Genomic DNA, 57,671 nt, shown 5'->3' on the forward strand with positions numbered 1-57,671 from the left:
CTATTATTCTTTTCACTGTTCTTAAGGAACCATCAGTGATTGAAACTAAGTAAATTCCACTTTGCACATTAATTAAATTAATATTTTGATCAAAGCTTCCTGTATTAGAAAATGATTTCTTAAACACTTCTCTACCGCTTATATCATAAACATTAATATTTATATCATTTGTAGTATGTGAAATGAATTTAACATTAAAATTACCATTATTAGGGTTTGGATATAACATAAAATTCTCCAATTCAAAATTCTCATTAGCTAATGCTTGAACAGAACAAATATTTAGACTCCAACTATTAATTGATCCTCCATCCTGATTAAACGCATCTTGTATCTTTAAAGACCAATTACCTACCGAATTTTGTCCGTTGAAAGCAGAAAGTGCTTGTGCAGGTATTCTTGTTCCAGTTAAAGTCGGGACAGTTGTATTACAAGTTATAGCTGTTCCAGAATCATCAAAAGTGGCATTAATGTCATCTCTTGAAGTACATACGCTTGCAAATAAAGTAATTTCTGTACCTGAAGGGCTAATTAACGATGCGGTTAAATCACTCACATATGTATGCGAGATATTTATTGTTACGTTTACATCAGAAATAGTTCCACCAGAAGGAATGTTTAAAGTTGAATATACTGTAGGTGCTCCTGATGAAGGTATGGTAACAGGTACATTTGTAGATGAAGTTGATGCACATGATACGATACCAGTAGTAAATTTAGATATACTTGATAAATTTCCTGTACAAGTAGCATTCTTTGCTTGCACTCTCCAAAAATAATTTGTTCCTTGACTTAATCCATTAAGTGTATAAGAATTTGTAGTAACATTCCCTGAGCTTATAATGTTTGTAAATCCATTATCTGTTGCGACTTGAACATCGTAAGATGTTGCTGCTGGACTTGGATTCCATACTAAATTAATGCTTGTATTAACACCATTGGCATTATTTGCTGGTGTAGCTAATATTACAGGACTAACACCTATATAGAGATAAAAAGGAACAGTCTTTGTAGTAGAACCTGAAGTAGCATTAACTAATATTTGGTAACTTCCTGCAGCTACTGCATTCAAATTACTCAATGTTAACGTTATATCACCATTTGAAGTAGCAGTTGTTGAACTAAAATTCATTGTAGCCCCTGCTGGCACACCTGTAGCAGAAAAAGTAGTTGTAGCACTAAAACCTCCTAAAGCTGCATAATCAAAAGTATAAGTAACTGTGGTAGGATTACAAGCTAAAATGTTTTGAGTTCCTTTAAAAGACACAGAAAAACTTGAAGGCGGTGAAGTTATAGAAAAATTTGTGTTAGAGATATCATAAAAAACTTGTTCATTTCCTTTTACCATTACTCTTTTATTTGTTCCAATACTATTAGCTGGAGCAGTAACTATTTCTGATCCATCATTGGGCACTTTACTAGCCAACAAAATTGGATAAGTTAGCCCTCCATCATTTGATAAATAAATATCCACAAATGGAGTATTTACACCATTTGAAGTAGTACCAGCTACATCCCAAGTTACCGTTTGATTAGAACCTGCCACCCATGAAACTGCTGTATTGGGTGATGTAACTACAAATGGACCTGCTATCTCGTTTACAGTTATTATTGTATCATCAAAACCAGTCTGCCCTTGACCTGCAACATTATCTCTTGCAGTTAATCTGAATTTTAAAGTTCTCGCAACCGAACTTAAAGCTTCTGCTGTAACTTCCAATCCATTTGTGGTTTGGCTATTAGCAATAGTAGAAGTTATAATTGGAAAATGTCTTACAGGCACAGATAAATCAGGATAACAAACCCAATTAGGTCCATTCGTTTTAGTTGCAGAAGCTGCACTAGCCGCACCTGTATTGCCTGTAGCATTGTCAAATTCTTCCCAAGTATAAGTCAAACCTAATGCACCACCCGCATCTGTTGCAGATCCAGTCAGTACAAAAGGCGTACTTTTAGGAATTATATAATCTGGACCTGCATTTACAACAGGTGCAGAATGAGTAATCGATACAGTAGTTGGACATGTTTTTCCTACCATATTAGCCTGAACTTGTGCAATACTTGCTGAATGGAATACATCTATAGAATGTAAATGTGTATCAAAATTTGTAATTCCAGCATAACCCATAATTGTAACGCCAGAACCAACTTCCATATTTACACCAGAACCTTCATTTCCGTGTGTGAAGGTATGATTTGCACCAAATTGATGACCTAATTCATGAGCCACAAAATCAATATCAAAATTATCTCCTACTGGAATTCCGTCAAGTGGTGATGTATAACCACTTCCTTTCTGATTGTTGATACAAACACACCCTATACATCCTGCATTTCCGCCACCACCTGTTGCTCCAAATAAATGTCCTACATCATAATTAGCTTCACCAATTACTGAAGTTAAAGTAGCTTGTAATTCCCCATTCCAATTACCTAAATTGGTAGCAGGAGAATATGGGTCTGTCGAAGCATTATAATATATAACATTATTATTGGTTGCAATAATATTCATATGAATTGCAAAATCTCTTTCAAATACACCATTAACTCTAGTCATAGTAGCATTAAATGCTGCATTTACTAATCCAACATTTACTGAACTTGTTGCTCCAAAATAATTTGCATACTCTGCTGTACAAGACAACGCTAATCTAAAATTTAGTAATGTACCCGTACTTGAACGGCCATTTATGTCAAAATCTGAAAAATTAGATTTAGATAGTTTATTTGCAAATTCTTGTTCTTTTGTTGTACAAGTAAATGGCAACTTACCTTTTACTCTTGACGAATTATATACAGCATATGTAATCCTATCTTCTGAATAAGGTTCCATAAATTCCGTTCCTTTATCTGCTCTAAAAACCATAGTTTGAATACCTTTAGGATCAATACTCATTCTTAAAGTAGCACGAGGATCGTCTATTCCATTTCCTGCATAGGATCTGATTTCAGGAAATTGAGCTTGCAATATGGGATCAAAATTTGAAGCTTCAAAAATTTCAAAGCGTTCTAATGTGCCTTGAACGTTTGGTAAAGTGATAATAATACCTTTTTCATTTCTTGAAAGCCTATCAGGAGCATTTTTAAGTAATTGTTTAAAAGTATTTAAATCTAAGTCTATTAAAACAAATGATTCTGGAAATGACTGCCTTTGAACTGTCTTATTTTTGGTAATATTTTTATTGGAAACTTTTTCCCAAGGCACTTTTATTTGTGAAAAAGAAAGATTCACAAATAAAAGAAAAAATAGAGGAAGTAATAATTTTTTCATAATATATTATAAAATTTGTTTTGTTTATAACAAATATAACAATAATTTAATGCTATTTTAAGATTTTTTACGTGAAAAATTAAGGTGACAATATTTAAAAAAATAGTTTAAATTGCGAGAAATTAAAAAACCAAAAAAATTAAATCTTAATGAAAAAAATAACTTTACTATTATTATTGTTGTCTTTGAGTTTAAATGCACAAATTAAAAAACAACAAACTAAATCATTTGGAAAAAAAATTGATGATGTAAAACGTTCACCTAGTGGTCACATAAAATGTGCTTCTGTAGAATATGAAGAACTTTTAAGACAAAACAACCCTAAAAGATTGAACGACCAAGAATTCGAAAATTGGTTAGCTCCATTAGTAGAAAAATATAAAAATGATCCTACTTATCGATCAGAAACGGGTGGCATCATTACGATACCAGTTGTTGTACATGTAATTCACAATGGAGATGCATATGGTTCTAATGAAAACATTCGTGACGAACAAGTAGAATCTCAAATTACAGTTTTAAATCAAGATTTTAGAAGAATGGCAGGCACACCAGGTTTTGGAATAGGTGTAGACACCCAAATTCAATTTGCGCTTGCAAAAGTAGACCCTAATGGCAACCCAACTAACGGTATTGATAGGATTAACTTATGTAGAGAAGATTGGAATGCGGGAACAAATAGTGCTACATTAGCACTTGTAAATGCTGAAATTAAACCACAAACAATTTGGAATGCAACAGATTATTTAAATATGTGGTCTGTTAATTTTGGTTCTTTAGGCTTATTAGGTTACGCGCAATTTCCTAGCTCATCAGGTTTAGCAGGATTAAATCCATCTGGTGGTGCTGCAAATACTGATGGCGTTGTGTCTAACTATGGTACATTTGGTTCTCGCTCTATTTATCCTGCTGGAAATTATGTTGGAACTCAATACGACAAAGGTAGAACAATGACTCATGAGGTTGGTCATTGGGTAGGATTAAGACATCTTTGGGGTGATGGCGATTGTAATTCTGATGATTATTGTAATGATACTCCAAATTGTGACGGAGATTATTATGCAGGTGCTAATACTGGAGGCTGTATTGCTCCAATACAATGTTCTGGAACAAGACAAATTCAAAACTACATGGACTATTCTGACGATAGCTGTATGAGTATTTATACTCAAAATCAAAAAGATAGAATGGTTGCCGTTTTTAATAATTCTCCAAGAAGAGTCTCTTTAAAAACATCAACTAAAGACATTGCTATTCCTTTATTTGCTAATGATGCAGAAATTAAAATCGAGAATGCTTGTGACGCTGTTTCAACATGTACAAATCCAAATGGAGGATTACCTTTAAAAGTGATTTCTTTATATAATAGAGGAACTTCAACTTTAACTACAGCTTCAATCAGTTATAATATTAATGGAGGAACTACTTACACTAATAATTGGTCTGGTTCATTGGCACCAAATAAATTTATTTACATAACATTAGCAAACACTGCGATTAATGGCACCCTAAATGCGTCAATTACAGCAGTAAATGGAGCAACAGATCAAAGAACAACAAATAATAACGCTTCTAAAACATTTAGCAATACTAATAGTACGCCATTAGACAATTATACTTACACTTCATATACATTTAATTTAATAGGTGACCCATTTGGTGCTGAAATAACTTGGCAATTAACAAACCAATCTGGCATGACATTATATTCTGGTGGACCATATACAAATCAACTTAACTCTGGAACACAAAATCTTATTACAAATCAAATATGGAATTTACCTGCAAACGGTTGTTATACTTTTACTATATTTGATTCTTTCGGTGATGGAATGGCAGGTAGCTCAACTGGTGGAGTTTCTAATAATGATGCTGGTAGCTGGACTATTAAGGCTAATAGTGGCGCAGTTACTATCGCATCAGGCGGAGGCAATTATGGAGACAGCGAATCTTATCTGTTTTCTAACAATGCCTTGAATTCTGAAAGTTTTGATTTATTGAATTCTATTTCATTATATCCTAATCCAACTAACTCAATTTTAAACATTAGCATTCCAGTTGAACTTAATTATCCCGCTAATTATGAAATTTACAACAATTTAGGTCAAGTTATTAAGTCTTCAAATATTAATAGTTCAGATTTACAAATAAATACTTCAGAATTCACTAATGGGATTTATTTTATAAAAATGAATTTTGAGAACAATTCTAAAACATTACGCTTTATTAAAAATTAATTTTATAATATAAAGAATAATTTAAGCGGATTGATAAATTTTATCAGTCCGCTTTTTTTAACTGAACTTTAAAATACTTATTTTTGCTAGAAATATTTCACCTTGAACGTTTTTAATTCTATTTCTTCATTTACCAGTACTGCAAAAACTATTGTTACAATAGGAACTTTTGATGGAGTTCATATAGGACACAAAAAAGTACTTAAGAAGCTCCAAACTATAGCAAAAGAAAAAAATGCCGAAAGTACAATTCTTACTTTTTTTCCACATCCAAGAATGGTTTTACAGCAAGATTTAAACATAAAACTTTTAAATACTATTGAAGAAAAAAAAGAATTACTCTCTAAATATGATATTGATAATTTAATTATTCATCCTTTTGACAAAACTTTTTCAAGACTTACAGCAGAAGAATTTGTCAAAAATATCTTAGTAGATCAATTAAATATTTGTTCAATAATTATTGGTTATGATCATCGTTTTGGAAGAAATAGAACTGCGACTATTTCAGATTTAATTGATTTTGGTATAAAATATAATTTTGATGTAAATCAAATAACAGCAAAAGAGATTGATGAAATAACTGTTAGTTCAACTAAAATTAGAAATGCACTTTTGGAAGGAAATATTCAAATTGCAAATGATTTTTTAGGCTATCCTTATTCTTTAAATGGAACTGTCATTGAAGGAAAAAAAATTGGAAGAACAATTAACTTCCCCACAGCTAATATTAATGTAAAAGAAGAATATAAACTAATACCTCAAAATGGAGTTTATATTGTTTCTGTTGAAGTTGATAAAGTAACATTTTTTGGAATGATGAATATAGGTAATAATCCTACTGTTACATCAACTTTTCAAAGTATTGAAGTACATATTTTCGATTTTAATGAAGATATCTATGGTAAGCAAATAACGATACATTTTCTCGAAAGAATTAGAAATGAAAATAAATTTAACTCTCTTGACGATTTAAAATCTCAACTTGAGAAAGATAAAATTTTCGCATTATCAAGAATAAACAAAAATAAATAAGTATCAATGAATAAGATGCTTTTTAAAAATACTGATATAGCTCCATTAGTTGTTTTTAGAATATTTTTTGGATTTTTAATCGCTTGTGAGAGTTTTGGTGCTATAATTACGGGTTGGGTAAAAAATGTATTAATTGCACCAAAATTCACTTTCAGTTTTATTGGTTTTGAATGGTTACAACCTTTATCTGGTAATGGAATGTATTACTATTTCGCCATTATGGGATTAATGGGCATTTTCATCATGATAGGCCTACGATATACTTTTAGTATGTTATCATTCACATTATTATGGTCGGGTGTTTATTTTATGCAAAAGACATCTTATAACAATCATTATTATTTGCTTATGATTATAAGCTTTATGATGATTTTTTTACCTTCAAATCATTATAAATCTTTGGATGTAAAGCTAGGTTACCTATCTGAAAAGCAAACAATCCCTTATTGGATATATTTGATTTTTATAATTCAAATTTCTATTGTTTATTTTTATGCTTCTTTGGCAAAGATATATCCAGATTGGCTAGATGGCACCTTCACTAAAAATCTATTACAAGGCGCAACAAATCGTACATTTTTTTTAAAATTATTTGCTGAAAAATGGTTTTACTTATTCATTGCATATGCAGGAATATTATACGATTTATTAATAATCCCTTTTTTATTATTTAAAAAAACTAGAAATATAGCTTTAATTGCTTCTTTAGTTTTTCATTTATTTAATGCTGTAGTATTACAAATTGGAATTTTCCCCTTTTTTGCATTAAGTTTTGCTCTTTTTTTCTACGAGCCTTACAAAATAAGAAAATTGTTTCTTAGGAATAACACGACAACTACATTTTCTGAAAATTATGATTATAGAAATAAAAGACTATTTTTCTTCTTTTTTCTCCCTTTTTTATGCCTACAATTACTTTTACCCTTACGTCACTATTTTATAAAAGGAGATGTATTATGGACTGAGGAAGGACATCGATTAAGCTGGAGAATGATGTTAAGAGAACGAAGCGGTAATATCTCCTTTAAAATAATTAATAATACTACCAAAGAAACAACCCTATATAATTACCATAAAAATCTTACTCACAAACAGGCTGCGCAACTTCCTACAAAACCAGATTTTATTTGGCAATATTGTCAAAAAATAAAAGAAGAATATCATGACAAAAACATATCTATATATATAACCTGTTCAAATTCTATTAATAGAAAATCTTATCATCCTTTAATCAAACCAGAATATGATATGGCAAAAGCCAAATGGAATTATTTTTCTCACAATGAATGGTTAACTCTTTACAATATAGAATGATTTAACATTTGATTTTCAGTTATTTATGTTTTTTTTAGTTATCTTTATATAATTAAATTGACATTTTATGAAAAACTCAATCGAAATTAAAAATGGCTTCCTAATTTTTCTAGGAATAGGTTTGTTCTTTCTTATTATGGATGTTTTAGGATTTGCAGATAAGAATTATTTAAGAATTTTCAATGCAGTAATTGTATTATATGGGATAAATAAAACCATTAGATTTAATCTAAATCACGGTCATTCGGATTATTTAGAAAACCTAATTTCTGGTTTCAAAACAGGAGTTATTGGTGTGGTATTAGGTATTATAGGGCTAATTATTTTTATATATTTAAAAGGTGGAGAATCCTATTTATCTAAGCTTTCAGATACTTTCTTCTTTGTGGGTAAAACCAATATTATCAAATATTCTACGGCATTATTATTTGAAGGTATCGCTTCTAGTTTAATTGGTTCCTTCGCATTAATGCAATACTGGAAAGATATTGTTTTAAATTCAAAATATTAATTGACTTATATTTCTTTTAGTTTTCAAAACTAATTCCCTACTTTTGAAGACTAAAAGAAATTTAATGAATACTATTAGATACAATTGGACAAAAGAAGAAATAATCGCTATCTATAATAAACCTTTAATGGATTTATTATATGAAGCTGCAACAATACATAGACAATTTCACAATCCAAATGTTGTACAAGTTTCTACTTTATTATCTATAAAAACAGGTGGATGTCCAGAAGATTGCGGGTATTGTCCACAAGCTGCAAGATATCACACAAACATTGAAGGAAATGATTTAATGTCAGTTTCTCAAGTAAAAGCACAAGCTTTAAGGGCTAAAGCATCAGGTTCATCTAGAGTATGTATGGGTGCAGCATGGAGAAATGTTAAAGACGGTCCCGAATTTGATCAAGTTTTAGAAATGGTTAGGACAATCAATAAGCTTGACATGGAGGTTTGTTGTACTCTAGGAATGATTACTGAAAATCAAGCAAAACGTTTAGCAGAAGCGGGTTTATATGCTTACAATCACAATTTAGACTCTTCAGAAGAATATTATAAAGAAATTATTTCAACAAGAGGTTATGAAGATCGTTTGCAAACTATAGATAATGTTAGAAAAACTAACGTTACTGTTTGTAGTGGTGGTATTATAGGAATGGGAGAAAGTATTGAAGACAGAGCTGGCATGCTAGTTGCATTAGCTTCATTAAACCCTCAACCTGAATCAGTACCAATTAATGCTTTAGTTGCTGTAGAAGGAACTCCTTTAGAAAATGAAAAGCCTGTTGAAATTTGGGACATGATACGCATGGTTGCAACAACTAGAATCGTAATACCAGAAACTCAAGTTAGATTATCTGCAGGCAGAACTCAAATGAGTAGAGAAGGACAAGCCATGTGTTTCTTTGCTGGAGCAAATTCAATTTTTGCTGGAGATAAATTATTAACTACTCCTAATCCAGATGTTAATGAAGATATGAAAATGTTTGAATTATTAGGACTTACTCCTCAGAAGCCTTTTATTAAAAAAATGCAACCTCAAACTGTAGAAGCTGAAGACTCTGAATATTCAAGTCTTGGAGAAAAACCAAAATGGTCAAGACCAAGTCATGTAATTGAGAGAAATGTTGAAGCATCGCAAAAAAGTAAATAAAGTTTTCATAAATTTTTAAATTTTTGATAACATTTAAATAAATTTGCTCTAAGTAAACTTAGAGCATTTTTTATGTCTTCATTACATTTAACTGAAATTGAACGTGTAGAAACTATTTCAAAAGAAGATTTTTACACAAACTATGTAAAAAAACAAAAGCCATTAGTTATAGAAAAATTAACTACAGATTGGCCTGCTTACTCAAAATGGAATTTAGAATATATTAAAAATATTGCTGGAGATAAAACGGTTCCATTGTATGATGATAGACCTGTATCTTACAAAGATGGTTTTAATGAAGCGCATGCAAAAATGAAAATGAACGACTATATAGATTTGCTTCAATCAAAACCGACAAATTATCGCATTTTTTTGTATAATTTAATGAAAGAAGTTCCTACTCTTCAAAATGATTTTAAATGGCCTAAAATTGGCCTAAAATTAGTTAAACAATTACCCATGTTGTTCTTTGGAGGTGAAAATTCTAAAGTCTTTATGCATTTCGACATTGATTATTCAAATATCTTACATTTTCATTTTCATGGTATTAAACAATGTGTTTTATTTGAACCCAACCAAACTCCGTATTTATATAAAGTACCTTATTCATTAATTTCAAGAGAAGATATCGATTTTGACAATCCAAATTTTGATAAATTTCCAGCTTTAAAAAAAACTAAGGGTCTGATTTGTAATCTAAAACACGGAGAAATGCTATATATGCCGGAAGGTTATTGGCACTATATGAAATATGTTACTCCTGGATTTTCGATGAGTTTAAGAGCTTTTCCAAGAAAACCTGTCAATTTAATAAAAGCAGTCTATAATGTGTTTTTTATGCGTTATTATGATAATTTTATGCGCAAAAGAAAAGGACAAGCTTGGATAGACTATAAAAATGAAAAAGCCATTTTAAATACAAATAAAAATATTTAACAAAAAAGCCACTTTTAAAAGTGGCTTTTCTGCTATTTACTCATTTCTACAAAATACTTGTAAAAAAGTGGAATAGTTTCAATTCCTTTTAAATAATTAAATATTCCAAAATGTTCATTTGGTGAATGGATAGCATCGCTATCTAATCCAAATCCCATTAAAATTGTTTTACTTTTTAATTCTTTCTCAAATAAAGCTACAATAGGAATACTTCCTCCTGAACGAACAGGAATGGCAGGCACACCAAATGTTTCAGTGTAAGCTTTATTTGCTGCTTGATAACCTATACTATCTATAGGTGTAACATAACCTTGTCCTCCATGATGTGGTTTCACTTTTACTTTTACAGCTTTTGGAGCAATACTTTCAAAATGCTTCTTAAATAAATCTGTTATTTCTTCCCAATCTTGATTTGGAACTAAACGCATAGATATTTTAGCATAAGCTTTACTTGCAATAACTGTTTTTGCTCCTTCACCTGTATAACCACCCCAAATACCGTTTACATCTAATGTTGGACGTATAGAATTTCTTTCGTTAGTAACATAACTCTCTTCACCATATACATCATCAATATCCAATGCATTCTTATATTTTTCTAATGAAAAAGGAGCTTTAGCCATTTCGGCTCTTTCTTCATTAGATAGCTCTTCTACTTTATCATAAAACCCTGGAATGGTAATATGATTATTTTCATCATGAAGAGAAGCTATCATTTTCGATAATATGTTAATTGGATTAGCTACAGCACCACCATATAAACCAGAATGCAAATCTCTATTTGGACCAGTAACTTCAACCTCAACATAGCTTAAGCCACGTAAACCTGTAGTAATTGAAGGCTGTGAATTTGAAATCATCCCAGTATCAGAAATTAATATTACATCATTAGCTAGTTTTTCTTGATTTCGTTCAACAAACCAACTTAAACTTTTTGAACCTACTTCCTCTTCTCCTTCGATCATAAACTTCACATTACAAGGTAAGCAATTATTTTTAATCATATATTCAAATGCCTTAACGTGCATATACATTTGCCCTTTGTCATCACAAGCACCTCTTGCAAAAATGGCTCCTTCTGGATGCAAATCAGTATTTTTTATTATGGGTTCAAATGGAGGAGAGTTCCATAAATCGATTGGATCGGCTGGTTGTACATCATAATGTCCATAAATAAGTACTGTAGGTAAATTAGTATCTATAATTTTTTCTCCATACACAATTGGATATCCAGGTGTCTCGCAAAGTTCTACAAAATCACACCCTGCTTTTTCAAGACTAGTTTTAACCGCTTCTGCTGTCATGATTACATCATGCGAAAAAGCACTATCAGCGCTAACTGAAGGTATTTTTAACAATTCGATTAATTCATTTATAAATCGCTCTTTATTCTCTTCGACGTATTCTTTTATGTTTTTCATTATCTAATTTGGTTTGTAAGCCAAAGTTACAAAATAATATAATCAAAAAAAATGAGTTGTTATTTCTAACAACTCATTCATATTAAAATTCTACGCGATTAAAAAATAATTTTTTTACTAATCACTTGACCATTAGTTAATGTAACTTTGACAATTAATCCTTGATTTCTTACTTCTAAACTATTTACCGAAAAATTCTTATTATTTATGCTTTTTTCATTTAACAAATTTCTACCTAATACATCATAGATACTAATTGATTTGATAATTTCTTTTTCACTATTAACAAAAATTGTATTGTTTTGAGTATAAAGAACAATCGCATTTTCATTTATAAAAACATCTGTATTTAAAGTTACATTTTTATATACTATTTCAAAACGATCTTCAAATGTTCCAACTTGAGAATTAAACGAGTAGGATGTTTGCGTAATATCATGGATTACATTTGTATATTTATCTTTTATATATATAGTTTGTGAATCAAATAATCCGTCTTTATTCTCTAGACTAATTGAGTACATTCCTGGAATTTCGACTTTTAATCCTAGGTTAACAATATCATTATCATCAAAAGGCAAACTTCTTCCTTGTATAACATATTCTTCATTATTAATAATACTATAAATATAAGTACTATTAACATTATCTAGTGTTTTTCCATCAATCAAGTTATCAAAACCTAGAGTAGCGCCATCTATATAACCAACTAATATTTGATTATATGAATTTGTATCATTATTTAAATTCAACCAAAATCTATGTAGATTAGTATTTGTAGAACTCTTAAAGAATTGAGTACTTGTAGAAGCATTTACTCTTTGAAAATTAGTAAATGTAGCACTACCAAAATCATAAGCTCTAACAAAGAAACCTTGGCCAGTTTGAATAATCCCATTTGGCGCACTACCACCAGCCGCAGCCGCAGTACCTCCAAGTTTTGTATAAGAAGCATAATTATTAACTGGATAAACACCAGCACTTGCAGCTGCTGTATGGGTCCAAAAATACAATGCTCCAACTGTGGTTGCATTATCTTCCATAAATCTTGAAGCATCTATAGGTGATGCATACGGATTACCAATCAAATTATATCCTTTTCCTAAACTTGTAACTAAGTTCCCGTTATAAGGTACTCCATCATATTGTCCATTATAAACTGCTGGAATAGTTGCAGACCAATTATTATCTACTCGAATCATATATCCTTTTCCAGAAGCAAAGTTATTAGTTGGACTAACAGATTGATAAGCCGTTGGTGTAGTAGTTCCAGTATATAAATATTCGTAAAAACGAGTAGGCACCGTATTTGGAGAAAAATCTAATAATTGTTGTCCAACAACTGGTGAAGCCCATGCTGTATAATCTAGACGAATCATTGGCGTTGAACTTTTCTCTACAATTATATTCCCCGAATTTACTGCACTAGCATCAATTTGTCTTAAAGCACCATTGTTTTTTACCGTAAGTGATCCTCCAGAATTTACAACAACTTCATTTGTTACTATCAAGGTATTTCCAGCTGATACGATTACGCTTGCTCCTGTATTTACAATTACAGAACATGCTTCAATATTAGAACTTAAAGTATAATTGCCATCAAAAATAGCTACCACATTCTTTAAAGGAACACCATTTGACCAAGTAGAACCATTCCAAGTTGTTGCAATAACACCACATGCATTAGGCGATTCTTCAATTGTTGTTTGAGTTGTACAAATTTCAAAAGTTAAAGAATTAAGTGTCCCTGTATCTCCTTGATATCCATCTACAGCTAAAAATGACCAAGTTCCATTTGCAAGTTTTCCATTATACACATTAAATGTAGAAGACGGTTGATATGTACCTGGCCCTAATATAGTATTAGTATTTCCAGAACATGGTATAGCAGTTGCAGCCTGTGAATCTAAACTAATATTATTAAAACCATTTTGGTTTGTACACACTCCATTTACATATAAAACTTGGGTTCCATCCGGGTGATTAAGAGCTAAAACTACATCTTGTATATATGTATGGCTTACATTTAAATTAAGAATATTCACATCTGAAATAGTTCCTGACATAACAGGAACATTGGTCGTAAAACCTACAACAGTTCCAAAACCGCCACCAGCTTGTCCATCTGGAATGGATAAATTAGGTGTAAAAGGATATTGATTACATGTAGTCGTAGTAGTTACTGTATATCCAATAGCAAAATCATTCGTATTAATTGCATAAAAATCATTCCCTGTTGGCTCAATTAAAATCCTACAATAAGGTGAAGCAACATTTGGTATAGTAACACTTTGAGTTCCATCATTTGGAGTATTACTTACTAAAGTTATTGGAAAAGTTTGTCCACCATCGGTCGAAAGTTTAATATTCACATTCGCAGCACCAGTCATAGTATTAGTACTATTTACTGACCAAGTTATCGTTTGTGAAGAACCTTGTGTATAAGAAATACCTGAAGTATTCTGAGAAGTTACCAAGAAAGGTCCTTTAGTTCTATCAAAAGTAACTACAATATTTGCACTTTTGTTATTTCCACCTCCTGGACGATTATCTCGAACGGTCATTTTAAAATTTAATATTCTATTGGCACTTGGGTTATTTGGAATAATTTCCCATTGATTTCCAGTAATACCATTAGCTATATGGTCTTGCATTCTAGGAAAATATCTAATACCATTATTTTTAGGCATAAAAGATCTAAAATTTGCTCCATTGGTTTTTGTTTCTGAAGGATAGGAAGCAGCAGCACCAACAGTAGTAGCATCGTCAACCTGTTCCCAACAATAGGACAATACATCTCCTGCATCGACATCAGTAGCTGTTCCTATTAATTTAAACGCAGTTCCTCTAGGCAATGTTTTGGTTGCTATAGTGCTTGGTACAGGCACCGCATTTGAAGTTGCAATTATAGTAGGACAGGATTTACTCTTAATATTGGTTGTAATTTGCTGAATTGAACCCGCATGAAAAATTGGAATTGAATGATTTGCTACATCTGTAGCTCCAGTTATTCCAGCATATCCCATAATGGTTACTCCAGAACCTGGCTCCATATTAACTGAATTATTTTCTGCACTATGAGAAAAAGTGTGATTTCCTCCTAGTTGATGACCAATTTCATGAGCCACGTAATCTACATCAAAATTATCACCAAAAGGTATTCCATCTCCTGGTGAAGTATAACCACTTCCTTTATACGCTACTGGATATACTTGAGGGTCACCTGGATATGTAGTTGTTGATTGATCATCACTACATACACAACCTATACATCCTGCGTTACCACCTCCACCAGAAGCTCCAAATAAATGGCCTATATCAAAACTGGCATTTCCCAACACACTACTAAGTGTATTCATTAATTGTAAATTCCATGGATCCATATTAGTTGAAGGGGAATATGGGTCAGTTGCTGAATCATAATAAATTACATCTGTTGTATTAGCTATTAATTGCATGGTACAATTAAAATCCATTTCGAATAAAGCATTTACACGCGTGTAAGTTGCATTAAAAGCTGCTAACACTAAATTAACTTGTGCTGCAGTAGTTGCACCAAAATAATTAGCATATTCACCAGTACAAGATTGAGCCATTCTGAATACTCTTAAATTAGAATCATCAGCATCTCTATTTGTATTATCCAACACTCCTTTAGGATTACCAAATTTGCGTACTGCCTCATCAGTGGAACAAATAAAATCTCCATCTGCTTTTTTAGATTTAGCTCTATCAAAAACAATTATTGTTTTATAATCCTCCGAAATTGGATCAATAATATAGGTTCTTTGTTCAGATCCAGATCGTATAAGCGCGCTTATACCATTATAAGGTGAAATACTAAATCGTATTGTATTTGAAGGATTTGATACTCCTTGACCTGCATAAGATTTGATTTCAGGGAATTTCAATTGCAAATCGCTTTCAAATGTTGATGCTTCTACAATTCGATATTGTTCTAAAATACCTTCTGGGTTAGGGATAGAAACAATCACCGAAGAAATACCAAAAAAATTTTCTCTTTTAGGTACATTCACTAAACTTGTTTTGAATCTTTGATAATCAAATTCAAATAATTTATATTCAGAAGGCCATGATGATCTTCTAATTTTTCCTAATTTATCTAAATTAGTATTTGCTATATTTTTCCAACTATTTTCTTTTTGGGAAAAAATTTGTAAAAACGAAAAACATAAGGTTAATAACAGTAATTTTTTTCTCATCTTTTGTTAAGGTTATAAATAGTTTAGGTTAATTGAAAAAAACAAATATAAAATTATTTTAATATTTTTAACTATTTTAAACAAAAAAACCGCTTAAAAGCGGCTTTTTTTAAGTAATTTCTTATTTATAATATTAATAAATTATTTTTTTAGTTATTGTTACTTCATTATCTAATTCTACTTTTATAATTAATGGACTGTTATTCTTCATCAACCCATTAATTATAACACTTGTATTAGTATTGTTTTTTTGGCTAGCAATTCTTCTTGCTAAAATGTCGTATACTTCAACAGATTTTATGCTTTTATTGGATAAAGATTTTATTTCAATAGATTGCTCATTTAGGATAAAAGAAAAATCATTTTGATTTTGGAATGTATCATTAGAAAGTGTTGCATTAGTATATCTCAAAACAAATCTATCGTTAAATGTTCCCACGACAGAATTAAATGTATATGGTGAAACTTTTAAATCATGGATTACATTTAAATACAAATCTTCTAAATAAATCTCTTGTTGATCAAAAAGACCATCAATTGCAAAAACACCAATAGAATTTAATCCTGATTTTACTATCTTAACTCCTAAAGAAACTTTGTCATTAACTTCAAATGGAAATCTTCCTTGAATATCCATTTTTTTATCATTAATAATAGAATATATTGACGCTTCAGATGAGGCTAATTTTACAGCATCATACATTCTGTCATGTCCCATAGTAGCACCATCTAAATAGCCAATTAAAGTCCTTGATGTTTTATTTGTTTCTGTAGTTAAATCCAACCAAATTCTACTTTTTGCACTTGCATTTGCGGTTCTGTAAAACTGACTATTATCATAGGCTCTATTTCTCAATGAATTATTAAAAATTACATTACTACTAGCAGTAGCGCCATCATTCATAATTGTAAAAAAACTTTGCCCACCTGCTACAAAACCATTAAAAGAAGATGGTCCTGCGCTTGCTCCAGTACTATTATAAATTATATAATCGTTTACAGTATAATTAGATTGATAACTAGCATAAAAAGGATTTTGGATAGCTGATGAAGGTGAAGTACCGTGAGTCCAAATTCGAATTGCTCCTTCAATATTAGTGTTTAATGTAAGAAAATCTATGGCGTTAATAGAAGATGGATATGGATTTCCAACTAAATTTAAATTATCATCTAAATTTGTAATTACTATTCCATTATTTCCTGCATAATCTGCACCTGTGTAATTTCCTCTTTGAATAGTGGTTGAAAAAACTCCGTTTCTTGGAATTCCATTAAAAGATCTAGATAAAACACCTCTCATAATATATCCAACACCGGGTTGCATCGCCGTACCTAATGATGATGTCCAATACCCAATACCTCCATTTGGATTAGTTAAAATTGGATTCCACACATACACATTTCCTGTAGCAGGAGTGTTGATAACATCTACAGGTGAAGACCAATATACATAGTCTAAAGAACCTCCTGTTGTAGTTCTCTCATATGTTATATTTCCTGTATTAACCCCTAAATCATTGACTTGAATTAAAGAACCGCTATTTAAAACGCTCATAGCTCCATCAACAGTCAAATTATTATTTACTTGAATAAAATCATTAGCATTAATGGTCACCGTTTTACCTGATTCAACATTTAAATTACCTGTAGCTATTAAATCATTAGATATATTAGTAGCAAAATTATTATTCAACACAACATTGTAGAATATTTCTGTCCCAAGCGGTGTTACTGAATTAATTATCTGATCTGTAGCTCCCCTGAAAATTATCGTTCCATTTCCTTCTTCAAATGCGGTCTCGCTACTATTATTAGTCCAGTTTCCATGTAGGAAAATTTTCCCATCCATAGTTCCAGCATTAGAGTCGTCCATATCTAAGATTCCTGTATTGTCTATTAACAAATTACCATATACTTCTAAAGCATTATTCGTGTTACCTAAAATTTCTACTTTACTTCCAAGAATATCCATATTTTTACAAACAGCCAAATCAGAGTAAATATCGGAATAAGTTGCAGTATAATCTATTCTTGCTACATTAGTTGCTGAAGCATTTACCAAAACATCTGTAGTCGCATTTGGAACCACAAGACCTGACCAATTTGCACAGTTAAACCAATTTGTATCAACCCCTCCTACCCATTGCCCTGATGGATTACTTGGACCTATATTAAATGTTCTACCTGCACTAGTTGCCACATTATTGGTAGGATTAAGATTATATCTTCCTGTACCTAAAGTCCAATTATTCCCAACATCTGCTACAGCATTAATAATTTGGTAAATAGAGGCTAAACCATGTTCTTTATCATTCTCATAATAACCACTTACTGCACTTGTACTAATACTCTCAACATTAAAACAAGTTAATGCTGCTGGCAATCTAGATTCTCTTGGATTTGCCGATGTTGTCAAGCTAGAACCACTACACGCATTAGATAATGGCACCCAAGCTGCTCTATTGGTCAATCCATGCAATAAAGTTCCTGATAAATAATAATTTGCCTGATTTAAATCTATGCTACCATCTGAAGTAAAACTACCTTGCACCAAATACATTTGATCAGGTGAACTAGTCGATATATTAGGAGTTAGCAAAGTTCCTCCTATTACATTCCCTGAAAAATCTACCGTTCTATTACTAGAAACATTATTTGTAATTACATTAAGCGTACCAAACCAATTAGCGGTTCCATTAGTAATTATTTGTAATACAGATCCTGCGGAAATAACAGAACTTCCATTATAAGTGATATCTACTTGATAAGGTGCTTCGCTAGGATCATCTCCTCCACCTCCCCATTTATTTGTTCTCAATCCAGCAGCAGCACCTGCTTCGTATCTAGAATTTACAATAGAAAAAACTGTTCCTGGTAAAATATCTACCAAAGTAGCTACTAAATATTCATCTTCAGCTCCACTTCCATGAATTTGTCCATCATAACCCGTAAAAATTAATTCACCAGGTTTAAATGTGGTACCACCTGTTACAGAATTTGAAGCAATTGCTAAAATATCAAAATTATATAACGATTCATTAGAATCAGAATTAGTTATATTAATAGTATTAGTAAACAAGCCTGCAGTTCCACTATTAAAAGTAACAGTAAAAAAAGTAGATCCACCAGATGGAATTACACTCAGCGAAGGCTGTGCAATTGTAAATTCTTGAGGGAGAGAATTATCAGCTAATGTTATTGGAAGTGTCAAGTTTAAATCGGTTGTTCCAATATTATGTATAACAAAAGTTTGAACTACATTTGTATTAATCAAAGTACTTCCAAAATAGGTATTATCTGTAGTTGAAGGAGTGGTATCTCCATCAACAATTGACAAACTATTACCTGTCACATCAATTTCTGGACCCGAAGGAGGTGTTCCACAAAAAACATTTACGTTTTGAATATACCATGGTGACGTAGTCGATGACGCTTTTCTAAAACGAACATATACAGAGGAATATGCTGTATATGCAGATAAATCTACAGTACAAAAAGTTGTCCCTCCACTAGTTGTGTTTCCTAAGTTGTAGGTGGCTACATTTGTAAAAACACCCGTTTGAGTCGTCGTAGATACTTCAATAAATAAATCTTTGGCAGTAGTATTTGTGGTTCTTCTTAAATCAAAAGTTAAGGAAGATGGATAGGAAAGCATCAAAGTTGTTAACTCACCCGCGTTAGCACCAAATACTGCTTCACCCCCAGAATAAGTAATTGAAGTCTCAATCCATCCAGATGGAGTTGTTGAAAAAGAAGACTCACTCAAACAAGGTCCTGTTGTAACTGTTAAACTTGCCGAAGAAGAAGTAACTGATGCACAAGGTGAAGTACCATTAACTATTACTCTATATAAATAACCACTCATGCCTAAAGTAGTTGCAGGAGTAGTGTAACTATTCGAACTTGCTCCAATGTTTGACCAAGAACCACCTCCATTAGTAGATACTTGCCATTGATACGAAATCGCATTTGTAGCTACTACACTAAATGTTGCAGTTGTTCCAGTTGTTACAGATTGATTTGTAGGTTGTGTAGTTATAACGACGGGATTAATTATAGATACAACTTGAGAAACTGTTCCAGTTGACCAACAAGTTCCGTTAAAAATTCTTACATAATAAGTTCCTGAGGTTGAAACAGAATAAGCAGCGGTTGTAGGAAAAGAAGTATCTGTTCCTGTAGCACTAGTTTGCCAATAAGCTGTAGCACTTGGTGAAGAATAATTTAAACTAGAAGATCCACAAGCTGATGTTACAGCAATTGTTCCACTAGGATCAACAGGTGGTGTACATGCAGAATATGTTGTCCATGAAATATCATCAATTTTAATTTGAGCACCTGAAGTTCGCAATTCTAAAACTACACTTCCAGATACATTAATGGATTGACTATAAACAACTACAGCGTCCGATGTGGGAGAAACAGTTATTGTCGTTCCAATTTGTGATCCGTTTACCCAAACTTGAATACTTCTCGAACTAGTCCCAGTGAATGCACGTACATATGAAAAATTGAGTACGCCCATTCCACCAGCATAGGTTGGTGAAGTCACTGAACCTGAGCCATTTGTACAAATTGCTTTTCCATTTAAGGTTTGATCAGTTCTTGCTGCTGTAGCATTCCAAGTAACTGCATCTGTCCCAGTCCAGTTTCTTGTTAAATAACTTGTTGAAGAAGCAGTTGGAATATTTGAAAAATTCTCCAATCCTTGCGCACACGCAAAATACCCCATAAAAAGGGTAATTAATAGTAATCTTAGCTTCATTGGTTAATAGCTTTAAAGATTTGGTTAATAACAAAATAGCCTTTAAAAGTAGACAAAAATATTTAATTATAACTATTTTTGTTAAAAAATTAGTTTATTAAATCGTTAAGAGTTTTGAATAAAGAAAAAAATATAAGTTTCTCATTACAAGATATTCGAGCTAAAATGGAATATTATTGTACATATCAGGAAAGGTGCTATAAAGAAGTAGAAGAAAAACTATATTCCTATCGTGTGACATCTATAGAAAAAGAATCTCTTCTCATTTATTTAATAGAGAATAATTATATTAATGAAGAACGATTTGCTAAAAGTTTTACTAGAGGAAAACACAACTATAAAGGCTGGGGTAAATTGCGAATTAAAAACGAATTAAAATTTAGAAATATTTCATCAAAAATTATTGAAATCGCTTTAAATGAGATTGATCAAGAAACTTATTTAAACAATTTTAACAAGCTATCTGAAAAACATTGGGCAAACCTTAACGAAAAAGAAGGAATTAAAAAAAATAAAAAATTTACTGACTATCTCATTCGAAAAGGATATGAGAGCAACTTGATTTTTAATAAACTTCAAGATCTCGAAAATTAAATTTTTATAAAATTTTTAAATCTGTCTGAATTAAAGAATATTAACATTAATCCGATTAGTGTTATCTTTGCCCAAAAAAAAATTCATGTTAGAAGATAAAAATCAAAAAAGAACCAGTTTAACTGAATTAGGAGAATTTGGTTTAATCGATTATTTGACCAAAAATATCACCATCAATCAAGAATCTACCATTAAAAGTATTGGAGATGATGCAGCAATACTCAATTTTGAAGATAAAAAAGTAGTGGTTTCTACCGATTTATTAATTGAAGGCGTTCATTTTGATTTGGCTTATATGCCTTTAAAACATTTGGGCTATAAAGCTGTGGTAGCCAATCTTTCCGACATATGTGCTATGAATGCTAAACCCACACAAATTACGGTATCTTTAGCCGTGTCTAACCGTTTTCCTTTAGAAGCTATTGAAGAATTATATGAAGGCATAAAGTTAGCAGCTAAAGTTTACAATATAGATATTATTGGAGGTGACACCACCTCATCACAAAAAGGACTTATTATTAGCATTACTGCCATAGGAGAGGTAGACTTAGACGATGTTGCTTATAGAAATGGAGCAAAACCTACTAATTTATTAGTGGTAACTGGAGATATCGGTGCTGCTTATATGGGATTACAAGTTTTAGAACGCGAAAAACAAGTATTCCAAGTAAATCCTAATAACCAACCCGATTTAGAGCAATATTCGTATTTAATTGAAAGACAATTAAAACCAGAAGCTAGAGCGGATATCAAAGAATTGTTAGCGAATTTAGACGTTAAACCTACTTCTATGATTGATATTTCAGATGGTTTATCTTCTGAAATACTGCATTTGTGCAAACAAAGTAATGTAGGTTGTAATTTATACGAAGAAAAAATTCCAGCTGATCCACAATTAATCTCTGTTTGCGAAGAATTCAATCTAGACATTACCACTATTGCTTTAAGTGGTGGAGAAGATTATGAATTGTTATTTACCATTAAAATGGAAGATTTTGATAAAATTAAAGCCAATCCAAATTTTTCAATCATTGGTCACATGGTAGAAGAAAAAGAAGGCGTTCATTTAATTACAAGAGCCAACACTAAAATCCCTTTAAAAGCAAGAGGATGGAATGCACTTGAAAATTAGAGATTACATTTCAGAATTTAAAAAAACATCTCGACCTCTCTTGAGGCAACGACTCGATTTGATAATAAAAAATCCCAAATGAGACATTTGGGATTTTATTTTTTAGTCTAAAACTAAAATTATTTCATTTTCATCAACCAATTTCTCATAGAAACTTCGTTGTTAATAATTCCTCTTAATTCAGAAATAGCAACACGTTGTTGTTCCATAGAATCTCTATGACGAATGGTTACAGTTTTATCTTCTAACGTTTGATGATCCACAGTAATACAAAACGGTGTTCCTAAAGCATCTTGTCTTCTGTATCTTCTTCCTACAGCATCTTTTTCATCATAAGCGACATTGAAATCCCATTTTAAATCTTCAATGATTTCTCGTGCGATTTCGGGTAACCCGTCTTTTTTAACCAATGGTAAAACAGCCGCTTTAGTGGGTGCTAAAACCGAAGGCAAACGCAACACTGTTCTTGTAGAACCGTCTTCCAATGTTTCTTCTTCCAACGCTTTTGAGAAAACCGCCAAAAACATACGGTCAAGACCTACTGATGTTTCTACAACATAAGGCACATAACTGGAGTTCGTATCATTATCGAAGAATTGTAATTTCTTACCTGAATATTCTTCATGTGCTTTTAAGTCAAAATCAGTTCTGGAATGAATTCCTTCTAATTCTTTAAAACCAAATGGGAAGTTAAATTCGATATCAGCTGCGGCATTCGCATAATGCGCTAATTTTTCATGATCGTGAAAACGGTAATTTTCAGCACCTAAACCTAAAGATTGATGCCATGCCAAACGGGTTTGTTTCCAATACTCGTACCATTGCATTTCTTCACCAGGTTTTACAAAAAATTGCATTTCCATTTGTTCAAACTCGCGCATTCTAAAAATAAATTGTCTTGCTACAATTTCATTGCGAAATGCTTTTCCTGTTTGCGCAATTCCAAAAGGAATTTTTAATCGTCCTGTTTTTTGGACATTTAAAAAATTCACAAAAATACCTTGAGCCGTTTCAGGACGCAAGTATAAGTCCATTGCTGTATCAGCAGATGCTCCTAATTTTGTTGCAAACATTAAGTTGAATTGCCTTACTTCGGTCCAGTTTTTTGAACCCGATTCTGGACAAGCAATTCCTAGTTCTTCAATCAACGCTTTTACATCAGCCAAGTTATCACTTTCTAATGAACGTGCCATGCGCTGTAAAATCGCATTTTTTTGATCCAGATAACCTTTAACTCGCTCATTTGTATTTACAAATTCGGCTTCATTGAATGCTTCTCCAAAACGTATTTTTGCTTTTTCTATTTCTTTTTGTGCTTTAATATTGATTTTTTCTGCAAAATCTTCAATTAAAACATCTGCTCTATATCTTTTTTTAGAATCCTTATTATCTATCAATGGATCACTAAATGCATCAACGTGACCTGAAGCTTTCCAAGTGGTTGGATGCATAAAAATTGCAGCATCAATACCCACAATGTTTTCGTGCATTTGCACCATTGCTTTCCACCAATACTCTCGTATATTTTTCTTTAATTCAACACCGTTTTGTGCGTAATCATATACAGCACTTAATCCATCGTATATTTCGCTAGACGGAAATATAAATCCGTATTCTTTCGCATGCGAAATTACATTCTTAAATAAATCTTCTTGTTTTGCCATGTTGCAAAAGTAAAAATAGGTTTTAAATAAAGAAAAGTTTTTTTGTGAATAATCTATAAATTATTCATATTCAAAAATAGTAGTTCCAATTTTACAAAAAGAATTATATATATTAACTATATATTTTCCTTTTATAGTTTTTTCAGATTCTAAATCGACATAAGTACATACATCTATATCCTTTTTATTATACATGGTTTCAGTAAGAGAACTGTATTTCAATTTCATATTATCTTGTTCTAACTGAGCGTCATTTACAGAGATAATTTGATTTTTAGGATTTACAACTTGTACATATATTTTTTTATTGCCATTTCGAACAAACTCATTGCCTTCTAAAGTAAAACAAACTCTAATTTGCTGAATCTTTTTATTTTTATTCTTGGAATACAAATCAGATAAAATTTTCACTCCTCTCACATTCAAATTAATAGCATTTAATTTTTCATATTTCTTTTTATAAAGATTTCCATTTCTATTTGAAGATTCTAATTGAGAAAGTTCTTTCTTATTTTGATTTATCGTATTGTTTATTTCAATAATTCTGTTTGAATCTTCTACAATTTGAGCCTTTAAAATATTTATTTTAGTCTTTACTGCTTTATTATTTACACTATTTGTTTTGTTAAACTGAAATTCTTTAGAGTTTTTCAAAGCACTACTCACAACAGCTTTTACATCTGAAGATTGCCCTTTTTGCAAAACTGTATTTACTGAATCATATTTTTTTAGAATTTCATCGAACTGATTTTGTAATAATTTATTTTCAGTTGCATTCTCTTCTAATAATCCTTGATATTGATTGGAAAGATTATAATAAGCAAACATCAACAATAACATCAAAAATGCTAAAGTTGTAATGGAAAATTTTACAATTGTTGTTTTTTTGAATGCCATTGTTTTTAATTTTGATTAAATTAACTGAATTTTAAGCTTTTCTAAATTTATTATCGACATAATGCATAAAAATCTGTTAAAATTATTATTTCCAACTCTTTGTTTTGGATGTAATGAACTCTTATTAAATAATGAAAAAATCATTTGCTCATCATGTCTTCATAATTTACCAATAACCCATCATCATTTTTTAGAATCTAACGATACAAAGAATAAATTTTATGGTATAGTAGATTTAGAATTTGCCTCTTCCATGCTGTATTTTCATAAAGAAGGTATTGTGCAAAAATTGATACATCAATTAAAATATAAAGGAAAACAAGAAATAGGAACCTTTCTAGGAACAAATTATGCAATTACCCTAAAAGAAACCAAAGTATTAACCACTATTGATGAAATTATACCCGTTCCTCTACACAAAAAAAGATTAAAGGAAAGGACTTATAATCAGGTAGACACATTCTGCATAGCACTCTCATCTGAATTGAATATACCTTACAATAAAACATTATTAATTCGTAATGAATATTCTAAAACACAGACTAAGAAAAACAAATTACAAAGACAAGAAATAAACACCAACTTATTTGATATTACCCAAACTGTAGAAAAGAATGGCTATCATTTTCTATTGGTAGATGATGTTATAACCACTGGTGCAACCATAGAATCTTGTGCAAAAGCTTTATTAAAAATACCAAATTCAAAAGTTAGCGTTATCACCATGGCATACACACAATCATAAAAAAAATCAAAAAATTATGTTTACACTAAATATAGTTGTTATTTTGTATCACTTTATTTTATGAATAATAGATGAAAAAAATATATTTTATAGTTATTACAATTGTTTTAGTACTAAGTATATTTACAAGTAGTTGTGCTAAAAGAGGAACTATTTTTGGAGGCGCTAAAGATACTATTGCTCCTAAAATTATTTCTAGTTCTCCAAAAAATTTCAGTACAAACTTTAATGACAATGAAATCAAAATAACATTTAATGAACTCATTAAAGTTAAAAATATAAATAAACAACTCATTATTTCACCACCTTTAAAAAAACAACCAATAATAATTCCTCAAGGTAGTGCAAGTAAATTTATCGCTATTAAAATACTCGATACTTTAAATCCAAACACAACTTATAGTTTTAATTTTGGGCAAAGTATTACAGATAATAATGAAGGAAATCCATATTCTCAATTTAAATATGTTTTATCTACAGGTAATTATATTGATTCACTTTCAATAAATGGCTTAATTAAAGATGCTTATGAGGAAAAGCCAGACAATTTTGTTTCGGTACAATTATATGATGCTGTAACATTTAAAGACTCAACAGTTTACAATGAATCCCCTTTATATGTAACCAATACTTTAGACAGTTTAAAATTCTTTTCATTAGAAAATCTAAAAGCGGGGAATTATAAAATTATTGCATTAAAAGATAAAAATAATAATTACAAATTTGATCCAAAAACAGATAAAATTGGATTTTTAGAACAAATTATTTCTCTTCCAAATGATTCGATTATTATACATGAAATAGAATTGTTTAAAGAAATAGCCACTTTTAAAACAGATAAACCAATTCAACAAACCAATAATAAATTTTTTATAGGTTTTCAAGGAAATCCAGAAAACGCAAAAATTTCTGCTTCTTGGGAAGGTAAAAACGTTCCTTTAAAAATAACCAAGTTTCCAGATAAAGGAAAAGATTCACTTCAGTTATTTGTCCCTATTACAAAACCTGACTCATTAGTAATAACCGTTGAAAATGGTGATTATAATAAATCATTTAAAACAAAAGTTAAAGATTTTAAAGAATCGGATTCATTAACTATTCAAACTAGCCAAAGAACATTAAATTTTAGAGATAACTTCACTTTAAAAACAACTACACCACTCATTTCTATAGATAAAACAAAAATTAAATTAACAAACAAAGATTCTGTTTCATTAGATTTCAATTACGTTTATAAAGAATTTGATCAAGAAATTGTATTCGATTTTAAGAAAGAAGAGAATCAAAAATATACTATAGAAATTCTCCCAAATGCATTTGAAGATTTTTATAACACCCAAAATGACAGTTTATCTTTCTCTTTCAATACAAAATCTCGTTCTGATTTTGGCAATTTAAAAGTCAATGTCAAAAATGCCAAACATTTTCCTTTTATTCTTCAAATTTTAACTGATAAAGGAGAAGTCATAGCATCTGAAAGTAGTGAAAAACTAGAACCCATACTTTTTGAAGCTATTGAACCAAGAATATATACCTTACGGATTATTTATGATGATAATAAAAATGGCATTTGGGATACAGGTAATTTTTTAGAAAAAAAACAAGCTGAACAAATTATTTATTATTCTAAAAAAATTGATGTAAGGGCAAATTGGGATGTGGATCAAGAATTTATCATTGAAGAATAATTATTTTTGAATAATAAAACAATCTCTATCATTTAAAAAGTTAAGCTTCTTTCTCACTTCATACATTTCATCTTTATGAATTTCAAAAATAAAGATGCCTTGTTCATCTGTACAATTTAATAATTCATTACCTAGATAATCAACTATTTGCGAACTACCTGTATATTCTAATTCATTTGCATCAAAACCTATTCTATTTACACCGATAACGTAAGACATATTCTCAATAGCTCGAGCTTTTAATAATGAATCCCAAGCATATATTCTTGGCTTTGGCCAATTAGCAACATAAAGAAGCAAATCATATCCTTCGATATTTCTACTAAATACAGGAAATCTCAAATCATAACATATGAAAGGACAAATTTTCCAGCCTTGAAAATTAATTATCTTTTTATCTTCTCCTTTTGTGTATACTTTTTCTTCTCCAGCTAAAGAAAACAAATGCCTTTTATCATAATACTCAATAGTTCCATCTGGAAAAACAAAAATTAATCTATTGTAATATTTTTCATTTTCTCTAATTACTATACTTCCTGTTATAGCAATTTTTCTTTCATGAGCATTTTTTTTTAACCACTGTATTGTAGCACCTTCCATGTCTTCGGCTACTTCTAATGGATTCATAGTAAATCCAGATGTAAACATTTCTGGTAAAATTAAAAGATCAAAAGGATCTTCACACGAATCAATATATTCTTGAATAAAATTTCTATTCTCTTCAGGCTTTTGCCAAATCAATTTGGTTTGAAAAATTGCTATTTTCATAGTTTAAGTATAAAATACAGAGTAAAAATAATAAATAAAGTAATAATTGATAACTTACTTTTACTTAATTAAAATCTTTATTCATTAAAACTAAAGTTTTATCTTTGCAACTTATTTCAAAAAGTAGATAATGAACAAATTATTAATCGTAGGCACAGTAGCATTTGACGCTATTGAAACACCTTTCGGAAAAACAGATAAAATTTTAGGAGGAGCAGCAACATATATAGGGTTATCATCCTCTTTTTTTAATGTTGATGCTGCAATCGTATCAGTTGTAGGTGAAGATTTTCCAAAAGAACATTTAGATTTATTAGAAAATAAAGGAATAAATATCGAAGGTATAGAAATTGTTAAAGGAGGTAAAACATTCTTTTGGAGTGGAAAATATCATAATGATTTGAATTCAAGAGACACCTTAGTAACTGAATTAAATGTTTTAGCCGATTTTAATCCAGTTGTTCCATCTCAATATAAAAATTCCGAAGTTGTATTACTTGGCAATTTACACCCATTAGTCCAATCAAGTGTTTTAAATCAAATGGAAGTTAAACCCAAACTAATTGTTTTAGACACAATGAACTTTTGGATGGACTGTGCTTTACAAGAACTTTTAGATGTAATAAAAAGAGTAGACGTAATAACCATTAATGATGAAGAAGCACGTCAGTTATCTGGAGAATACTCATTGGTAAAAGCGGCTCAAAAAATTCATACCATGGGCCCAAAATATGTAGTAATTAAAAAAGGGGAACACGGTGCTTTGTTATTCCACGATAAAGAAGTTTTCTTTGCACCTGCCCTACCATTAGAAGAAGTATTTGACCCCACAGGAGCTGGTGATACATTTGCTGGTGGCTTTGCTGGTTATATAGCACAAAGTGAAAACATTTCTTTTGACAATATGAAAAACGCTATTATTTACGGTTCCAATTTAGCCTCTTTTTGTGTAGAAAAATTTGGAACAGAAAGAATGGAAAAATTAGACAAACAAGAAGTAATTGCACGTTTACAACAATTTAAAGCGCTAACGCAATTTGAAATAGAATTAGATTAAACTCATACGCCTCGATTTTCGGGGCTTTTTTAAATAATTTTCATCATATAATTACTCTCAACAACACAACAACTTTATGAGTGACGCAATTAAACATGAATGCGGGATTGCCCTTTTAAGGCTTTTAAAACCATTAGAATATTACAAAGAAAAATACGGTTCTTCTTTCTATGGGGTTCAAAAGATGTATCTTTTAATGGAAAAGCAACATAATCGTGGCCAAGATGGTGCTGGTTTAGCCAGCATAAAAATGGATATGGATCCAGGGCAACGATATATTAGTCGCATTCGTTCCAATCATTCTCAACCCATACAAGATATATTCTCTCAAATAAACGGAAGAATAAGCAGTGAACTACAAGAAAATCCTGAATACCTGAATAATGTTGAATTACAAAAAATGCATATTCCTTATATTGCAGAATTGTTTTTAGGTCATGTTCGTTATGGTACTTTTGGAAAAAACAGCATAGAAAGTGTACATCCATTTTTACGTCAAAACAATTGGATGCATCGCAATTTAATTGTAGCTGGTAACTTCAATCTTACTAATGTCAAAGAATTATTTCAAAGCCTAGTCGATTTAGGACAACACCCAAAAGAGTTAGCTGATACCGTAACGGTAATGGAAAAAATTGGTCACTTTCTTGATGACGAAGTTACCGATTTATATCAAAAATGCAAAAATGAAGGCTATTCAAAAAAAGAAGCTTCTGCTGTCATAGCTGAACGTTTAAATATTGCAAAAATATTAGAAAGAGCTTCCAGAAACTGGGATGGTGGCTACGCTATGGCAGGCTTAATTGGCCATGGCGATTCTTTTGTTTTGAGAGATCCAGCAGGAATTAGACCAGCATATTATTATCAAGATGATGAAATAGCTGTAGTTGCTTCAGAAAGACCTGTTATTCAAACCGTTTTTAATGTCCCTTTTGAAAAGGTAAAGGAATTGGAACCAGGAAATGCCATTATTATTAAAAAAAACGGAACTGTATCAATTGAGGAAGTGCGTAAACCACTTATTAAAAAAGCTTGTTCTTTTGAACGTATTTATTTTTCTCGAGGTAGCGATACAGAAATATATCAAGAGCGAAAAGAGCTGGGAAAACTAGTATTCCCTTCAGTTTTAAAAGCTATTGAATATGATACTGACAACACCGTTTTCTCATTTATACCAAACACAGCTGAAACATCATTTTATGGAATGGTTGAAGCTGCAAATGATTTTTTAAATCAAAGAAAAATTAAGTCGATTTTAGAAAGCAAAAATCAACTATCTGAAGAAAAATTACAAGAGATTTTAGCCGTAAAATTAAGAACTGAAAAAGTAGCAATCAAAGATGCTAAATTACGTACATTTATAACAGAAGATAGCAGTAGAGATGATTTAGTTGCGCATGTTTATGACGTAACTTACGGTGTGGTTAAAAACGATGATAATTTAGTAATTATTGACGACAGTATTGTAAGAGGAACTACACTGAAACAAAGCATCATTAAAATGATGGATCGATTACAACCTAAACGTATTATTGTTGTTTCTTCTGCTCCACAAATTAGATATCCTGATTGTTATGGAATAGACATGGCAAAATTAGAAGGGCTAGTAGCTTTTAGAGCCGCTTTAGAATTATTAAAAGAACGCAATCTATATCACATTGTAGACGAAGTATATAAAAAATCCAAAAGTCAAGAATTATTCAAGGATGACGAAGTAGTTAACTACGTTAAAGAAATCTACGCACCTTTTTCTGATGAAGAAATTTCAGATAAGATTGCAGAAATGTTAACACCAGAAGGAGTACGTGCAGATATTAAAATAATCTATCAGAAAGTAGCTGATTTACATAAAGCCTGTCCAAAAAATTTAGGAGATTGGTACTTCACAGGAGATTATCCTACAGCAGGAGGAAACCGAGTTGTTAATCGAGCTTTCATGAATTTTTATGAAGGAAAAGACGCAAGAGCATATTAAAAATTGCCATTCGTCGAGTTTTTAGGTTATTGAACAATTTTTTTGTGTTACAAAATAAGGTTGCCATAATTTAGCATTACCAGAAAATTAGTAGGTTAAGTTTTATGGTAGATTTGGGGCAAAAAGGGTGAAAGTAATTTCACCTTTTTTTTTTGCATTTATTTTAAAAAAATCTCAGAAACAAACATTTAATCGTTTTTTTTTACACTTCAACAATTTTTTTATGCACGCATATAAAATCCGTCATATTTTAGCACTACCAGAAAATTAGTAGGTTAAGTTTTATGGTAGATTTGGGGCAAAAAGGGTGAAAGTAATTTCACCTTTTTTTTTGCATAAATACATTCTTAACTGTTGTTTTAAATTATAAATACTTTATAAAGACTCAAGTATTTTTTCTAATCTATCAAAATTCTCTTCGTTTTTTGGGCCTACAAAGTTTTTTACCTTATTACATTCTTTAACTGTTTGAAAAATCATTCGAAAAGAAATTTTCGTTTTCAAATCTGAAATTTTTTCAAACGCTACTTCCATATTAAATAGAGGTTGAGATAGTCTTTTCCAAGCCACTAATTTTTTAGGTTGTACAATAGTAAAAATAGATTCGTTTTCGTAATTTCCTTTTTCTGGTCCGTGCATAGTCAAAATCCATTTACCATTAGGTTGTAAATCAAACTCATGTATCGTATTAGTAAATTCTTTTGGTCCCCACCAATTTTTTAAGATTTCAGGATTTTCAAATGCTTGATACACTTTTTCTACAGACGCGTTTAGAATTCTAAAGCTATAAATTTCATTTTCAGCTATCATATTTAAAACTTTTCTAGTTTTTCCAATTTTGAAGTCGGTCTAAGTATAAATAACTTTCTACAAATTTACGATGCTCCTTTGAAGTCATTTTTTCTAATAGTTGTAAAGCAGAAATGTAACTTGCTAAATTTCCATTTGAAGAAAGAAACTTACCGTCCTCCATATAGGTTACTAAACTGTCGTTTTGTACTTTTAAATTAGGATAGTCTATTTGCAATTGTTTTCCTCCACCAATCCAAGTCACAATCTTATGTCCGTCTGCTATTCCTGAAGCTCCAATTAATTGCGCGCCACCACAATTACTTACCGTGTACTCAGTCTCTTTATTTTTATTTTTTATAAAATCTACTAGTTTTTTGTTGTGTACTTGTGCATACATGTCATAAGCGCTTGGTACAAATAGTGCGGTTAGTTTAGGACAGTCTTCAAATGTATAGTCTGGAACAAAGTGCAAACCGTCTTCGGTTGTAATTGGGTTTTTAGTTTCAGCAATTGCAATGACATTAAAAAGTTGTTTACCTTCCTCAGTTGGTTTCCCAAAAACATCTGAAGTTGCTACAACCTCGCTTTGCAAAACACCATTATACATCAGTAATCCAATAGTAGGCAATTCTGGATTGAATGGCTTTAGATGTTTGGTTAAAGTATCGGATTTACTTTCTGTTATTTCTTTTGTAGTTTCGGAGAATTCATTCTTTTTTTTATTGGAAGTACAAGCAATTAAACTTATAAAAAAGAGACCTAAAATTAGTGAACATGCTTTCATTTTTCGAATTGTTTTTTTGTAAAATATTAAGATTATCAAAGATACTTAAGTCTTTATTAAAAGAGCAATTAAAAGTATAAGAGACAAGAATAATAAATCTAGTATTAATACTATAAAAAACTAATAACCTATATCAAAGTTCACTTAAAATCATATTTTAATCCAGTGCAAAGGAATTTAAATTAATATTATAACCCAATCCTTCTGATTTTTTGGTTAAAAAAAACCTACAATTATATGAAATTTAGTATTTTCGCATCTTCAAATTAGAAAGCGATATAATGAGTACTAAATTTACTGAATATAAAGGACTTGACTTACCCACAGTTGCGTCTGAAGTATTGGATTTTTGGAAAAAAGAAAACATCTTCGATAAGAGTGTGAGCACTCGTGAAGGCAATACCCCATATGTTTTTTTTGAAGGACCTCCTTCAGCTAATGGATTGCCTGGTATTCACCATGTAATGGCTCGTGCTATTAAAGATATTTTTTGCCGTTATAAAACGCAAAAAGGATTCCAAGTGAAGCGTAAAGCAGGTTGGGACACACACGGTTTACCTGTAGAATTAGGTACCGAAAAAGAATTAGGTATTACGAAAGAAGATGTAGGAAAAAAACTAACAGTTGCAGAATACAACGAAGCGTGTAAACGCACAGTTATGCGCTATACTGATGTTTGGAACGACTTAACTGAAAAAATGGGATATTGGGTAGATATGGAAAACCCTTATGTTACCTATAAATCCAAATATATGGAAACGGTTTGGTGGTTGTTGAAACAAATCTATAACAAAGATTTGATGTACAAAGGCTACACTATCCAACCCTATTCTCCCAAAGCAGGAACTGGTTTAAGTTCGAATGAAGTTAATCAACCGGGTAGTTACAGAGACGTTACCGATACAACTGTAGTAGCTCAATTTAAAACTATTACAGAAACGTTACCAGATTTTTTACAAAATTTAGGCGAAATACACCTATTAGCTTGGACCACTACTCCTTGGACCTTGCCAAGTAATACGGCTTTAACTGTAGGATCAAAAATTGACTATGTTTTAGTAAAAACCTTTAATCAATATACTTTCGAACCTATCAATGTTGTTTTAGCCAAAAACTTAGTTGGGAAACAATTTAGCAAAACCTACTTTGAATCAACAGAAGCTATTGATTTTGAAAACTTCAAAGAAGGTGATAAAAAAATTCCTTACCAAATTATAAAAGAATTCAAAGGAGCAGATTTAGTAGGTATTCGTTATAAACAATTAATGCCTCTGGTATTACCAAATGACAATCCAGAAAATGCTTTTAGAGTGATTGCTGGAGATTTTGTAACAACAGAAGATGGAACAGGAATTGTTCACACTGCGCCTACTTTTGGAGCAGATGATGCTAAAGTGGCAAAAGAAGCTTCACCTGAAGTGCCTCCTATGTTAATAAAAGATGCTAATGACAACTTAGTTCCTCTAGTAGATTTACAAGGTAGATTTGTACAAGGTTTAGGTGACTATTCAGGTAAATACGTTAAAAACGAATATTACAACGAGGGAGAAGCACCTGAACGTTCTGTTGATGTAGAAATTGCTATTCAATTAAAAGAAGAAAACAAAGCCTTTAAGGTTGAAAAATACGTACACAGTTATCCACATTGCTGGAGAACAGACAAACCTATTTTATACTATCCATTAGATTCTTGGTTCATTAAAATTTCTGAGGTTAGAGATCGAATGTTTGATTTAAACGAAACTATTAATTGGAAACCAAAATCTACAGGAGAAGGACGTTTTGGAAATTGGCTAAAAAACTCAAATGATTGGAATTTATCGCGTTCGAGATATTGGGGAATTCCATTGCCAATTTGGAGAAATGAAGAAGGAACGGAAGAAATTATCATAGGTTCAGTAGAAGAACTATATAATGAAATTGAAAAATCCATAGCAGCAGGTTTCCAAAAAGAAAACCCATACAAGGAATTTGTAATTGGAAATATGTCCGAAGAAAACTATGAATTAGTTGACTTACATAAAAATGTAGTAGATCATATCGTTTTAGTTTCTCCTTCTGGTAAACCAATGAAACGTGAAACGGATTTAATTGATGTTTGGTTCGATTCTGGATCAATGCCATATGCACAGTGGCATTACCCCTTTGAAAACAAAGATAAAATTGATGCAAACAAAGATTTTCCTGCCGATTTTATTGCTGAAGGTGTCGACCAAACTCGTGGATGGTTTTATACACTACATGCTATTGGAACTTTAGTTTTTGATAAAATTGCTTACAAAAACGTAGTTTCAAACGGATTAGTACTAGATAAAAACGGACAAAAAATGTCGAAACGTTTAGGCAATGCAGTAGATCCTTTCACTACTTTAGCTGAATATGGACCCGATGCAACGCGTTGGTACATGATTTCTAATGCCAATCCATGGGATAATTTAAAATTTGATATCGAAGGTGTAGCAGAAGTAAGAAGAAAGTTTTTTGGAACGCTATATAATACCTATTCTTTCTTTGCGTTATATGCCAATATTGATGGATTTAAATATACAGAAGCTGAGATTCCATTACAGGAAAGACCAGAGATTGATCGTTGGATCCTATCTGAATTACATACATTAATAAAAACTGTAGATGAAGCTTATTCAGATTATGAGCCAACAAAAGCAGCTAGAGCTATTTCAGATTTCGTACAAGAAAATTTAAGCAATTGGTATGTTCGTTTATGCAGAAGAAGATTTTGGAAAGGCGAATACGGGACAGATAAAATAGCAGCATATCAAACGCTTTACACTTGTTTGGTAACCGTTGCTAAACTAAGCGCTCCTATTGCTCCATTCTTTATGGATCAACTATACAAAGATTTAAACACAGTAACAGATAAGGAAAATTTTGAAAGTGTACATTTAGCAGCTTTCCCTAAATCGGTTGAAAACTTTGTTGATAAATCACTTGAAAGCAGAATGTGGAAAGCTCAAACTGTATCTTCTCTTGTTTTATCCTTACGAAAAAAAGAAGCTATTAAAGTACGTCAACCTTTACAAAGAGTAATGATACCAGTACTTGACAAGGTTTTTAAATCTGAAATTGAAGCTGTTGCTGACCTAATAAAAGCAGAAGTTAATGTTAAAGAAATTGAGTTGTTAGATGATGCTTCTGGGGTATTAGTAAAGCAAATTAAGCCAAATTTCAAAGCTTTAGGGCCTCGCTTCGGAAAAGATATGGGGCTGGTTTCCAAAGAGATACAATCTTTAACTAATGAACAAATTAATTTATTAGACAAAGAAGGCCAGATAATGCTTGAAATTTCAGGAAAAAGTATTACTTTAACAACCGAAGATGTGGAGATTTCTTCTCAAGATATTCCAGGTTGGTTAGTGGCTAATTCAAATGGAATTACAGTAGCTCTTGACATTACAATAAACGAACAATTGCGTAATGAAGGTGTTGCTAGAGAATTAGTCAACAGAATTCAAAATATTAGAAAAGATTCAGGATTTGAGGTAACTGATAAAATAAAAGTAAGTATCGAAAATAACGCTATCATTGAAAACGCTATTTTAGAAAATGAAACATACATTAAATCAGAAACTTTAACCGATGAATTAATTTTTGTTCCTAAAATTGAAAATGGTACAGAAATTGAGTTTGATGAAGTAAAAACAGTTGTGTTAGTATCTAAATAGAGTAGCTAAAACTCTAATTAGATAGAATAAAGTAGTAATAACCTTAATACATAGAAATGATGGTTGATGAAAAATTAAGATATTCAGACGCAGATTTAGCTGAGTTTAAAGAAATTTTATTAAAAAAAATAGAAAAAGCACAAGCCGATTTGGATCTAATAAGAAGTGCATACATGAATGATTTAAACAATGGTACAGACGACACTTCTCCTACTTTTAAAGCATTTGAAGAAGGAAGTGAAACCATGTCTAAAGAAGCCAATTCACAGTTAGCTACTCGTCAGGAAAAATTCATTCGAGATTTAAAAAATGCTTTATTCCGTGTAGAAAATAAAACATATGGTGTTTGCAAAGTTACAGGTAAATTAATCAGCAAAGAACGATTAAAAGTAGTACCTCATGCAACCATGAGTATAGAAGCTAAAAACTTACAACGTTAATCTTTTTATAAATTTATATTAACGCTCCGTTTGGAGCGTTTTTTTTTACTAAAATCCTTATTTTTGCTCAAATTATAACAGAATGTCATTAAAGAAAGCTTATTTTTTAGTTATCCTTATTCTATTAGTAGATCAAATCTCTAAGATATATATTAAAACTCATTTCTTTATAAATGAAGAAATTAAAGTATTCGAATGGTTTCGCATTCATTTCATTGAAAATGAAGGCATGGCTTGGGGAGCTGTCATTCCTGGAGAATATGGAAAATTAGCCCTTACGCTTTTCCGACTTATTGTAGTTCCTGGAATCGCTTGGTGGCTTTGGGATTCTGTCAAAAAGAAACAATCTAACTATTTAATTGTAGCTATATCACTTATTTTAGCAGGCGCAATAGGCAATATCATCGATTCTGTATTTTATGGTGTGATTTTCAATGATAGTTATCATCAAGTAGCTACTGCTTTTTCAGAAGATCCATATGGAACTTGGTTTCATGGAGAAGTGGTAGATATGCTATATTTCCCTTTTTGGGAAGGTAATCTACCAGAATGGCTGCCTATTTGGGGTGGTAAACATTTCTCTTTCTTTAATGCGATATTTAATATTGCCGATATGGCAATATCTACTGGAGTTGGAATATTAATCGTTTTCAATAAAAAAGCATTTTCTAAATAAATTTTCAATATAAAAAAAGAGCAGATTTTATTCAAATCTGCTCTTTTTTATAATTTCTCACCTCTTATTTTTCAGTTGCAAATCTTCTTGTAACTTCTGTCCAATTAATCACATTAAAAAAAGCATCAATATAATCTGGTCTTCTGTTTTGGTAATTTAAGTAATAAGCATGTTCCCAAACATCTAGCCCTAAAATTGGCGTTCCTTCACAACCAATTCCTGGCATCAAAGGATTGTCTTGATTAGCAGAACTACATACTTCCAGTTTCCCACCTTTGTGAACACATAACCATGCCCATCCAGAACCAAAGCGGGTTGCTGCAGCTTTTGCAAACTCTGCTTTAAAAGAATCGAATGAACCAAATGCAGTATCGATAGCTTGTGCTAATTCACCTGTAGGTTGTCCACCTCCATTAGGACTCATTACAGTCCAAAATAAATTGTGATTATAAAATCCACCTCCGTTATTTCTAACAGCAGCATTATTCATATCTAAATTTATTAAAATATTTTCAATTGTTTTACCTTCTAAATCAGTACCTGTAATAGCATTATTTAAATTGGTAGTGTACGCATTATGATGCTTTGTATGGTGTATTTCCATTGTTCTTGCATCAATATGTGGTTCTAATGCATCGTATGCATAAGGTAATTTCGGTAATTCGAATGCCATAATATTATTTTTTTTATAATTAGTATTAGTGATTTCAAAGTTATAAATTTAACTTTGGAATAAAAAATAGAATCTCCCTATACAACTATAATTAAGATAAATATAACATTTTTGAAAAGAGCAGCTTTTACATTGTACGATGCGTCTGCAGGTTCAGGAAAAACCTACACTCTCACTAAAGAGTATTTAAAGATTTTATTTCTTTCAAAAGGAGATGATGCCTATAAAAAAATTCTAGCTATTACTTTTACAAACAAGGCTGTGGAAGAAATGAAATCTCGAATCATTGAAAGTTTATTTGAGTTTTCAAAAGACACAATGACTGAGAAATCTTTAGAATTTATAAAAACCATAAGTATAGAAACAGGTTTATCCATCGCAACTATTAAAGACAAATCAAATGCTATCATTAAAAGCATAATTCATAATTATGCTGCTTTCGGTATTTTAACTATTGATAAATTTACACATAAAGTAATACGTTCTTTTGCGCAAGATTTAAATTTACCGCCTCAATTTGAAATCAGCTTAGACACCGATTCGATTTTACAAGAAGCTGTAGATACTCTAATCTCTAAAGTAGGTGAAAATAAAGAATTAACTCAACTCCTTATCGATTTTACAAAAGATAAAACAGATGAAGACAAAAACTGGGACATTTCTAATGAATTATTTGAAATTTCAAAACTTTTAGTAAATGAAAATCATGCAGAAGAAATTAATGAATTTCAAGATAAAAACTTTGAAGATTTTAAACACATTAAAGAAAATTTAAAAAAAATATCACAACAATATCAAGAAGAAAACAAAAAAATTGCAGTAGAATGTTTTGAAATAATTCATTCTAACAACATATCATTAGATTCTTTTTCAAGAAAGACTTTTCCAAATCACCTTTCAAAGATAGCAGAAAACGATTTAACCTTAAAAGATAATTACAAATACCTATCAGTAGAAGACATAAGCATTAATAAAAACGCTAAAGACAAAAATACAATTGAATCGATAGCAGAGGATTTATTAAAAAAATTACAAAAATGCTATTACAACATCTCTAAAATTGCTTTTTACGAAGCTTTTCTTCAAAACATCAATCCGCTTTCTTTGCTAAATTCAATTAATTCAGAATTTAAAACAATACAAGAAGAACAAAATATTTTATCTATTGCAGATTTTAATAAAATTATTTTTAATGAAATCCAAAACCAACCAGCACCATTTATCTATGAAAGATTAGGAGAAAAATACCGTCATTTTTTTATAGATGAATTTCAAGATACATCTGTCATGCAATGGCAAAACTTGATACCTTTAATAGACAATGCACTTTCTAGTGAAGACAATGGTGTAAAAGGCAGCTTGATGATTGTAGGAGATCCAAAACAATCTATTTATAGATGGCGTGGAGGAAAAGCCGAACAATTTATCGAGCTAAGTAAACCAGATAAAAATCCTTTTTCAAACAAAGAAAAAGAAACCATTCATTTAGAAACAAATTACAGAAGTTTTGAAGAAATCATAACCTTTAATAATTCCTTTTTTTCTTTTCTATCAAACAAATTTGAAAATGAAGACTATAAAAAATTATATCGTGAAAATAGTTATCAAAAATTCAATACAAAAAAAGGCGGTTACATAAATATTTCATTCATAAACAGTGAAGAAGAAGATGCTCAATATTTTGAAGAAGAGAATGATTTGTCCTTAAAAACAAAATTATACCTTGAAAAAACATTAGAGACTATTCATCAAATTAAACAGGAGAATTTTGATTATAGTGATATGGTTATTCTAACACGAAAAAAAAGTGAAGGTATTCATTTGGCAAATTTCTTAACCGAAAAAAATATTCCCATTTTGTCTTCTGAAACCTTGTTGATCCAAAATGCCACTGAAGTTAAACTCATAATCGATGTACTTTGTTATTTAAAAAACAATAAAGATCAAGAAGCAAAAACTAGATTGTTATATTTCATTGCAAAATACAATCAAAATACTTTACCAATACATGATTTCATAATAGCAACTAAAGATTTAACAGAAGAAGAATTAGAAAAATTTTTAAATACAATAGGTATTACTATTTCTTTCAAAAGTTGTAGAAAAAAATCATTATATGAAGCTGTAGAAATTATAGTGGCTAATTTTATCCGAGAAAAAGCAAACTCTTCATATGTTCAGTATTTCTTAGATTTAGTATTAGAAAGAGACAATAAGTTACAGGCTGGGATAACTGATTTTATTTCTTATTGGGAAAAAGTGGGTTTTAAAAAAAGCATCCCATCACCAGAAGGCAGTAATGCTATTAGAATCATGACCATTCATAAATCTAAAGGTTTAGAATTCCCTATTGTAATCTACCCTTTTGCTGAAGAAAATTTTTCAGCCATGAGTAGAAATAAATTATGGATTGATTTTGACGAAGAAGAAACAATCAATTTTCCTAAAGCACTAGTCAATCAAAAAAAAGATGTAGCAATGTATGGAAAACTGGCACAACAAATATTTTATCAAAAAACACAAGAAGAAATATTAGATATTATAAACGTTTTATATGTTGCTTTAACAAGAGCTGAAGAACAATTATATATTATTTCAAATTATCAAATTACAAAAGCAGGCTTACCTAACAACCTATCTTCATATTTCATAGAATTCCTTCAATCTAAAACACTATTTAAAGAAGACACCCTTTCCTATGAATTCGGACAAAAAATGAGAATTTCTAAGAAAAGCATCTTCAATGAAAAACAAAAACCAATAGAAGTGGTCTATGAAAAACTAGAAAAGAAAAAGATAAAAATTGCACAGCGAGAAGCCTTAATGTGGAATACTGATCAGCAAAAAGCTATCGAATTTGGAAACATCTTGCATGAAATTTTATCCAATATTTCCTCCATAGAAGATGTCGAAAAAGCAGTACAAGCTGCTATAGAAAGTGGTTTAATATTAATTTCTCAAAAAGAGAGAATTAAAAAAACTCTAAATCAAATTATTTTACATCCAGAATTAAAAGATTTTTTTGATGGAAACGGTAATACATTAAATGAACAAACCATAATAAAAAAGGAGGTTGGAAATGTAAAACCCGACAAAATTGTTATTAAAAACAACCATGCCTTTTTATTAGACTATAAAACAGGCGAAAGATTAGAAAAACACATCACACAAGTTCTTTCTTATGCGACAATTATTGAAGAAATGCAATATACTATTATAAAAAAAGCATTAGTATATATTGGAGAAAAAATAGAAATAGTACTTTTGTAACAAACCTTATCCAAAATAAAATGTACGGTAAAATAAAACAACATTTACAAAATGAACTAAACACCATTCAAGAAAATGGATTGTTTAAAAAAGAAAGAATTATTACGTCACCTCAAGGTGCTGAAATAAAAATTGCAACCGGAGAAACGGTTTTAAATTTTTGTGCCAATAATTATTTAGGACTCTCCTCTCATCCTGAAGTAGTTCAAGCTGCCAAAGATACACTAGACACACATGGATTTGGAATGTCATCTGTGCGTTTCATATGTGGTACTCAAGATATTCATAAAACATTAGAACAAAAAATAGCAGCTTTTTATGGAACAGAAGATACTATATTATATGCAGCAGCTTTCGATGCAAACGGCGGTGTGTTTGAACCTTTATTAAGCGAAGAAGACTGTATAATTTCAGACAGTTTAAATCACGCATCCATAATTGACGGAGTTCGTTTGTGTAAAGCGGCTCGCTATCGTTACCAAAATAACGACATGGCAGATTTAGAGACACAACTAATTAAAGCAAATGAAGCGGGTCATCGTTTCAAATTGATTGTTACAGATGGCGTATTTTCTATGGATGGTTTAGTAGCTCCATTGGATAAAATTTGTGATCTTGCTGATAAATATGATGCTTTAGTAATGGTTGATGAATGTCATGCGGCAGGATTTATCGGAGCAACAGGAAAAGGAACGCTCGAAGCTAAAGGTGTAATGGGAAGAGTAGATATTATCACAGGAACTTTAGGAAAAGCTTTAGGAGGAGCTATGGGTGGCTACACAACTGCAAAAAAAGAAATTATTGAAATTTTAAGACAACGATCTAGACCTTACTTATTTTCAAACTCCTTAGCTCCATCAATAGTTGGCGCATCGTTGAAAGTATTTGAATTATTAGAAAAAGACACTAAATTAAGAGATCAATTAGAGTGGAATACTAATTATTTTAAAAAAGGAATCAAAGAAGCAGGTTTCGATATCATTGATGGTGACTCAGCCATTGTTCCAGTTATGCTTTATGATGCTAAATTATCTCAAGTAATGGCAGAAGAGTTATTAAAAAAAGGAATTTATGTAATAGGCTTCTTCTTTCCTGTTGTTCCAAAAGAAAAAGCGAGAATTCGTGTCCAACTATCTGCTGCTCATACAAAAGAACACTTAGACAAAGCTATTAAAGCATTCACAGAAGTAGGTAAGTCATTAGAAATAATAAGTTAAAATTGAAATACCCCTTACTTTTTTTAACAAAACTTTTTGTATTTAAAAAAAAATAGTATTTTTGTTCTAATTATAACGCATTGTAATTTAATTAATAAAGTATGAAACATCTAAACAAATTATTTGCTGCTGGTTTATTGCTTGCTGGATTATCTACCCAAGCACAAAACGGTGACAATCCATGGGCTGTGTCCTTTGGAGTAAACGCGGTTGATACCAAGGTAAGTGCCGAAGGTAATTCTAGCCCACAATTTATCCAATTAATCAACGCAGATGACAATTGGAATATTTTACCATCTGTATCTTATTTAAATGTATCAAGATATGTTGGAGATGGTTTTTCTATCGGATTAACAGGATCGGTTAACAAAATTGACAAATGGTTAGAAAGAGTACCTGGTACTGAGAATACAGATGCTGTATTAAATCCTGGTGATTTATCTTACTATGCAGTTGATGCTGTAATCAAATATAGCTTTCAAGATTTACTTAAATCTAAATGGTTAGACCCATCTATTAATGTGGGTGGAGGTTACAATTTCTTTGGTGACGCTTCTGCTGGTACAGTAAATGGAGGTTTAGGATTAACTTTTTGGTTTACTGAAAATGTAGGTCTTCAATTACAATCTGTTTACAAACATTCATTTGATGAAAACAGAGTTGCTGATGTAGACGTACCTACTCATATTCAACACTTTGCAGGTATTACTTTCAAATTTGGAGGTAAAGATACTGACGGAGATGGTGTTTATGACAAAGACGACGCATGTGTTGATGTAGCAGGTTTAAAAGAATTAAACGGTTGTCCTGATACTGATAAAGATGGAATCGCTGATAAAGATGATGCTTGTCCTGAATTAGCTGGTACACCAGAAAACAATGGTTGTCCTGATACAGACGGTGATGGTATTATTGATCCTGAAGATGCTTGTCCTGAGGTAGCTGGTACTAAAATCATGAAAGGTTGTCCAGATGCAGACGGAGATGGTGTTGCTGACAAAGATGATGAGTGTCCTACAGTTAAAGGTGATAGAGCTAACAAAGGTTGTCCATGGCCTGACGGTGACGGTGACGGAGTATTTGATAAAGATGATGCTTGTCCTGAAGTAGCTGGTACAGTTGCTAACAACGGATGTCCTGAAGTTTCTGACGAAGCAGTTAAAAAATTAAATGATTATGCTAAAACTATCTTGTTTAACTCTGGAAAAGCAACTTTCCAAAAACAAACTTACCCAGTTTTAGAAGCAATCACTGCTATCTTAAAAGAGTATCCAAATTCTAAATTCTCTATTGAAGGTCACACTGATAGCGATGGATCTGATGCTGCTAACTTAAAATTATCTGAAGATAGAGCAGGTGCGGTTAAAGATTATTTAATCGAAAAAGGAATTGATTCTTCAAGATTATCTTCTAAAGGTTTTGGTGAGTCTATGCCAATTGACACTAACAAAACTTCAAAAGGTAAAGCTAACAACAGAAGAGTTGAAGTGAAATTAGTAAAATAATTTCCTTTTAAAATAAATTTAAAAACGCTCCATTTTATGGAGCGTTTTTTTTTATTTTTATAAAATGTTAACAGAAACTTTTCTTGACAAATTATCCAAACATATTCTTGCAAATTATGATTCTGATTTGCAAAACATTAACATCATTTTACCTAACAAAAGGGCTAAAGTTTTTTTATTGGATTCACTCCATAATCATTCAAACAAAACAATCTTTGCACCTCAAATTAATAGCATAGAGGATTTAATACAAGAAATCTCAGAAATAAGAATTATTGATTCAATAGAATTAATTTTTGAATTTTATGAAATTTATTTAAAACTTACTCCTAATGAAGAAGTGCAATCATTTAATCTTTTTTCAAATTGGGCTAAAACGCTATTACAAGATTTTAATGAAATTGACAGGTATTTATTAGAACCTAATTTTGTTTTCTCTTATCTTAAAGACATTGAAGCACTTAAAAGATGGGATTTACAACCCAAAGACACTACTATTTTAATTGATTCACATCTGGCTTTTTGGAACAAAATACCATTATATTATATTGCATTCTACAACCATTTAAAAAACAAAAAAATTGGTTATCAAGGTCTAATATATAGAGAATCTGTTGAAAAAATTAAAAATTATTCGATTAACCTAGCGGAAAAAAAATTAATTTTTGCAGGTTTTAATGCGCTCAATCAAGCAGAAGAAAAAATAATCCTACATCTTATTTCTAACAATCAAGCCTCCATTTTTTGGGATATTGATTATTATTTTATCAACAATAATTATCATGATGCTGGACTTTTTATAAGACGATTTAAAAATCAATGGAAAAAATACACAACTCAACCATTTGAATGGATTACAGACGATTTCCAACAAGAAAAAAACATCAATATTATTGGTACACCAAAAACCGTTGGTCAAGCCAAAATAGCAGGAAAAATAATTGAAAATATATATAATGCTGAAAAAAATAGCTTAAACAATACAAGAACAGCCATTATTTTAGGAGATGAAAATTTGCTAATACCTATTTTATATGCTTTACCAAATTCTGTTGATTCTTTGAATATTACAATGGGTTATTCAGGAAAGAATAACCCGGTACAATTATTAATTAGTAAACTCTTTAAACTGCATACAAATGCAATTTCAAGAGGAAATACAAATTATACTTTATATTATAAAGAAGTACTTGACGTTTTGAATCATCCTTTAGTTGAACCTTATGCTGATGTTGATCAAGTAATACAAACAATACATAATAACAACTTTACTTTCTTCTCTGTAGATACTTTATTTCGCTTAAAAAATGAAAAATATCCAAATAAAGAAAACGACTATTTTAAACTCCTTTTTTCGAAATGGGAAGAAGAAAATTCTCAAATTTTAAACAGAATCAGTTCAATTCTATTAAGCTTAAAATCGTTTCTAAATAATGATAATGAAGAAGAAAAAATAACAAAATCTTTTGTTTATTCTCTTTACAAAGTAATTAATAAGCTTATTAACTATTGTGAACTGCATCCAAACAAAATAAATACATTAGAAAGTCTTTTCGATTTATATAAACAAATTATAGATTTAGCTGAAGTTTCTTTTGAAGGAGAACCTTTAAAAGGGCTTCAAATAATGGGTGTATTAGAAAGCAGGGTTTTAGATTTTGAAAATGTAATCATAACATCAGTAAATGAAGGTAAATTACCTTCTGGGAAATCGCAAAATTCTTTTATACCTTACGATGTAAAAAAAGAATTAGGATTACCTACATACAAAGAAAAAGATGCTATTTACAGTTATCATTTTTATCATTTACTACATAGAGCAAAAAACATTTATTTATTATACAATACAGATAATGAAGGAATAGATGCTGGTGAAAAAAGTCGTTTCATAACACAATTAGAGATTGAAAAACAGCCAAAACACAACATATCTCACACAATTTATAATGCAGTTTTACCAGAAAAAGCATACAGCCTAATGACTATTTCTAAAACTCCTTTGCTTCTTGAGCGTTTAAAAGAAATAGCTACCGTAAAAGGTTTTTCTCCTTCTTCTTTAACATCCTACATACGCAATCCAATACAATTTTATTTTCAAAGAGTATTACGTATTAATGAAATGGAGGAAGTAGAAGAAAATATTGCAGTAAACACCTTAGGAACTATCATTCATGAATCATTAGAAACATTGTATAAACCTTATATAAATTCAATTCTCTCGCTTCAACAAATAGAACAAATGATAACTCATATTGAAGAAGTAACTATTGAAAAGTTTAAATTAGTTTATAAAGAAGGAGAAATTAAAAAAGGAAAAAATTTGTTAGCTTTTGAAGTAGCAAAAAGAAATATTTTTAATTTTTTACAAACAGAGAAAAAAGCGATACAATTAGGAGAAGTTGTTAAAATAATCGCTTTAGAGGACAAATTAGAAACTATCTTAACAGACAACCGCTTACCTTATCCTATTAAAATTGCGGGGAATGTAGACCGAATAGAAATACGAAATAATGTAATTCGTATCATTGATTATAAAACAGGTAAAGTAGATGGAAACTCTTTAAAAATTAACAACTTTGAAGCTTTAACAACTGACATAAAAAATGAAAAAATAATCCAATTACTTTGTTATGCTTTAATGTTTAGAAACCAAACTCAATTCAATTCATACCCCATTGAAGCAGGTATCATTTCATTCAAAAATATGAAAGCAGGCTTTATGCCATTTGGATTAGGAAAAGGAAGAGGAGTTATCCCTCAAAATATGATTAATGACGAAATATTAAACGATTTCAAAGAAGAAATTATCACTTTAATTTTAGAAATTTTAGACCCAACTCCTACATTTAAAGAAAAAATATAAAAACAAAAATAAACGATTAGCTCATCGTCTTAATTTATCAAGAAATAAAAGCATATTTCTTTCTAAATCTATCTTATTCTCAAAATGACTCATATGCCCATCGTTAAAGGTTACTAACTGTACATTAGTACCTTCAACTTGTAATTTGTTTTCGTCATAATTCAAAACAGGATCTTTTTTCCCTAATAGCAACATTTTAGGAAATAAAGAAGTATGCCACAGCACTTCTCTATCCTTTCTGGCTTTCATTCCTTCCTGAGCCGCTATGATACCTTGCAAAGGTGTTTGTAAAGCTTCGTTCTTTGCCCAATCAATTTCTTTTTTAAGTTTAGTCCTATTCTCTTCACTAAATAAATTTGCTATTGACATACTAATAGCGTTTTTATAATTTTGCTTTACTGCCAAGATAGCTCTATCTCTATTTGCTTTACGTTCCACACTATCTTCTTTGGCAGTCGAATTCATTAAAACAAGTCCTGCCATCATTTCTGGATATAATTCGGCAAAAGCCAATGCTACATAACCACCCATAGAATGCCCTATTAGAACGACTTTCTCCAAATTTAAAAAATGAAGAATATGATATACTGCATCGGCCATATCTTCCATCGTATGAATATATCCAATACATTCCGTTTTACCATGGCCTAATAAATCAATACACACTACTCTATATTTAGACAGCAAAACCGGAACTAAATTATGCCACATTTTACTATTCTCTAAAAAACCATGCAATAAAACAACGGTTGGACCTTCTCCTTGATCTGAATAAGAAAGCTTACTATTTTTATAAATTAGGTGTTTCATAGGCGCAAAAATAGAATTTCAAAAGCAATTCAAGAAGGAATTTCATTTAAATACTTACTTTTGAAAAAAGGATTTTTTATGCAGGATGAATCACCAAAACGCTTCGATCGAATTGTCGCTATCTTAATACAATTACAATCCAAACGAATTGTAAAGGCACAAGAACTCGCTGATCGATTTGAGGTAAGCTTACGAACCATTTATAGAGATATTCGTTCTTTAGAAGCTTCTGGTGTTCCTATTTATAGCGAAGCGGGCGTAGGCTATTCTCTGGTAGAAGGTTATCGTTTACCTCCAGTAATGTTTACTCGTGAAGAAGCAAGTAGTTTTATTGCAGCTGAAAAATTGATGGAAACTTTTATCGATAAAGAATTAGGAAAACATTATGCTTCGGCCATGTTCAAAATAAAATCAGTTTTAAAAAATACCGATAAAGATTGGCTTACCTCTATTGAATCTAAAGTTATCATGCAACAACCCGCTGTTAATCTATTCAATGAAAAAGTACCAGAAGCCATGAGTATTCTTTTTAAAAGCATAGCCGATAAAACGCAAGTTAAATTAAATTACCAAGCTTTTGATGCAGAAGAAGCTTCTGAAAGAAGTATTGAACCCGTAGGTATTTTTCATGATAATAACAATTGGTATATTTTTGGCTTTTGTCACCTAAGAAACGATTACCGCCAATTTAGAGCCGACCGAATTCAAGGCATTGAAAATAAAGACCTGGCGTTTACTAAAGAACACCAACCTTTAGAATTTTACTTAAATAAAGAAAAAGAATGTCCAACCACTAAAGTAGTATTATTGGTAGACAAAAAAATTGGCAAATATTTAGACTTTGAAAAAAAATATCATGGATTTGTTTCCCAAAAAAAAATAGGTCAACAAATAGAAATGACTTTTTTAAGTAGAGATATTGAAAATGGATTTCCGAGATGGATTCTGATGTTTGCCGATCATGCGACGATTATTGAACCCCAACGCCTAAAAGACAGAATGTTGGAAATGCTAGAAATTTATAAAACAAACTTATTACAATAGAACTCCAAAAACAACTAGTCGTTTTCGGAGTTCTAAGTATTAATTATGCTCTCATCCAGAAAAAAGGGGGTGTAATTCCTAAAGCTCGCAAATAAACATATCCTTGTCCACGATGATGGATTTCATTGTCAATAAAATAAAAAATATTTTCAATAATTGGAAATTCATATTGCCCAAAAAGATTGAACGTTTTTTCAAAATCTTCAACTGGAATTTGCTTAAAATAGCGATTAATTTCTATCGTGGCTTCGTCCCATTTTTGCAAATAAGCTTCTTTTGTTGCTAAATTTTCTACAGCTGCTTCCGAATAAGGCTGTTCGTCTCTATTTACAATTCCCTTTAATGCAGGAACACCAATAGCTAAAAGTTCGGATACTAATTTTGAAAAAGGACGCATGCCTCCAATAGAAAACTCAAAGAAATCTTTTTCTGGAAAGGCTTCAATCACATGTCTTGTTAAAGCACGATGTCCTTGCCAATGTTTTAATAAATGTTCCGGACGAATTACTTGTGGTACTGATACAGTGTTCATAATGTATGATTTATTTGATTATACCACAAAGGTAAATACAGCTTATGACAACAGTTTGTCAGTAGGTTTTTGAGAATATCAAAATATTTCTAGACATTTCAATGATAAGAAATTAATGCGTTCTAAAATAGTTAATAAAACTCTTTGTAAACCTTTGCCACAAATAAAATTACCTAAAAAAGAAGAACTAAAATAAACTTTTCATTTTGACGAAGGTGAAAAACACACTAATGGGATTCTTCCTTCGTCAGAATGACAAAATAGAATATAAATAAAACATAAAAAAACGGTTTACAATATTGTAAACCGTTTAAACTAATAACTGATAACTAACAACTGTTAACTGTTCATTATCGATTCTATTTCGTCTGCTTCAATAGGAATATTTCGCATCAAATTGAATGGAGCACCACTATTTTGGATTACTACATCATCTTCAATGCGAATACCAAATTTTTCTTTTGGAATATAAATCCCAGGTTCCACAGTGAAAACCATATTGGCTTGCATCGGTTCATATAATAAACCGTAATCATGTGTATCTAATCCCATATGATGTGAAGTACCGTGCATAAAATATTTTTTATAGGCTGGCCAATCTGGATTTTCATTTTGAACGTCAGCTTTATCTAATAAACCTAAACCTAGTAGTTCAGAAGTCATGATTTTACCAACCTCAACATGGTATTGTTTCCATAAAGTGCCTGGAACCAACATTTTTGTAGCTTCATTTTTTACATTTAAAACTGCATTGTAAACCGCCCTTTGACGCTCGGAAAACCTTCCTGAAACTGGAATGGTTCGGGTCATATCGCTAGAATAATTGGCATATTCTGCACCCACATCTAACAATAATAAATCCCCTTCATGACATTGCTGATTGTTTTCAATATAATGCAATACATTCGCATTGTTTCCTGAAGCAATAATAGGTGTATAAGCAAATCCTTTAGATCGGTTTCTTAAAAACTCATGCGCAAATTCAGCTTCAATTTCGTATTCCATTACATTAGGCTTCACAAAATTTAAAATTCTTCGAAACCCTTTTTCAGTAATATCACACGCTTTTTGAATTAAATCTAATTCTTCGCTTTCTTTTACAGATCGTATGCGCTGTAAAATAGGATTTGACTTTTCAACTTTATGTGCAGGATAATTTTCTTTCCACCATTTTACAAAACGTGCCTCACGAGTTTCCGTTTCAATAGTGGCACGGTAATGCTCATTGGTATTGATATACATGGTTTCGGCATAAGCCATGATTTCCTTTAATGTTTTATGAAAGTCTTGTAACCAAATAACTGTTTTAATTCCAGAAACTTCAAAAGCTCTTTCTTTGGTTAACTTCTCTCCTTCCCAAATAGCAATGTGCTCGTTCGTTTCCTTTAAAAATAAAATTTCTTTCAAATGCTCATAAGGTGCGTCTGGAAAAAGTAAGAGAATACTCTCTTCTTGATCTACACCGCTTAGATAAAAAATATCGCGATGTTGCGCAAAAGGTAAAGTAGAATCTGCTGAAACGGGATAAATATCGTTTGAATTAAAAATCGCCACACTATTGGGTTTCATTTGAGAAACAAATTTTCTACGATTTTTTATAAATAAGTCTTTGTCTATTTGATGGTATTTCATTTTTTAGATTTTTAGATTTCTCGATTTTTAGAATATTAGATAAACTCTGTATCAAAAATACATAAACTATCTTTTTGAATCAGTAGCCAAATGGCTTAATTTTTATTTTAAATGAATTATTTAAGATTTGAACATAGATTTGAGAAATTTCAATAATTTTAAAAATTTCTCAAATCTGTATCCAAAAAATTACAAAATATTTTTACGAATGCGACTCATATGGCGTGTAGAAATTCCTAAAAAAGAAGCCAAATAATGCAAGGGAACTTCTTGAAGCAATTTAGGCTCATTGACCAATAATTTTTTGTAGCGCTCTTCTGGTGTTAGCGTTAACAAGTCTATGCGATAATCGTCAATTAAACAGATTTGTTTTTCAATTAAATGAAAATAAAATTGGTGAAATGCTTTATTATGCTGTAATAAATAATTAAAATCTTCTAAATGTATCACCCACAAACTACTATCAACAATTGCTTTTATACTTTTTCTAGAAGGCACTTTATGAAGAAAACTATTTAAGGATGAAGTAACGGTGTTCTTTAAAGCCAAATAGGTAGTGCGCTCTTCCCCTTCTATATTAATTGCATGTTGTAAAATCCCGTTTTCAACAAAACAAAAATGAGTACAAATTTCATTTTCATTTACTAAAAACTCATTTTTCTTTAGTGTAATTTTTTTAAAATAGTCTAATGCTTTAAGCACTTCTTTTTCCAAAAAATCGTTTGGTAAAAAAATCTTGACAAAATCTTCAAAATTATTTTTTTTAGGTAAAGTAGCCATTAGATACGTAATTATCTTCAAAAATAAGGAGATTATTTAAAAACTGAGATAGTTAAAAAAACATTTTAAACAAAATGGTTATATTTACGAAATAAAAAATTGAACATGAAAAAGTATTATAAAACATTCTTTCTTTTAATTCTAACTTTAAATTTTAGTTGTTCTAAAGAGGATTCTAAAACAATTGAACCAGAAGTGATTCTTGATGAAAAAGTTCAAGTTTATAAAGCTGATAAAATTGACGATAGCTATGTTTTTGCCATTGAAAATGGTGGAAAAAATTGTTATTTATTAAATAAACAAGGTTTTAAAGTTAAAGAATGGATATTTGACTTGCGTTTTGGGAACGATATCGAAATTTTACCTAATGGCGAATTAATTGCTATGTATAAGCAAACCGTATCGCCTATAACCATAGGAGGTGCTGGTGGAATTATTCGTATATTAAATTCAGATGGATCTACAAAATGGGACTATCAATGCGCAGATGATGAAAAAGTAGCGCATCATGATGTAGAATTATTACCAAATGGAAATGTTTTATTTTTAGTTTGGGAAAAATTAACCCCTTTACAAGCTTTAAATTATGGAGTAGAAGTAGCGAATGATATTTTTCCAGAAGCATTATTTGAAGTTAATCCACAAACCAATCAATTGGTTTGGGAATGGCACAGTTATGATCATATTGTACAAGATACCAATAACACATTGGTTAATTATGGTCAAATTAATCAGTATCCAAACCGAATTAATTTTTCTTATAACGATCGTCCTGATGGAGATATTATGCATGCCAATGGAATAGATTATGATGAAGAAAAAGACGTGATCTACATGAGTGTTAATTTTTACAGTGAAGTTTGGGTAATCGATCATAGCACTACTACAGCAGAAGCAGCTACCAATACTGGTGGAAATTACAACAAAGGAGGTGATTTATTGTATCGTTTTGGCAATCCTAGCGCTTATAATCATCCCTATGGAGAACGCTTTTTGTTCAATAATCATTTTCCTAATTTAATTGAAAAAGAAGTTCCTGGAAAAGGAAACATGCTCATTTACTGTAACGGATCAAATGTAAATCAATCTACGGTTTATGAATTAGCTCTACCTCAAAACTTTACGTTATCAACTACAGCATCAAATGAACCGCAAATGGTTTGGAATTTTACAGATCCAGATTTATACTACGATAAAATATCGGGAGCAGTTAGGCTTAAAAACGGAAATACTTTAATTACAGAAGGTGATTTTGGATACTGGGAAGTAACTCCTAATAAAGAAGTTGTTTGGAAATATTATGAACAAAACAAGACGTTTTGGAGAGGTTATAATTACAATCGAGAGGATTCAGCTATACAAGGTTTAGGACTTTAGGCAGACAAAAATTTTATTTTACCCAATAAATGGTTATTTTCGAGGAAAATATTTTTCTATGAAAAAAACAATTTATTGGGTATTTTTTTTGACATGTATATCCAATTTATGGAGTCAAAACCTTGAGTTAAACGCATTACAGTTTAAAAATATTGGCCCAACCATAATGAGCGGCCGTATTGTTGATATCGCTGTAAATCCAAACAATCCAACAGAGTTTTATGCCGCTTACGCTTCTGGTGGTCTTTGGTATACCAATAACAATGGAACTTCTTTTGAACCTGTAATGGATACGGCTCCCACATTAAATTGTGGTTCGGTTACAGTAGATTGGAATACAGGAACCATTTGGGTAGGAACTGGAGAAGTTAATTCTTCACGTTCCTCATATTCGGGAATTGGGGTGTTAAAATCAACAGATAAAGGAAAAACGTGGGAAAATATTGGTTTGTATGACAGTCATCATATTAGCAGGATTTGGGTAAACCCATCAAACAATAATGAAATTATTGTAGGTGTTTTAGGACATTTGTATACACCAAATGAAGAACGAGGAGTTTTTAAGACCGTTGATGGTGGAAAAAATTGGTCAAAAACGTTATTTATTAATCCAGACACAGGAATAATTGATATCTCCGTTGCTTCAGACAATCCTCAAATTATGTACGCTGCTGCATGGGAAAGAGAAAGAAAAGCCTGGAATTTTAAAGGCAATGGAAAAGGTTCAGGAATTTACAAAAGTGAAGATGGTGGCACAACTTGGTATTTAATTTCTAGAGATGGCAGTGGGTTTCCAAACAATGAAGGAGTAGGAAGAATTGGTTTAGCAGTATTTAATCAAAATATTTTGTATGCTATCTTAGACAATCAAAATAATAGACCTGTTGTTGAAGACACCACAACTAAAAGTAAAAAAATATCCCAATCGGACATGTTCAGTGTCCCTGGTGAAATTTTTGTAGAAAAGTCCAATAAAGAAATCAATACCTATTTAAAAAAACACGGTATAACAGAAAAATACCGAGCAGAAACCCTTAAAAATTGGGTAAAAAAAGGAACATTACAACCTAAGGAACTCAAAACCATTTTACAAGATGCGAATAAAGCGTTATTTGAAACAGAAGTTATCGGTTGTGAAATCTACAAATCTATAGATGGCGGAAAAACTTGGCAACGCACTCATGAAAATTATATAGACGATTTATACTATAGTTATGGCTATTATTTTGGAAACATTTCAGTGAATCCAAAAGATGAAAATCGCATTTATTTTGGTGGTGTTCCTTTACTTTTTTCCAATGATGGTGGAAAAACCATGAAAAATATTAGCACTGAAAATGTCCATGCAGATCATCATGTAACTTGGATTAATCCAAACAATCCCAATCATATTATTAACGGAAATGATGGTGGAATCAACATTAGCTACGACAATGGAGCACATTGGAAAAAGTGTAACAATGAGGCTTTGGGCCAATTTTATGCTGTAAATATAGACCATAATGAATCCTATAATGTATATGGTGGCTTACAAGATAATGGGGTTTGGGTAGCCAATAATAATTACAGAAAATCAGATGCTTGGGAACAAGAAGGAAAGTATCCTTACGAAAGTATCATGGGTGGTGATGGTATGCAGGTACAAATTGACAAAAGAGATGCCAACATTGTTTATACAGGTTTCCAATTTGGTAATTATTTTAGATTAGATAGAAGCAAAAACACACAAGAATTTATTGCTCCAACATTACCAAAAGGCACTAAAGAAAAACCGCTACGCTTCAATTGGCAAACTCCTATATTATTATCTCCTCACAATCAAGACATTTTATATATGGGTTCACAATTTTTGCACCGTTCCATGAATCAAGGTGCAACTTGGGAAAAAATTTCAACCGATCTTACATATGGTAGCGTTGAAGGTAATGTGGCATTTGGTACACTAACTACCATTTCTGAAAGTCCTTTGCAATTTGGATTATTGTATACTGGTTCTGATGATGGAATCATTCATCTTTCCCAAGATGGCGGCATTTCATGGAATATCATTTCAAGTCAATTACCCCAAAACTTATGGGTTTCTAGAGTAAAAGCATCTCAATTTAAAAAAGAACGTGTTTATGCTGCTCTAAATGGCTATCGCAACGATGATTTTAAACCTTATGTTTATCTTTCTGAAGATAATGGTGTCAACTGGCAAGACATTAGTGCCAACTTACCTCAAAGTCCTATAAATGTCATTTTAGAAGATACAGAAAATGAAAACGTCCTTTTTGTAGGTACTGATAATGGTTTGTTCGTTTCTTTGAATAAAGGAAAAACATGGATTGATTTTTCATCCCAGATGCCTCCTGTAGCCGTTCATGATTTGGTCATACAACCTAAAGCCAAAGAATTAATTGTAGGTACACATGGTCGTTCATTATATAAGGTAAATATTGAAAAAATACAATTGCTTACATCGGAAATACTTTCAAAATCATTGTATATTTATGAAGTGCCATCAGTTAAAAAAACGGATCGTTGGGGTTCGAGTTGGAGCACTTGGGCGAAACCCTTTGAACCTAAAGCCGAAATTTGGTTTTATTCCAATACTTCAGAAGAAGTTGAAATTACGATTGAAAATGAATTTGGGTTAACCGTTTTTTCTAAAAAAGTAGCCGCTAAAAAGGGCTTAAATTTAGTTGAATACGATTACACTTTATCTAATGAAGTAATGAATAAATGGAAGAAAAAAGATAAAAAAGCCATCTTTGAAAAAGCGGATAATGGTAAACAATATGTACTTCCTTCAAAATATAGTATTCATATCAAGAAAGGGAATGAAGCCGTTTTTACCCATTTAGAAGTTACAGAGAGTAAGAAAGCTTAATAAAAAACAAAAGCCTTGAGAAATTTCTCAAGGCTTTTTGGTCAAACCAAATTATACTAAAAATATTAAAATTGCGCTACCTCAGTAGAGTCTTTCATTGCTGTAGTGGAAGATCTATTGTTAGTAACGGTATTTTGAACCGCGTCAAAGTAAGTTGTACCTACAAATCCTTGGTGTTTTACTGCTTTAAAACCATCTTTTTGCAGAGCAAATTCTCTTTCTTGTAATTCAGAATAACCTGCCATTCCTCTTTCTTTATACGCTTTTGATAATTCAAACATACTTGTATTCAAAGCGTGGAAGCCTGCTAAAGTGATAAATTGGAATTTATACCCCATTGCTGCTAAATCCTCTCTAAAAGTTTCCATTTCTGCAACGGTTAATTTTGCGGCCCAGTTGAAGGATGGCGAACAATTATAAGCTAACATTTTTCCTGGATATTTCGCATGAATAGCATCCGCAAATTGTTTGGCATATTTTAAATCGGGATTACTCGTTTCCATCCAAATTAAATCCGCATAAGGAGCATAACTCAAGCCTCTATCAATCCCTTGTTCAATACCAGCATTCACATAGAAGAAACCTTCACTCGTTTTTTCACCTGTAATAAATTTAGCATCCCTTGGATCAATATCACTCGTTAAAAGATTGGCTGCATCAGCATCTGTTCTTGCAACAATTAAAGCGGGAATACCCATAACATCTGTTGCCAAACGAGCCGCTACTAATTTATTAATTGCTTCTTGTGTGGGCACTAATACTTTCCCTCCTAAGTGACCGCATTTTTTAGCAGAACTCAATTGATCTTCAAAATGTACACCAGCTGCACCCGCTTCAATCATGGATTTCATCAATTCAAACGCATTTAGATTTCCACCAAAACCAGCTTCCGCATCGGCTACAATTGGTACTAAATAATCTTTTCTATCTTTTTCAGGCACTTGATTTACCACTTGTATTTGGTCGGCTCTTAACAAAGCATTATTAATTCGTTTCACAACAAGGGGCACGCTATTCGCAGGATACAAAGATTGATCGGGATACATTTCACCAGCTACATTTGCATCAGCAGCTACTTGCCACCCACTTAAATAAATCGCTTCTAAACCTGCTTCTACTTCTTGAATCGCTTGGTTACCAGTTAAAGCACCTAAACCCGCCACATAATCTTGTGCATTTAATTTTTTCCAAAGTTTCTCAGCTCCTAATTTTGAGATACTATGTTCAATTGTATAAGAACCTTGTAATTTAACTACTTCTTCAGCGGTATAAGGACGTTCAATTCCTTTCCATCTTTCATTGGTTAACCAATCTGTAACTAATTCCTGAATTCTTGTT

37 protein-coding genes (1 of these 37 cut by a window edge) are annotated in these 57,671 nt (G+C 31.2%); 22 read left to right on the top strand and 15 right to left on the bottom strand.

From position 1 onward, the window contains the following. Positions 1-3,271: reprolysin-like metallopeptidase (locus tag HALO113_RS09220; protein ID WP_159778749.1), on the bottom strand; the 3,271-nt coding region annotated here is incomplete at its 3' end. A 149-nt stretch (positions 3,272-3,420) separates the two neighbouring features. Between HALO113_RS09220 and HALO113_RS09225 the strand changes: the two genes are divergently transcribed. The 6 genes from HALO113_RS09225 to HALO113_RS09250 all read left to right on the top strand — a co-directional run bounded on the left by HALO113_RS09225 (position 3,421) and on the right by HALO113_RS09250 (position 10,454). Beyond that, the gene (locus tag HALO113_RS09225) at positions 3,421-5,508 is read left to right on the top strand and encodes a M43 family zinc metalloprotease (RefSeq protein ID WP_159778750.1); all 2,088 of its coding nucleotides are present in this window, start codon (positions 3,421-3,423) and stop codon (positions 5,506-5,508) included. Between the two features lie 102 nt (positions 5,509-5,610). Then, complete coding sequence (locus tag HALO113_RS09230; RefSeq protein ID WP_159778751.1) at positions 5,611-6,543, top strand: bifunctional riboflavin kinase/FAD synthetase; 933 nt, start codon at positions 5,611-5,613, stop codon at positions 6,541-6,543. A 6-nt stretch (positions 6,544-6,549) separates the two neighbouring features. Next, positions 6,550-7,857, top strand: a complete 1,308-nt coding sequence (locus HALO113_RS09235) for an HTTM domain-containing protein (RefSeq protein ID WP_159778752.1) — start codon at positions 6,550-6,552, stop codon at positions 7,855-7,857. Positions 7,858-7,924: 67 nt separating this feature from the next. Then, positions 7,925-8,368 carry a hypothetical protein gene (locus tag HALO113_RS09240; protein WP_159778753.1) on the top strand — a complete coding sequence of 148 codons (444 nt, stop codon included), beginning with the start codon at positions 7,925-7,927 and terminating at the stop codon, positions 8,366-8,368. A gap of 64 nt (positions 8,369-8,432) precedes the next feature. Next, entirely contained in the window at positions 8,433-9,518 is a 1,086-nt protein-coding gene (gene bioB / locus HALO113_RS09245; protein WP_159778754.1) for a biotin synthase BioB, read from the top strand. A 72-nt stretch (positions 9,519-9,590) separates the two neighbouring features. Beyond that, positions 9,591-10,454, top strand: coding sequence for a cupin-like domain-containing protein (locus HALO113_RS09250; protein ID WP_159778755.1), 864 nt, complete (start codon positions 9,591-9,593; stop codon positions 10,452-10,454). Between the two features lie 32 nt (positions 10,455-10,486). Here HALO113_RS09250 and HALO113_RS09255 read toward each other — a convergent pair whose 3' ends face one another. From HALO113_RS09255 to HALO113_RS09265, 3 genes are all read right to left on the bottom strand, one after another. Then, positions 10,487-11,875 (bottom strand): dipeptidase, encoded by a 1,389-nt coding sequence (locus HALO113_RS09255; RefSeq protein WP_159778756.1) that lies wholly within the window; start codon positions 11,873-11,875, stop codon positions 10,487-10,489. Between the two features lie 98 nt (positions 11,876-11,973). Beyond that, the gene (locus HALO113_RS09260) at positions 11,974-16,098 is read right to left on the bottom strand and encodes a reprolysin-like metallopeptidase (protein WP_159778757.1); all 4,125 of its coding nucleotides are present in this window, start codon (positions 16,096-16,098) and stop codon (positions 11,974-11,976) included. A gap of 133 nt (positions 16,099-16,231) precedes the next feature. Further along, positions 16,232-20,863, bottom strand: coding sequence for a choice-of-anchor D domain-containing protein (locus HALO113_RS09265; RefSeq protein WP_159778758.1), 4,632 nt, complete (start codon positions 20,861-20,863; stop codon positions 16,232-16,234). A gap of 114 nt (positions 20,864-20,977) precedes the next feature. On the opposite strand from HALO113_RS09265, the gene HALO113_RS09270 reads away from it, so the two are divergent. Together HALO113_RS09270 and thiL are read left to right on the top strand one after the other, a co-directional pair. Next, on the top strand, positions 20,978-21,457 hold the full coding sequence (locus HALO113_RS09270) for a regulatory protein RecX (RefSeq protein ID WP_236554639.1): 480 nt from the start codon (positions 20,978-20,980) through the stop codon (positions 21,455-21,457). Between the two features lie 85 nt (positions 21,458-21,542). Then, positions 21,543-22,589 (top strand): thiamine-phosphate kinase, encoded by a 1,047-nt coding sequence (gene thiL / locus HALO113_RS09275; protein WP_159778759.1) that lies wholly within the window; start codon positions 21,543-21,545, stop codon positions 22,587-22,589. 119 nt (positions 22,590-22,708) lie between these two features. Here thiL and HALO113_RS09280 read toward each other — a convergent pair whose 3' ends face one another. Then, positions 22,709-24,253, bottom strand: a complete 1,545-nt coding sequence (locus HALO113_RS09280) for a glycine--tRNA ligase (RefSeq protein ID WP_159778760.1) — start codon at positions 24,251-24,253, stop codon at positions 22,709-22,711. 60 nt (positions 24,254-24,313) lie between these two features. Continuing rightward, entirely contained in the window at positions 24,314-25,150 is an 837-nt protein-coding gene (locus tag HALO113_RS09285) for a hypothetical protein (protein WP_159778761.1), read from the bottom strand. A 61-nt stretch (positions 25,151-25,211) separates the two neighbouring features. On the opposite strand from HALO113_RS09285, the gene HALO113_RS09290 reads away from it, so the two are divergent. Both HALO113_RS09290 and HALO113_RS09295 read left to right on the top strand, forming a co-directional pair. Next, the gene (locus HALO113_RS09290) at positions 25,212-25,895 is read left to right on the top strand and encodes a ComF family protein (protein WP_159778762.1); all 684 of its coding nucleotides are present in this window, start codon (positions 25,212-25,214) and stop codon (positions 25,893-25,895) included. Positions 25,896-25,966: 71 nt separating this feature from the next. Beyond that, complete coding sequence (locus tag HALO113_RS09295; RefSeq protein WP_159778763.1) at positions 25,967-27,583, top strand: Ig-like domain-containing protein; 1,617 nt, start codon at positions 25,967-25,969, stop codon at positions 27,581-27,583. Here HALO113_RS09295 and HALO113_RS09300 read toward each other — a convergent pair whose 3' ends face one another. After that, positions 27,584-28,351 (bottom strand): nitrilase family protein, encoded by a 768-nt coding sequence (locus HALO113_RS09300; RefSeq protein ID WP_159778764.1) that lies wholly within the window; start codon positions 28,349-28,351, stop codon positions 27,584-27,586. A 130-nt stretch (positions 28,352-28,481) separates the two neighbouring features. Here HALO113_RS09300 and HALO113_RS09305 point away from each other — a divergent pair, with 130 nt between their 5' ends. After that, positions 28,482-29,408, top strand: a complete 927-nt coding sequence (locus HALO113_RS09305) for a PfkB family carbohydrate kinase (protein ID WP_159778765.1) — start codon at positions 28,482-28,484, stop codon at positions 29,406-29,408. A 76-nt stretch (positions 29,409-29,484) separates the two neighbouring features. Continuing rightward, positions 29,485-31,383: an amidophosphoribosyltransferase gene (locus HALO113_RS09310; RefSeq protein ID WP_159778766.1), complete on the top strand. Its 1,899-nt coding sequence runs from the start codon at positions 29,485-29,487 to the stop codon at positions 31,381-31,383. Positions 31,384-31,758: 375 nt separating this feature from the next. Here the strand turns inward: HALO113_RS09310 and HALO113_RS09315 are convergent, their stop codons facing one another. Beyond that, positions 31,759-32,193 carry an SRPBCC domain-containing protein gene (locus tag HALO113_RS09315; protein ID WP_159778767.1) on the bottom strand — a complete coding sequence of 145 codons (435 nt, stop codon included), beginning with the start codon at positions 32,191-32,193 and terminating at the stop codon, positions 31,759-31,761. Positions 32,194-32,206: 13 nt separating this feature from the next. After that, positions 32,207-32,959 (bottom strand): DJ-1/PfpI family protein, encoded by a 753-nt coding sequence (locus tag HALO113_RS09320; RefSeq protein ID WP_159778768.1) that lies wholly within the window; start codon positions 32,957-32,959, stop codon positions 32,207-32,209. 281 nt (positions 32,960-33,240) lie between these two features. On the opposite strand from HALO113_RS09320, the gene ileS reads away from it, so the two are divergent. From ileS to HALO113_RS09335, 3 genes are all read left to right on the top strand, one after another. After that, on the top strand, positions 33,241-36,642 hold the full coding sequence (gene ileS, locus HALO113_RS09325) for an isoleucine--tRNA ligase (protein ID WP_159778769.1): 3,402 nt from the start codon (positions 33,241-33,243) through the stop codon (positions 36,640-36,642). Positions 36,643-36,701: 59 nt separating this feature from the next. Beyond that, entirely contained in the window at positions 36,702-37,082 is a 381-nt protein-coding gene (locus HALO113_RS09330; protein ID WP_159779590.1) for a TraR/DksA C4-type zinc finger protein, read from the top strand. A gap of 82 nt (positions 37,083-37,164) precedes the next feature. Then, the gene (locus tag HALO113_RS09335) at positions 37,165-37,758 is read left to right on the top strand and encodes a lipoprotein signal peptidase (RefSeq protein ID WP_159778770.1); all 594 of its coding nucleotides are present in this window, start codon (positions 37,165-37,167) and stop codon (positions 37,756-37,758) included. Between the two features lie 64 nt (positions 37,759-37,822). Here HALO113_RS09335 and HALO113_RS09340 read toward each other — a convergent pair whose 3' ends face one another. Continuing rightward, complete coding sequence (locus HALO113_RS09340; RefSeq protein ID WP_159778771.1) at positions 37,823-38,431, bottom strand: superoxide dismutase; 609 nt, start codon at positions 38,429-38,431, stop codon at positions 37,823-37,825. Positions 38,432-38,542: 111 nt separating this feature from the next. Here HALO113_RS09340 and HALO113_RS09345 point away from each other — a divergent pair, with 111 nt between their 5' ends. The 4 genes from HALO113_RS09345 (at position 38,543) to HALO113_RS09360 (ending at position 47,286) form a co-directional block, all read left to right on the top strand. Further along, positions 38,543-41,701 (top strand): exodeoxyribonuclease V subunit beta, encoded by a 3,159-nt coding sequence (locus HALO113_RS09345; RefSeq protein WP_159778772.1) that lies wholly within the window; start codon positions 38,543-38,545, stop codon positions 41,699-41,701. 20 nt (positions 41,702-41,721) lie between these two features. Continuing rightward, the gene (gene kbl, locus HALO113_RS09350) at positions 41,722-42,918 is read left to right on the top strand and encodes a glycine C-acetyltransferase (RefSeq protein WP_159778773.1); all 1,197 of its coding nucleotides are present in this window, start codon (positions 41,722-41,724) and stop codon (positions 42,916-42,918) included. Between the two features lie 101 nt (positions 42,919-43,019). Then, a complete protein-coding gene (locus tag HALO113_RS09355; protein WP_159778774.1) occupies positions 43,020-44,423 on the top strand; it encodes an OmpA family protein in 1,404 nt (467 codons plus the stop codon). A 64-nt stretch (positions 44,424-44,487) separates the two neighbouring features. After that, a complete protein-coding gene (locus tag HALO113_RS09360) occupies positions 44,488-47,286 on the top strand; it encodes a PD-(D/E)XK nuclease family protein (RefSeq protein ID WP_159778775.1) in 2,799 nt (932 codons plus the stop codon). 21 nt (positions 47,287-47,307) lie between these two features. Here HALO113_RS09360 and HALO113_RS09365 read toward each other — a convergent pair whose 3' ends face one another. Beyond that, entirely contained in the window at positions 47,308-48,096 is a 789-nt protein-coding gene (locus HALO113_RS09365; protein ID WP_159778776.1) for an alpha/beta fold hydrolase, read from the bottom strand. Positions 48,097-48,174: 78 nt separating this feature from the next. Here HALO113_RS09365 and HALO113_RS09370 point away from each other — a divergent pair, with 78 nt between their 5' ends. Further along, positions 48,175-49,140: a YafY family protein gene (locus HALO113_RS09370; protein ID WP_159779591.1), complete on the top strand. Its 966-nt coding sequence runs from the start codon at positions 48,175-48,177 to the stop codon at positions 49,138-49,140. A 43-nt stretch (positions 49,141-49,183) separates the two neighbouring features. On the opposite strand, the gene HALO113_RS09375 is transcribed toward HALO113_RS09370, so the two are convergent. From HALO113_RS09375 to HALO113_RS09385, 3 genes are all read right to left on the bottom strand, one after another. Further along, the gene (locus HALO113_RS09375) at positions 49,184-49,672 is read right to left on the bottom strand and encodes a DinB family protein (protein WP_159778777.1); all 489 of its coding nucleotides are present in this window, start codon (positions 49,670-49,672) and stop codon (positions 49,184-49,186) included. A gap of 339 nt (positions 49,673-50,011) precedes the next feature. After that, the gene (locus tag HALO113_RS09380; protein ID WP_159778778.1) at positions 50,012-51,304 is read right to left on the bottom strand and encodes an aminopeptidase P family protein; all 1,293 of its coding nucleotides are present in this window, start codon (positions 51,302-51,304) and stop codon (positions 50,012-50,014) included. 189 nt (positions 51,305-51,493) lie between these two features. Then, positions 51,494-52,105 (bottom strand): Crp/Fnr family transcriptional regulator, encoded by a 612-nt coding sequence (locus HALO113_RS09385; protein ID WP_236554641.1) that lies wholly within the window; start codon positions 52,103-52,105, stop codon positions 51,494-51,496. 84 nt (positions 52,106-52,189) lie between these two features. Between HALO113_RS09385 and HALO113_RS09390 the strand changes: the two genes are divergently transcribed. Both HALO113_RS09390 and HALO113_RS09395 read left to right on the top strand, forming a co-directional pair. Further along, on the top strand, positions 52,190-53,461 hold the full coding sequence (locus HALO113_RS09390; protein ID WP_159778779.1) for an aryl-sulfate sulfotransferase: 1,272 nt from the start codon (positions 52,190-52,192) through the stop codon (positions 53,459-53,461). Positions 53,462-53,519: 58 nt separating this feature from the next. Continuing rightward, positions 53,520-56,333 (top strand): sialidase family protein, encoded by a 2,814-nt coding sequence (locus tag HALO113_RS09395; RefSeq protein WP_159778780.1) that lies wholly within the window; start codon positions 53,520-53,522, stop codon positions 56,331-56,333. Positions 56,334-56,398: 65 nt separating this feature from the next. Here the strand turns inward: HALO113_RS09395 and aceA are convergent, their stop codons facing one another. Continuing rightward, a protein-coding gene (gene aceA, locus HALO113_RS09400; RefSeq protein WP_159778781.1) for an isocitrate lyase crosses the window boundary here: on the bottom strand, positions 56,399-57,671 show its 3' portion. 14 nt of this gene lie beyond the right edge of the window; the window shows 1,273 of its 1,287 coding nt (coding positions 15-1,287); the start codon falls outside the window, past its right edge; it ends in the stop codon at positions 56,399-56,401.

Source organism: Flavobacterium sp. 9AF, assembly GCF_902506265.1.
In the GTDB taxonomy this organism is placed as follows: domain Bacteria; phylum Bacteroidota; class Bacteroidia; order Flavobacteriales; family Flavobacteriaceae; genus Flavobacterium.

Bases quoted from the DNA above. Each gene is read 5' to 3' on its own strand.
- HALO113_RS09290 (WP_159778762.1), top strand. From the start codon at position 25,212: ATGCATAAAAATCTGTTAAAATTATTATTTCCAACTCTTTGTTTTGGA.
- HALO113_RS09375 (WP_159778777.1), bottom strand. From the start codon at position 49,672: ATGAACACTGTATCAGTACCACAAGTAATTCGTCCGGAACATTTATTA.
- HALO113_RS09395 (WP_159778780.1), top strand. From the start codon at position 53,520: ATGAAAAAAACAATTTATTGGGTATTTTTTTTGACATGTATATCCAAT.
- bioB (WP_159778754.1), top strand. From the start codon at position 8,433: ATGAATACTATTAGATACAATTGGACAAAAGAAGAAATAATCGCTATC.
- HALO113_RS09315 (WP_159778767.1), bottom strand. From the start codon at position 32,193: ATGATAGCTGAAAATGAAATTTATAGCTTTAGAATTCTAAACGCGTCT.
- HALO113_RS09380 (WP_159778778.1), bottom strand. From the start codon at position 51,304: ATGAAATACCATCAAATAGACAAAGACTTATTTATAAAAAATCGTAGA.
- HALO113_RS09280 (WP_159778760.1), bottom strand. From the start codon at position 24,253: ATGGCAAAACAAGAAGATTTATTTAAGAATGTAATTTCGCATGCGAAA.
- HALO113_RS09225 (WP_159778750.1), top strand. From the start codon at position 3,421: ATGAAAAAAATAACTTTACTATTATTATTGTTGTCTTTGAGTTTAAAT.
- HALO113_RS09265 (WP_159778758.1), bottom strand. From the start codon at position 20,863: ATGAAGCTAAGATTACTATTAATTACCCTTTTTATGGGGTATTTTGCG.
- HALO113_RS09305 (WP_159778765.1), top strand. From the start codon at position 28,482: ATGAACAAATTATTAATCGTAGGCACAGTAGCATTTGACGCTATTGAA.
- thiL (WP_159778759.1), top strand. From the start codon at position 21,543: ATGTTAGAAGATAAAAATCAAAAAAGAACCAGTTTAACTGAATTAGGA.
- HALO113_RS09335 (WP_159778770.1), top strand. From the start codon at position 37,165: ATGTCATTAAAGAAAGCTTATTTTTTAGTTATCCTTATTCTATTAGTA.
- HALO113_RS09390 (WP_159778779.1), top strand. From the start codon at position 52,190: ATGAAAAAGTATTATAAAACATTCTTTCTTTTAATTCTAACTTTAAAT.
- HALO113_RS09330 (WP_159779590.1), top strand. From the start codon at position 36,702: ATGGTTGATGAAAAATTAAGATATTCAGACGCAGATTTAGCTGAGTTT.
- HALO113_RS09365 (WP_159778776.1), bottom strand. From the start codon at position 48,096: ATGAAACACCTAATTTATAAAAATAGTAAGCTTTCTTATTCAGATCAA.
- kbl (WP_159778773.1), top strand. From the start codon at position 41,722: ATGTACGGTAAAATAAAACAACATTTACAAAATGAACTAAACACCATT.
- HALO113_RS09235 (WP_159778752.1), top strand. From the start codon at position 6,550: ATGAATAAGATGCTTTTTAAAAATACTGATATAGCTCCATTAGTTGTT.
- HALO113_RS09355 (WP_159778774.1), top strand. From the start codon at position 43,020: ATGAAACATCTAAACAAATTATTTGCTGCTGGTTTATTGCTTGCTGGA.
- HALO113_RS09300 (WP_159778764.1), bottom strand. From the start codon at position 28,351: ATGAAAATAGCAATTTTTCAAACCAAATTGATTTGGCAAAAGCCTGAA.
- HALO113_RS09320 (WP_159778768.1), bottom strand. From the start codon at position 32,959: ATGAAAGCATGTTCACTAATTTTAGGTCTCTTTTTTATAAGTTTAATT.
- ileS (WP_159778769.1), top strand. From the start codon at position 33,241: ATGAGTACTAAATTTACTGAATATAAAGGACTTGACTTACCCACAGTT.
- HALO113_RS09255 (WP_159778756.1), bottom strand. From the start codon at position 11,875: ATGAAAAACATAAAAGAATACGTCGAAGAGAATAAAGAGCGATTTATA.
- HALO113_RS09340 (WP_159778771.1), bottom strand. From the start codon at position 38,431: ATGGCATTCGAATTACCGAAATTACCTTATGCATACGATGCATTAGAA.
- HALO113_RS09295 (WP_159778763.1), top strand. From the start codon at position 25,967: ATGAAAAAAATATATTTTATAGTTATTACAATTGTTTTAGTACTAAGT.
- HALO113_RS09250 (WP_159778755.1), top strand. From the start codon at position 9,591: ATGTCTTCATTACATTTAACTGAAATTGAACGTGTAGAAACTATTTCA.
- HALO113_RS09260 (WP_159778757.1), bottom strand. From the start codon at position 16,098: ATGAGAAAAAAATTACTGTTATTAACCTTATGTTTTTCGTTTTTACAA.
- HALO113_RS09285 (WP_159778761.1), bottom strand. From the start codon at position 25,150: ATGGCATTCAAAAAAACAACAATTGTAAAATTTTCCATTACAACTTTA.
- HALO113_RS09240 (WP_159778753.1), top strand. From the start codon at position 7,925: ATGAAAAACTCAATCGAAATTAAAAATGGCTTCCTAATTTTTCTAGGA.
- HALO113_RS09310 (WP_159778766.1), top strand. From the start codon at position 29,485: ATGAGTGACGCAATTAAACATGAATGCGGGATTGCCCTTTTAAGGCTT.
- HALO113_RS09360 (WP_159778775.1), top strand. From the start codon at position 44,488: ATGTTAACAGAAACTTTTCTTGACAAATTATCCAAACATATTCTTGCA.
- HALO113_RS09370 (WP_159779591.1), top strand. From the start codon at position 48,175: ATGCAGGATGAATCACCAAAACGCTTCGATCGAATTGTCGCTATCTTA.